We start from the raw sequence: 57,303 nt of genomic DNA, 5'->3' as shown, positions 1-57,303 counted from the left end.
TCCCGAACGATCCGCTCGGAGTTACCTTTAACCTGGGAAATTATTGAAGGTTATTTCTTAGCCGCAGCCGGGACGATCCTTGCCGCCCGGCTCGCCTTAGAGGAGAAGATTGGTTTCCATATCGGGGGTGGTTTCCACCATGCCTTTCCTAATCACGGTGAGGGTTTCTGTTATGTCAATGATATCGGGGTGGCGATTAAGAAGATGCAGAAGGAGGGGAGGATAAAGAAGGCGGCGGTGATTGACTGCGACTTACATCAAGGAAATGGCACCGCCCGCATCTTTCAGGATGACCCGGATGTCTTCACTTTTTCTATTCATCAGGAAAATCTCTATCCCATTAAGGAGCGAAGCGATTGGGATATCGGTCTCCCCGATTTTGCCGGAGATGATATTTATCTCGGGCATTTGGCTTCCGCAGTCCCCCAGATTTATGACCGCCACCAACCAGAATTGGTAATCTATGTGGCGGGTTCTGACCCCTATTTAGATGACCAGTTAGGTCTCCTCCTCTTGACCAAAGAGGGGTTGAAGAAGAGGGACGAGATTGTGATTGGGGAAGGGGAAAAGAGGAGAATTCCAATTTGTGTCGTCCTGGCGGGTGGCTATGCCCGAAAGATTGAGGATACAGTAGAAATTCATCTCAATACCGCTAAGGTCTGCCTCCAAGTCCTTAACCAGTTACCAGAAGGGGTGATAAAGGAAGAAGATTCTACTGAGAATAAAAGTTAAATTAAGGGATGGTCATCAGCCGAAGGGAGAGGAAGGGAAAATGCTTCCATGACTTCCCTTATCCGAAAAGGAGGAGGAAATGTCCCCATGCCATTCTCATTTCCGGCGCGGAGGCGGGCGGTTGTCTCTTTCGTTGTCCAATCTGTTATGCCCGGGCTTATCCCTGGTCAAGGGAGGAGGTTGTCATCTATTCCAATATCGTGGAAAAGATAGAAGAGGAGATAAAGAGAGCCTACCGCCTCTTTCCTTTCTATCTCAGTCAAGTGACCGATCCCTTACAGCCGATCGGAGAGATGAGAAATTTGACAAAAGAGATTGTCCTTTTGCTTGTTAAATATAATTTAAGTTTTGGGATTGTGACAAAAAGTGCGGACGGTCCTCTATGGCTCTTAAAGGAGTTACCCGCCCTTAAAGGATATCCCTTTTGGTTTTTGACAATCACCATTGAGGCAACTCCGGAAAAACAGGCGATTACGAGTCCTAAAGCGAGTAAAATTTTAGACCGCTTTCGGACTGTCGCCTATTTCAATCGGCTAAAAATCCCGGCTTTAGTTCGGATTGATCCCACCCTTTTGGGGGTAATGACAAAGGAAGAGATAATCTATCTCTTAGAGAAGGCAAAGGAGGCCGGTTCTCCTCATATCATCGGTTCCACCGGTTATTTCAATAAGATTTCCATCCAGCGGGTTGCGGAGCGGCTCAAAGAGGTAAACCCTTCTTCCTTAAAAAGATTCTTTTCCTACTACCGATTTGACCCGGAGAGGATTTCGGAATATTCAGAGAAGAAGCGTTTTACCGTTCCTTTCTCTTTACGGGTCCGTTTTCACACCTGGCTGAGAAAGGAGGTGGAGAGAAGGGGAATGACCTATGCGGTCTGTCAGGAGTTACCAAAAGAATACGACTCCGAAAATATTCCCTCCTGTGAGGGGGTGGGGAATGTTTATGTCCATGTGAAAAAGGGAAAGGGAAGATTCCAACCCATCCCTTGCTCTGGGGATTGTCTCCGTTTCTGTCCCAATCCTCAAAATCCTCCCTGTGGCTATCCAAATTTTGCTTCGGAATACCCTTTCCGATACCAATCCTTATTTCTGCCACCAATGCCAACCCTTTTTAAGATAAATTGAGAGAAGTCCTTCACATCCGGCACCACTTCCTCCCCCTATCTGAGACCTTCACCTATAAAGATATCACCAATCTTAAAAGTTGGAAGGGGAATGTCTTCTGTTTGCAAAGATTGAACCGAGAGATATTTCCCTTTCCCGATATTTACCAACCGGATTTCTGGGAAAGTCTCTCCTATCGCCTCTTTCTCCGTTCCCCAACCCTGGAACGACTTTTAAGAGAGAAGGAGATAAAGTTAATCCATTGCCATTTGGGGGTGGAAGGTGTCTATCTTTTACCCTACAAGAGGAGATTCTCTCTACCTCTGGTGGTTTCTTTCCACGGATTTGAGTTTTTTGTCCCTTTTCATAAGAAGTATAAAAATCCAACATTTTATCATTACTGCCAGAATTATCGGAAACTGGCAAAAGAAGGGGACCTCTTCCTCTGTGTCAGTGCTGCTACCCGCCAGGATTTAATTACCATCGGTTATCCTTCCCAAAAGGTCATGACTCTTTATTTAGGTATTGACCTCTCCACCTTACCGAAAAAAAAGGAATCCTTGAAAAAAGAAGTGAAGATCATCTTTGTTGGACGCCTCACCGAAAAGAAGGGGATCCTCCATTTACTTGCCGCTTATAAAAGACTTGCCTTTCGGTATCCGAACTGCCATTTAAAAGTGATCGGCGACGGGGAGTTAAGAGGGGAGGTAATAAGAAGAATTAGAGAAGATAACTTAGGAGAGAGGATTACCTATTGTGGTGCCCTCCCTAATGAGCAAGCTCTCCGGGAGATGGCGGAGAGTGATATTTTTGTCCTACCCAGTTATAAGACCAGGGATGGGAATCAAGAAGGTACCCCCTATACCATCTTAGAAGCCCAGGGGATTGGTTTACCGGTCGTTTCCACCCATCATTCCGGTATTCCCGAGATTGTGCAAGACGGAAAGACCGCCTTCTTAGTGAAAGAGAGGGATATTAAAGGGTTGGAGGAGAAGTTAAGTCTTTTGATTGAGAATCCTTCTTTAAGAAGGGAGATGGGGGAGGCGGGTAAGGAGTTTGTGAAAAAATTCTCTTTGGAAAAGCGGATTGAGAAACTGGAAGAGATTTATGCCCAACTCACTTATGAAAGGTCTTAGCCCTTTACCCAATGCCCTCTACCTCTTCGGGGGTCGAATCCTTTCTGCCCTTTTCACCTTTTTTGCTACCCTCTATTCTGCCCAGAGGGTGGGAGTGATAAATTTCGGTTGGCTTTCCTTTGCCCTCTCCCTTGTCTCCTACGCCCTCATTTTAACCGACTTCGGCCTTTTGACCTTTGGGGTGAGGGAATTGAGTAGCGGGAGAAGGGAGGAGAGGCTTCCCCAACAGATTATCACCTTCCGTCTCTTTTTATCTTTAATCGTTTTTATCATCCTTCTCTTCATCACCCAGGTATTAAAAAAGCCGGCAGGGGTGAAGAGGCTCATCTTTTTCTATTCCTTATTCTTATTCATCAATTCTCTATCCCTGGAATGGTTTTTTCAGAGTAAGGAGCGGATGGACTATGTGGGAATCAATCGGGTGCTTACGAGTTTCGGTTATCTCTTCTTCCTCCTTCTTTTGGTAAGAAAGGAAGGGGATTACGCTAAGGTTCCTTTCGCTTTCCACCTCGGTCAGGCGTTAGGGATTATCTTTCTCCTTCTCGCTTATGAGAGAGGAGGCAGGAGGTTCTTTTTCACCCTAAACTTTAAGGTCTTTAAGGAGATTTTCTTATCCGCCTTCCCTTTGGGAATAATTAATGTTTTGCAAATTTTCTATACCTACTTCGGGATCATTCTTTTAGGGTTGATCGGGCAATCAGAGGAGTTAGGGATTTATAGTGCGATGCACCGCCTCCTCTTCTCTACATTAATTATTGATTTCGTTTTCAGTTTTCTCTTTCTCCCCCTCATCTCCTCTTTTGTCCAAACCCAGCCGGAAAAACTGCCGAAGGTCTTAGAAATTTCCAATCGGTTTATCCTCCTTTTAACCTTACCTGTGATCTTAATTGTCCTTATCTTCTCCCCATCCCTCATCTCCCTATTTTTCGGAAAGGCTTATTTAAAAGGGGAGGATTTACTCAGAATTTTAATCTTCTTTTTGCCTCTTACCACCCTTTCCACCCTCTACGCCGCTTCCCTTATCGCCCAAAAAAAGGAGAGATTCCTCCTTCGCAACACCGGTCTCGGCACGCTGTTGAATATTTTATTAAGTTTTCTATTCTATCCTCAATGGCGGGGTTTCGGAATTGCCTTGGCATTCGTTATTGGGGAGTTGGTAATCTTGGCCCTAAATCTCCTTTCCGTGCGGCGGATGATAAATTTCTCTTTCGCGCGCGCTTTTCTGCCAATCGTCACCAATCAGGAGATAAGATTTCTCACTCGGAGGGAGGTATGAGGGAGGGAGTGACAACTACAATTGAATCTTACGCCGATTTGTTAGCTATCGAAAAACCCTTAAACCCTATCCCTTGGGAAGAATACCTGTTTGACCTTGACCGAAAACCTTCTCGGGTAAAAAAGGGGAAGATAAAATTTCTCCTACCCGAAAAAAAAGAGATCTTTTCTGGGGTTGGGATAATTGAATTGGAAAAGGAAGGCTTTCTAAACCAAAAGGGGCTTTATGTGGACGCAAAGGAGAAAAAGATCATTTTTCCTTTTTCCTTAAAGTCTGCCCTTTCCGATATCAGAGTGAAACCGAGATACTTCTATTATCACCCCAAAAAGTTCCCCTACGAATTTGTCTCGGCGGTAAGTAAGGGAGAGATTAGAAAACTCTTCTTTAACGCCCTGAGGCAGATTTGTCTCTGGGAGGATATGGAATACCAACACCTCTGGTATTATCCCCAAAATTTTCTCTCGATTTTCATCTTCCGGGTGGATACCGATTTCGCCCGAGAGAGGGAGATAAAAATTACCTACGAGATATTGAAGGAAGTGGGGATTAATGCTACCTGGTTTATTAATACCAAAGAGCATCAGAGGCTTATCCCTTTCTTTACCCAACTCAGAAAGGAAGGAGAAGATATCCAACTCCATTGCTATACCCACAACCTCTTTCCTGATTACCAAAGTAATTATCTCAATATCCAAAAAGGAAAAGAAATCCTTGAGAAGGAAGGGATAATGGTTAAGGGTTTTGCCAGTCCCTTTGGTCTCTTTAACGAATCCCTCTATCGGGTCCTTTCCGATTTGGGATTTTCTTTCTCTTCGGAATTTGCCCTTTCCTATGACGATTTCCCCTTTTATCCGGAGATTAAAGGGAGGAAATTCCCGATCCTCCAAATCCCCATTCATCCCATCGGTTTTGGTCGGCTCTTAGAGGCGGGGTTTAATGAGGAAGAGATTTTTGCCTATTATAAAAATTATATTGACTGGCGTTATAAAAATTCTTTGCCCATCGTGATTTATGACCACCCCCACCGGATAGCCCAATTCCCCCAACTATTCCGGAGTATATTAAAATACGCCTGCGGAAAGAGAAAGATCTGGTTAACCACGATGACCGATTTTTATGAATGGTGGAAAAGGCGGGAAGGGAATGAAGGGGTAATCCACATTATCAAAGGAGAAAAAGAGATTTTTCGGAATGGGGAGGAGAGTTTCCAACCAAAGATGGGGAATTATTTCCCTTATCATCCGGAGAGGATTAAAAGGATGAGATTGGGCTTCTTCCCCAATTGGCGATTAAGGGCGAAGAGTATCTTCTGGCGTCTGAATAAATATTTGAAGGGGAAAATAAGATAGTGATGCGGATTCTTTTTGCCTCCTTACAGGGTTTAAACCTTTTAGAAGGTGGTACTAAGACCCAAGTTCTATTATTAAAGAAATATTTGGAAGATCTGGGGGTGGAAGTCTCCCTCTTCCAAGAGTTTTCTGACTTCAAATTGGAAGATTATTCTCTCTTCCACCTCTTTGCCGCAGAAGGCGCTACTTTTCATCTCGGCCGGCTCCTTAAATCTTTGGGGATGAGGATGGTCGTCTCTCCTATCTTTTATTCCCGCCATGCGCCTTTCACTTTACGCCTCCTCAATTCTCCTTTTCTCCTTTTAAGGAGGTTTTATGGGGTTTGGACAGAACCGATCTATGTTAAAGAGTTATGCACAATGGCGGACCTCGTGGTCCCGAATACCGGAAAGGAGAAGGACCTTTTAATTAAGGGTTTGGGGATAAAGGAAAAGAAGGTGAAGGTCATTCCCAACGGTGTGGAGGAGAGGTTCTATTACGCCGAACCCGACTTATTTTTTAATACCTATCACTTAAAGGACTTCATCCTTTATACCGGTCATATTGGTTGGGGGAGAAAAAATCTTCTCCGCCTCTTAAAAGTGTTAGAAAGGTTGAAAGAGCCGGCGGTCTTAATCGGCAAGGTGATCCCCACGGAATACGGAAAGAGATGCCTTGCTATCGTGCAGCGGTGTCCTTGGATAAAAGTTATTGATCACCTTCCCCACACCTCCCCTTTGCTCCAATCGGCTTATGCTTCTTGCTCGGTCTTTGTCCTCCCTTCTTTCTATGAGACACCCGGTCTTTCCGCTCTGGAAGCAGGTTTAGCCGGTGCCAAGGTTGTCATTACTAAATATGGGGGAACCGAAGAATATTACGGAAGGTTCGCTACTTATGTTAACCCCTACTCGGAAAGGAGTATTGAGGAGGGGATAAAGGAAGCCTTGTCTAAAAAGAAGAGTGACGATTTACGAGAGCACATAAGAAAAAATTTCCTCTGGCCGGAGATTGCGAAAAGACTCCTCCTTTTGTATAAATCTCTGGATAGAAAATAAGGGAATTTGACATTTCTTAAATCTTTACTATATTAACCTATGAACTTATCAATTATCGGAACGGGTTATGTTGGTTTAACCACGGGTGCTTGTCTGGCAAAAGTTGGTCATCGGGTCATCTGCGTTGATAACGACCAGAGCAAGATCTCTCTATTAAAAGAAGGGAAAATCCCCATCTACGAACCGAAATTGGAGGAGTTGGTAGTGGAGGGGATGAGGGAAGGGAGGCTTTCCTTCACCACGGAGATTGGGGAAGGGGTAAAAAAATCTGAGGTCTGCTTCATTGCGGTTGGCACGCCACCCAAAGAAACAGGAGAGCCCGATTTGTCTGCGGTTGAGAATGTGGCGCGAGAGATTGGCGAGAATATGGAAAGGTATCTGGTGATTGTGGAGAAGAGTACGGTTCCTGTGAAAACCGGGAGATGGGTGAAGACGACGATTGAGAGGTATAACCGAAGAAATATTCCCTTTGATGTCGCCTCCAATCCGGAATTTTTACGGGAGGGTCAGGCGGTTGATGATTTTTTATATCCCGACCGGATTGTGATCGGTTGTGATTCCGAGCGGGCAAAGGAGATCCTCCTTTCGGTTTACGAGCCAATTGTCAATCTCAGCCCAAAAGAGAAAAGACCTGCGGTCTTAATCACCAGTTTGGAGAGTGCAGAACTGATTAAGCACGCCTCCAATGCCTTTTTGGCAATGAAGATCTCCTTCATCAATGCGGTCGCCTGCATCTGCGAACTGGCGGGGGTGGATGTGAAGGAGGTGGCAACCGGAATTGGTTTGGATAAGAGAATCGGTAAGGATTTCCTCAATGCCGGGATTGGTTACGGTGGTTTCTGCTTTCCCAAAGACCTTGATGCCTTCACCAAAATTGCAGAAGAGTTGGGCTATAACTTCCAACTGCTCAAAGAGGTGAAGAGGATTAACGACGAGATGCGGGAGCGTTTTGTCAAGAAAGTGAAGGATTTACTTTGGAACTTAAAAGATAAAAAGATTGGTGTCTTAGGTCTTGCCTTCAAACCGAATACCGATGATATGCGCTTTGCCCCTGCCATTGATATTATCAATCGTTTGGTTAAAGAAGGGGCGGTGGTCAAGGTCTATGACCCCCAGGCGATGGAGAATGCCAAAAAGGTCTTGCCGCCGGTTATTTACTGCTCCTCTCCCTATGAGGTCTGCGCGGGGAGCGAATCTCTCCTCATTTTGACCGAATGGGAGGAGTTCAAAAAACTTGATCTAAAGAAGGTAAAAGAACTTTTACGCCTGCCAATTATCATTGATGGTCGGAATATCTTTGCACCCGAAGAGATGAAGAAATTGGGATTTATCTATCGGGGTGTTGGTCGGGGCTACTAAATGAGAATCCTCTTAACTGGGGGTGCGGGTTTTATCGGTTCCCATCTCGCTGAGGCATTATTAGCACGCGGGGAAGAGGTAGTTTGTGTTGATAACCTATTAACCGGCAGGAAGGAGAATATCGCCCATCTCTTAGAAAATAAGAGATTTAAATTCTATCAGATTGATGTCTCAGAAGGGGTCAACTTTTCCGAAAGGTTTGATGCCATCCTCCACTTCGCCTCACCCGCCAGTCCCAAAGACTATTTTCTTTATCCGGTGGAGACGATGCGTGTCGGTTCCTTTGGTACCTATTACCTTTTGGAATTGGCGAAAAAGAATAATTGCCTATTCTACTTTGCTTCCACCTCCGAAGTTTACGGCGACCCCCTCACCCATCCCCAAAAGGAAGATTATTGGGGTAATGTCAATCCGATTGGCAAGAGGGCGGTCTACGATGAGGCGAAACGTTTCTCTGAAGCCTTGGTTATGACCTATCACCGGGAGTATAAACTGCCCATTCGGATTGTAAGGATTTTTAATACCTACGGCCCGAGGATGAAGATTGACGACGGCCGGGTTGTACCCAATCTCATCACCCAGGCATTAAAAGAAAAGCCTTTGACCATCTACGGCGACGGCAAGCAGACGAGAAGTTTCTGTTTTATTAGCGATTTGATTGAAGGAATTTTAAGGCTATTGGCTAAGGAGATTTTTGAGCCGATAAATTTAGGTAACCCGGAAGAGTTTACCATATTAGAATTTGCCCATCTCGTTTTAGAATTGACCGGAAAGAAATGCCCGATTGTCTACCAACCTCCCTGGCCCGATGATCCGGAAAGGAGGAGGCCGGATATCACCAAGGCAAAAAATCTTTTGGGCTGGGAGCCGAAGGTAAAATTGCGCGAAGGCTTGAAAATAACAATTGACTGGTTTAAGAAAGAATTGAAATTGTAATTTAGGGTTGTGGGAAAATTACCACCGAAGGAGTTAAAAAAGAAGAAGGGAATTTTTAAGGCAAAGAACCTTTTCCTCCTCTCTTTTATTCTTATTCTCTTTTTTCTTCTCTTAAACTTTGACTGCCGTTATTTTTTGGGTGGTGATAATATCCGCTATCTCATTTTGGCGGAGGCTTTAATTTCCGGTCAGGGCTATCGGGATATTTACGAACCGTCTTCCCCACCCCATACTACCTATCCACCTGGTTTTCCGCTCCTTCTTGTCCCTTTTCTATTCTTATTTAATCACCATTATCCTCTACTCAATACTTTACCTTTAATTTTAGCGCTTCTTTCCGTTTTTCTCTTTTTTCACCTTCTAAAAATTGAAGGGAGAGAGAAGCCCCCCTTTTTCATTCTCGCTTCCCTTCTCTTGGTGAGCCTCTCACCAATCTTCTTAGAATATTCCCATACCCTCCTTTCGGAGATGCCTTTCCTCTTTTTCACCCTTCTTGCCTTTTATCTCTTTCGGCGTTTTGAATTAAAACCTTCCTTTCTCTTTCTTCTTTTTTCCTTTTTCTCTCTAATTTTCTCCATCTTCCTCCGCACCGCGGGAATTGGTATCCTCCCCGCCTTCTTTTTCTATCTTTTAAGCAAAAGGCGGTATAAAGAAATTTTAATTCTTATTGGCATTTTTCTTATCTTCTTCACCCCTTATCTTCTCCGTAACCTCCATTTGGGAAAAGGGAGTGGTTATTTAGAACTTTTCACCTACAAGAATCCTTATGCTCCGGAAGAAGGGAGGATCGGTCTCTCAGAATATCTTACCCGTTTTGGGAAAAACTTCTACCTTTATAATTTCTATATCTTTCCCCAGATGCTCTTCCCTTATAGTTTACCCCCTTTTTTCTTTTTCTTATTAGGGCTCCTCTCTCTAATCTTGATTATTATTACCCTGAGGCAGAAATTGAAGGAGAAAGAATCTCTTTATCCCTTCTACCTCTTCTTCTCTCTTTTTATTCTTTACTCTTGGCCTGAGGTCTGGACTGGGGATAGATTCCTCTTCCCCCTTTTCCCCTTTCTCATCTACTATTTACTTTGGGGACTTGAAAAAATTTTTCGGAAGGGTCTATCTCTTTTTTATCTCGTTTTTGGTATCATCCTTCTTGGCTACATGATTAAGGGTTTAAGTCAAGGGAAGGAGAATTTGGCAATAAACATCTCCCAATTAAAAGGCGACCGTTATGCCGGTTATCCCTTAGATTGGGTACGCTACTTCCAAGCCTGTGAATGGATCAAGGGAAATACAGAAAAAGATGCGGTCATCGTTGCCCGCAAGCCGGAGTTTATTTACTTCTTAACCAAAAGAAAGAGTTTTCTTTATCAATTCACCAATGACCCGAATAAACTCTTAAAAAATTTAGAGGAGAGAGGCGCCACCCATGTACTCTTTGACCAATTCTTTTGGACAAATACCACCATCCGCTATCTCACCCCAGTAATAAATGCCTTTCCCAATCGCTTTGAAGTACTCTATGCTACCCCTTATCCCCAGATGATTATCTATAGGCTAAAAAAGGAAGAATGAAACTTTCTGTTATCATTCCGGTCTATAACGAGAAAGATACCTTGGAGAAGATTGTCTCCTTAGTGGAAAAGGTGCCGATTGAGAAAGAGATAATTTTGGTTGATGACTTTTCCCAGGATGGGACAAGGGAAATCTTAAAAAGGTGGGAAAAGGAAAGGAATTATAAGATATTATACCATGAGAAAAATCTGGGTAAGGGGAGTGCCATCCGCACCGGTATTTCTCAGGCAGAAGGAGAATTGATTATCATTCAGGATGCGGACTTAGAATATAACCCATTTGACTACTTAAAGATGATTAAACTCTTCTCTTCCCCGGAGGTGAAGGCAGTTTATGGTTCAAGGTTTAAGGGGAAAGGAAGGTTTCTATTAAGAAGTAAATTGGCAAATCTCTTTTTAAGTTTTCTCACTTCCCTCTTATTTAATAAGAGGATTACCGATATGGAGACTTGTTATAAAATGATCCGCCGGGAAATAATCCAAAACTTAGAATTGGAGGCAAAAAGATTTGAGATTGAACCGGAAATCACCGCCAAATTATTAAAGAAGGGGATAAAAATTTACGAAATACCGATAAGTTATTCCGGTCGGGAAGAAGGGAAAAAGATAAAGGCAAAGGATGGTCTTATCGCCTTATGGAATCTCTTCTGGTGGCGCCTAAAATAGAAAGATGAATGAGAAGGAAAAGGCAATACTCATTTTCCTCATTCTTACCTTGGGAAGTGCGGTGGTACTCAACCTGAGCAAAAGATGGCGGATGAGTAAGGAGGTATTAAAGATTTTACCATTGGAGGAAGAGGTTTTAGCGAAAGAAAATAGAGATACACAAGAATTTATCACGGAAAGAGAAGAAAAGGTTGATATCAATAAAGCCCCTCTTAAGGAATTGGTCTCTTTACCGGGTATCGGTCCGGTTTTAGCGGAGAGGATTATTGAATACCGGGAGAGGCATAAGGGCTTTAAGAGAAAAGAGGAGATAATGAAGGTGAAAGGGATTGGTAGAAAAAAATACGAAAGGATAAGAGACAAGATCAAGGTGGAATGAGGCTTGGGCTTTCACCCTCAATTAGACTTTTCTTTAATTCCCCAATTAGGTTCTCTTTTAGCATCCGAATTAAACTTCCCTTTAATTATCCAATTATTCCTTCTCTTATTTCCAAGATTAGACCTTTAGTTAGGCTTTGTATTAAACAAAGGATTAGGCTATCTATTAGACTAATTATTACCCTGCTAATTATTCTTCTAATTAGCCCTCAAATTAAACCCCTGATACCATCCCCTGTATGCTACACCCCTTTTTATAAAGATAAAACCCTCCTATTTTTTCCTCCTTTCTCTTTTTGGTCTATTGCCCCTACCCGATAACCCTCCTATTATTTATGGGAATCTATCTTATTAACCATTGCTAACCTCTTCATAGCCTTCTATAATAAATACGGAAATACACCCCAAAAGGGGACACCAAATTTTTTCTCTTTCTCTAACCCTTTGATTTTTAAGAACTTATTTTTATAGGGTCTCTATGAAATGATGGTTGACCTTTTCTATTTCTTATAGATAAAAGAGCGACAAAAGTTATGAGGCTACTTTCCTCTTTAGCGTTTAGAAGCGAAGTCTGATTAAAGAATTGGGCTTCCGGGTCTTATCTCTTTGTCGGTAACCAAAAGGGAAATCACTGCTCCGTCTTCGGCGGCTAAAATCATCCCATAAGATTCTACACCGCGCAGTTTTGCCTTTTTTAAGTTTGCCACAACGCAGACATTCTTCCCAATCAACTCCTCCGGTTCATAGACCGAACCAATCCCGGCAACGATCTGGCGCAATTCCGAACCGAGATTCACCTCCAACTTTAAGAGTTTATCCGAACCCGGCACCCTTTCCGCATTGATAATCCGGCCGACTCTTAAATCAATCTTCTTAAAATCCTCAATTGTGATTTCCATAGTTTCTCCCTTTAACTTCTTCAATTCAATTTCAATTTTTTCGTCGGGAATTTTATTAAATAAAATCTCAATCTCCCCTAATTGGGGGGAGGTGGTGAAGAAGGAATTGTCTTCCAATTCATCCCAATTTCTTTCTTTGAGAGAGAGCATCCGCCGCATCTTTTCACTCGTGAAGGGGAGATAGGGCCGAAGTAAAACCTCGCAGGCTTCAATCAGTTTGAGGCAGTTAAAGATTGTCTTTTCGCATCTTTTTCTATCGCTCTTAACTGTGCGCCAGGGTTCTTGATAGTCAAAATAGCGATTGCCAAAAGAGGGCAAAGCCATTAAAACCTTTAAGCCGTCCCGAATCCGAAATCTTTCAATTAAATCTTCTGCCTCCTTCTTCACCTCTTCAATTTTTGCCCGGACTTCATCTTCCACCTTCCCCTCTTTTATCTCCCCCAAGTTCTTCTTAATAAAAAGGAGAACCCGATTGACGAAGTTGCCGTAAATATCTGCTAACTCATTATTATTCTTTGCCTGGAATTCTTTATAGGTAAAGTCAATATCCCGATTTTCGGGAAGGTTATTGGCTAAGGCATATCTTAATGGGTCAGGGGGGAATTCTTTTAAGTAATCCGGAAGCCAGATTGCCCAATTTTCCGAGGTGGAAATCTTTCTCCCTTCTAAGTTGAGAAATTCATTGGCAGGAATTTCCGAAGGTAGAATAAAGTCACCATAAGCCATAAGCATCGCGGGCCAGACAATGGCGTGGAACACGATATTATCTTTGCCGATAAAGTGGATAAGTCTCGTTTCGGATGAGAGCCAGTATTCCTTCCATAAATCTTTCTTACCAATTTTTTCTGCCCATTCCATTGTTGAGGAGATATAACCGATGGGGGCATCAAACCAGACATATAAAACCTTTCCTTTCGCCTCGGGCAGAGGGACCTTCACCCCCCAGGGCAAATCCCTAGTGATTGCCCGGTCTTCCAAGCCCTGGCGAAACCACCCTTCGCAAAATCTCTTCACATTCTCCTTCCAGTTTCCCTTCTCTTTAATCCAATCCGCCAGTTGTTTCTGAAACCGGGAGAGGGCAAAGAAGTAATGTTCGGTCTCTCTCTCTTCGGGTAGACCACCGCAGGTTTTACATTTCGGTTCTAAAAGCATAAATGGTTCCAGCCACCGACCGCACTCTTCACACTGGTCACCCCGTGCTTTGGGATTTTGGCAATGGGGGCAGGTCCCTTCAAGGTAGCGGTCCGCCAGAAAGAGACCACAATTGGGACAGAAGAACTGTCTAACTTTCTTCGGATAGATATACCCCTTTTCGTAAATCTTTAAGAAAAAATCTTGGGAGGTCTTATGGTGCAAGGGTAGAGAGGTCCGGGAGAAGTTATCAAACAGGATACCAAATTTTTCAAAAGAATCTTTTATCCGCTTATGATAGAAATCAACAATCTCCTGCGGGCTTTTTTTCTCTCTTTCTGCCAAAAGGGTTATCGGCACGCCATGTTCATCGGTGCCGCCGATGTGAATGACATCTCTTCCTTTTGACCTCTGATAGCGGCAGTAGATATCCGCGGGCAGATAGCAACCTGCCAGATGGCCCAAATGGATATCGCCATTGGCATAAGGTAAAGCGGTCGTCACCAAAATCCGCATCGGCAATTATAATGAAAACTGTCCCCATGTCAAATCGGTAGATTTTTGACTTTTTCTTTAATTTTATTAAAATCGGGTGATGTCCCGATCCTTTTTCCTTATTCTTCTTCTCTTTGGTCTTTTTCTTATCTTTTTGGTTTTCCTCCGGGTGCTTGATGCGGATGAATTGGCTTTCCTAACCGCTGCTTATGAGACCTTAAAGGGGAAAGTTTGCTATCGGGACTTCTTCCTTCCTCAGATGCCCCTCTCCTTTCTCTATCTTTTGCCCTTCGCCAATTTTGGGATGAATGGTTTCTTTGCCGGTAGGATTTTTAGTTCCCTCTTAGGGATTCTTTTGGGAATCTTTCTCTTTAAGTATCTCTTCCTCCGAAGCGGTGGTTCAAAAAGAGAAGAGGTTAAGATTGGTTCCCTCTTCATCTTTCTTTCCTACTTTGCCAATGGACTCATCCTCTCCTGGGCGCCGGTTAATAAACCCCATATCTTAGTAAATCTCTTCAATTTCTTTTCCCTCTTCTTTCTTTATCAAGGAAGTTATCTCCTTTCCGGTATTTTTTTGGGAATGGCGGGGGAGACCCGAGCGATATTTTTAGTCTTTCTCCCAATTTATCTCTATTATATCTATCGTTTTAAGGAGAGAAAAAAAATTGGTAATTTTCTACTCGGTTTTCTTTTAGCCCAGATCATCGGCCTCTATTACTTTCTCCAATCGCCCAAAAACTTTTTAATTGACAACATCTATTACCATTTAGTAAGAGGTGATATCGGGAGCAACGAAATTTTACCGAGACTTTTCAGCGATGAGGTCCTTTTTGGTCGTTTCTTCACCTTGGTAAAGGTCTTCATTCTTCCCCAGAACCTCTTTTTTACGATTTTAACAGTTTGGGCGTTCTTCCATTACCAAAAGAAGAAGGAAGAGTACCACTTTGAATTTTTCTCTCTAATCTTGGGTGGCTTCGTCTTTTTTCTTTATTACTTAATTGTTGCCCCAGCTCATTTCCAATATTTTATCCAAATCTTACCTTACCTTTTCCTCTTCAACCTTCCCTTCTTCGTGGAGAAGGGAAAAGAGTTTTCCCTGCGTTATCAAAAGGAGAAAAGGATAAAATTTCTTCTCTCCTTCCTTCTCCTTTTTTATCTCTTCGGGACAATTTTTACTATCTATAATTATGCCTCCGGGATTCACCTCTTCTACCAGAAGTATCGGCTTAACTTAATAAAGGAGGTGGTGGAGGAGATTGAGAATAATTCGGCGCCGGAGGATGAGATATTAGCCTTCTATCCCACCTTTCCGGTTCTGGCAAAAAGACACAACCTTTTCGACTACGAAACCTCCCCCGATTTTCCTTTTGCCGAAAGGTTTACCGCTCAAGAGCGGCGGCGTCTCCATCTCTCTTCGCCGGAGGAAATTCGGGAGAAGATAGAAAAGAAAATTCCCAAGTTAGTGATTGGGATTATTGGTGAAAAGGAGAAGGAATTTTACCGGTTAGAGGAGTTGGGTTATGAAAAGATAAGGGTGGTTTCCGATTATGAGATTTATAGAAGGGTAGAGTGAAAAAGTTAGACTTTTCTTCGCAACTGAGAAATTATGCCTTCCGGTTGTTGAAAAAGAGGAGTTGGGCAAAGGGAGAGTTTCGGCAGAGGCTAACAAGATACCTGTTAAAGAAGAAAGGGTTGGCAGAAGAAGACTTAATCGATCGGATTTTAAGGGAGTTGGAAGAGAATGGCCTTCTGGATGATAGAGAATTTGCTTCTCTTTATCTGCGGCATTCTTTAACCTTTCGCCGGCGCGGGAAGGAGGCGATAAAAAGGGAATTGAGAAGGAGAGGGGTGGGCGAGGAGATTATTGAGGAGGTTTTGGCAGGAAGAGAGAGAGAAGAGGAAGAAGTGGCAAAGGATTTAATAAAAAGGTATCAGAAAAGATACGAAATGCGGGCGCAAAGAAAGGGTCTGACCCCGAAGGAGAAGGAAGTCTTTCTCAAAGAGAAATTGCGGGAGGTCTTATTAAGAAGGGGTTTTTCGGGAGAGATGATAAGAAAGATCTTGCGGGAAGATGGCTCATAGTTTCTTTTGACTAATTTTAAGAAATGGTTAAAATTAAGAGATGCGCGTTGGCATCGGGTTTGATATTCATCCCTTAAAAGAGGGGAGGAAACTCTTCTTGGGGGGGTGCGAGATTCCTCATCCCAAAGGTCTTCTGGGACATTCCGACGGTGATTGCCTCATTCATGCCATCGTTGATGCCATTCTCGGGGCATTAGGAAAAGGAGATATCGGTTCCCTTTTTCCGGATACCGACCCGAAGTATAAAGGGGTGCGGAGCGTTCTCTTCTTAGAAGAGGTGGGAAAGATTTTAAGGGAAGTCGGCGTGCGGGTTATCAATGTTGATTCGGTTGTTGTCTGTGAAGAACCAAAAATCGCTCCTTACCGGACGGAGATGCAAAAAGAGATAGGGAAAGCCTTAGGTTGCGACCCAAAATTAATCTCCATAAAAGGAAAGAGACCAGAGGGTCTCATAAATAAAGAAAGTATTCTTTCTTATGCGGTTGTTCTCTTGGAGGGGATATGATTCCATTAAAGGATGATGTACCGAAGATGAGAGTGCGTTTTCCAATTTTTATGGTTCTCCTTCTGGTTAGTAACATCTTGGTCTTCATTTACGAAATCTCCCTTTCCCAATTTGCCCTTCGTCGGCTCATCAATAATTACGGGGCAATCCCTTTACTCATTTCCCAAGGAGAGAATCTCCATACCCTTTTTAGTGCGATGTTCCTCCATGGTGGTTTTGACCACATTTTGGGTAATATGCTCTACCTCTTCATCTTTGGAGATAATGTGGAAGATGTTTTGGGACATTTCTGGTTTCTGGTGATGTATTTTTTAGCGGGATTTGCCGGTAGTTTTCTCCATATTCTGATTGCGCGGAACTCTTCGGTGCCAATGATTGGAGCTTCTGGTGCCATTTCCGGAGTTTTAGGTAGTTATTTGGTTCTTTTCCCCAACGCCCGGATTTTAGCCTTAGTTCCTTTTGGCTTCTTTTTGCGGATTGTCTATCTTCCCGCCTTTCTCTTTTTGGGTTTTTGGATACTCATCCAATTTATTTACGGTTTTGCCTCTCTTCCCGGAGTAGAAGGTGGGGGAATTGCCTTTTTTGCCCACATCGGCGGTTTTTTAGTCGGTCTCCTCTGGGGAATAATCTTTCGGCGGAGGGTTCGGGAAGATTATTAATTTTCCGCCCGCAGGAAGAGAAGGAGGGCAAAGGCGGTAAAGAGAAGATGGGGAAGGAAAGCGGCGAGGAAAGGGGAGAGGATTCGGGCTTCACCTAGTGCCCGAAAGATCTGGATGAGACCCCAGAAGAGGAAGGAAAATAATAGACCCAAGCCCAAACCCAAAGTTACTCCACCCCGGTGTAATCGGACCGCCAAGGGTAGACCCAAGAGGATGACAATTAAACCGATAAAGGCAGAAGCGAAACGTAAATTAAACTCCACTTCCTCTTTATCAGTAGGGTAACCAATTTTTTTCATCTTTCTGATGTGAGTGAAGAGTTCTTTCAGCCGCATCTCTTCGCAACTCTCTATCTCCCGAAAAAAATCGTTCGGTCGTTCTTTAATAAAGAGAAGAGAAAAGGTATCTTTTCTTTCCAATGCCTCTCCTCCTCCTGAGAATTGTCTGATAAAAACATTCTTTCCCACCCATTTTTTTCCATCCCAAATTGCCATTTCCCCATCGTATCTTTTTTTAACCTTCTGGTTTTCGTCCAAATGGGTGATGGCAAATTTTCCCATCCTCCCCCTTTTTTCTAACTCTTGGATGTAGAAGATGTAATTCCCCTCGCCGATATAATAGATATCCCTTCTCCTCTCTTCCTGGGGTATTTCTCGCCTTTCAATCCTTCGCTGGCGAAAGTCGCGCAATCTTCTTTTTAAGGGGATTTCTAAAAATTCTTTACTACCAAAGAGGAAGAAGGTAGAAAAGAAACCGACGAGGATGGCGGGCTGAAATATCCTCAGTAAAGGGACGCCGGCACTTCGGAGGGCAACCAATTCTTTTCTTCTGGTCATCCGACCGTAAACCATAAAAATGGCAAGGATGAGGCTGGCGGGAAAAAGGAGATTTATCGCTTCTGGCAAAAGGTGGAGGTAATATAAAAAAATTAGGAAAAGACCGGTGCGGTGGTTGAGAAAATAGTCAATCTCTTCAAAGACATCAATTAGAAGATAAATCGTCACGAGCGAAGCGAGAGCAAGGAGGGTGAATTTTAGAATCTCCTTTAATAAGAAACGGTCAAAGGTGGTGAACCGCATACTTTGGTCAATAGTTTTTCTTAAAAAGAGAGAGGAAGAGACTTCGGTCAAAAAGGGCCGAGTAGGCAAATTCGCCAATTATCGGGAGGAGGAGGAAATTCGGTAACCACATTGCTAAATAACCAGGCAATTTCCCATTTTCTATCCCACTCTCCCCGGCGATTAAGAGGATATAGTAAAAGGCGAAGAAAAGGAGCGTGGCCAGAAAAGCAAATCCCATACCCCCCTTTTTTAAGATAATTCCTAAGAAGGAACCAAAAAGAAAGAAAAAGAGGCAGGAGAAGGCCAAAGATAATCTTTTATGCATTTCGCCGGCATACCTTTCTCCCTCTTTTGTCTTATACTTCAGGCGATTTTTCTCCTCTTCAATCTTCATCTTAATGGGGTCAAACTCCTTTTCTCTCTCTAATTCCTTTATTTTTCTCCGGAGTACCCTTTTTTCCTCACTTATCTTTTTAATCATTGGTAAGAGGTGTGTAAAATTCATTTCCGAAAAAGAGCGGTATTCCCTTTCCCGGCGGATCAGTTCCGTTTCTAAAGGGATGTTAACAATATGTTCGGTAAATTGGAGTTTGCGGTAGCGTTCGTTTTCTACCAACTCATGGATTTCTCCCGAGAAGAGGTGGAAGGAGAAATAACCTTCATCAGGTGAACTCTTTAAGAAACCGTTCGGGGCGGTAATGAATAAAGGATTTGCTCCCCCTTTTTTGAAGAGAAAGATGTCAGAAATCTTCCCCTCCTTTGAATTAAGGGAGCCGATATAAATTGTCCAATCCCCAAACTCATTCATAAAGACCCCTTCCCTTATCTTCACGGCTGGCTTCTTGCGGGCTAAATCTAAAAGGAGATTGCGGAGTTTGTGTTCCGATTCGGAAAGGAGAAACCCATTGAAAAAGACCATAACAAAAGAAAGGGCAATACAGAAAAAGAGGGTCGGGATTAAGAGGCGGAAGAGATTGACACCGCTCGCTTTGAGGGCGGTAAGTTCGTTGTCCTGTGCCAATTTCCCATAGGTCATAACCCCCGCCACCATCACTGCCAAGGGGGTGATGTAGGTTAGAACGAAAGGTAAAGAGTAAGTGGCGACTTCTAAGACGATGGTGAATCTTATCCCCTTTTTGATTAAAAGGTCCGCCAAGAGAAATAACCGATTCATCAAAAGGATAAAGGAGAGGACAGCGATCGCAAAGAAGAAAGGCGGAATGAAAAGGGAGAGGATATACCTTTGGATAATCTTCACTCCCAATCATATTTACCTTTTCCCTTTCTGTCAAGATTGCAAAAACGTTTTCCCTTTCCATATCTATTGTCATTGACAAATTAAAAATTTAATATAAAATTAAGCGGAGGTGATCATGTGCAAAAGATTCCTAATTCTAATTTTCTTTTGGAGGGGAGCAGCCCTTTTTGCCCAGAGAGGTGAGTTTCTAATAGATACTACTACCAACTACGGTGCGGCGGCTTGGGAACAGACCTCACCCGCTATTGCTTTTAACGGCACAAATTATTTGGTCGTTTGGGAAGATATGAGAACCTATTCCGAAGGAATTTTCGGAACGAGGGTTAGTGGAGAGGGGATAGTTTTAGATTCCGCGGGGATTTTAATTACCACCCAAGGTTCTTCACCAGCAGTTGCCTCTGATGGAAGGAACTATTTTGTTGTTTGGGAGGAGGGAGGTGACATTTACGGGACAAGAGTAGCCCCCAACGGTCAAATTTTAGATCCAGAAGGGATCCCCATTTCTACTGCCTTCTTCCTCCAAAAGAACCCAGCGGTGGCTTTTGACGGGATAAATTATTTAGTAGTTTGGGAGGATGGGCGGAGTGGACATTTTCCGGCCGCTATTTATGGAGCGAGGGTAAGTCCCGAGGGGATACTTTTGGACCCGGAAGGGATTCTCATTACAGAAGGGAGTGGGGGGAATATTAATCCCGGGGTCGCCTTCGGGGAAAGGAATTATCTCGTGGTCTGGGAAAACAGACCTTTTTACGAAAATGACATCTATGGAATTCGTCTCAATAGAGATGGGGTGATTTTGGATACTGCTCCTATCCCAATTTCCACGGAAATTAACTGGCAGAAATTTCCATCACTTATTTTTGGCGACGAGAATTTCTTTGTTGTCTGGGAAGATCATCGCTACCTGCCGAGAAGTGGTCCAGATATTTTCGGGGCAAGAATCACGGAGGATGGACTCCTTTTGGACCCGGAAGGGATTCCCATCACCTGGGGCGAACTTTCCGAATGTGCTCCTCATATTTGCTACAATCCACGGTATGAAAATTATTTTGTCGTTTGGGAAGATTTTCGCCGAACTCACGGTGTTTTTCCCGATATTTATGGGACAAGGTTAAATAAATACGGAGTGGTATTGGACTCGGCGGGGATGACAATTGCTATTCCCCCCTTTGAGCAACATATCCCTTCTGTGGCTTGGGGAGATAGGAATTATTTGGTGGTTTGGGAGGATTGGCGGAATGCCTTTTATCACGGCAACTTTTTAGATATTTACGGAACGGTCGTTACTGCCGAAGGGATAGTCTTAGATACTTTCGGAATGCCCATCGCTACCAATAACTATGAGCAATATACTCCGGCCCTCGCTTTTAATGGAAGGAATTATCTGCTTATATGGGAAGACGGGCGTCATGGTAATTACGACATATATGGAGCGAGAATAGATACCGATGGTGAAATTTTGGACCCAACCGGTATTCCTATCTCTACCGTTTCTGATGTTCAACACTGCCCTTCTCTTGCCTTCGGAAATGGGAGTTATTTTGTTGTTTGGGGTGATTGGCGTAATGGCCCTCCCAATCTTTCTGATATTTACGGAGCAAGGGTAAGTAGCGATGGGGAAGTTTTGGACCCAGAAGGTATCCCGATATTTAGGGGTGTTGACATTCAGACTTCTCCGGCAGTTGCTTTTGATGGAATAAATTATCTCGTGGTTTGGATGAGCCGCGAAGGGGAAAACAACCTAATTTACGGTGCTCGGGTGACTCAGGAAGGCAGAGTTTTAGACCCAAACGGTTTTCCGATCGGTGGTGAGTTCGGGGAAAAATATAATCCCTCCGTTACTTTTGATGGGATAAATTATTTTGTTGTTTGGCAGGAGAGGAGAAATGGAGATTTTGATATCTATGGGGCACGGGTCACTCCGGAAGGGATAGTTTTAGACCCGGAGGGTATCCCCATCTCCCGGGCTGGTGATGACCAAGGATGTCCTTCTGTGGCTTTTGATGGTGTTAATTACCTCGTAGTTTGGGAGGACAGGCGGAATGGGGAAGGGTATGATATTTATGGAAGTCGAGTAGATAGAGAAGGAAATGTCTTAGACCCACACGGCTTTTCCATCTCAGGGGCTTACCATTCGCAAACCTATCCCAAAGTCACTTTTGATGGTACAAACTATTTTGTCGTTTGGGAAGATTTTCGGAGCGGTTACGAAAAAGACATCTACGGAGCGAAAGTGAGCCCTTACGGATTGGTAATTGACTCTTTTTCTGTTTCCCTCCAACCGAAAAATCAATGCTCCCCTTCCTTAGTCAAAGGTTTTGGGAATCAACTTCTTATTGTCTATGCCGGCTGGGTAGATTCTATCAACTGCCGACCAGCTAATACCTATCGCCTCTGGGGGAAGTTCTATCCCTTTATCGGAATTAAGAAAAATTGTTACCAATTTCCAAATTCCCATTTTTTCTTAAAGATATACCCCAATCCTACTTCTTCCTATTTTTCAATTTCTATACCATCCGATGTTGACCGGGTGAGAATTTACGATGCTTCTGGAAGGTTAATAAAAGATAAAGAATTAAAAGAAAACGAAAAGGACTTCCGTGCGGTTAGAATAGAAATTGAAGAGAAAGAAGGTATCTACTTTATAAAAATCGGTGAGAAGGTAGGGAAATTGGTGGTCAAAAGATGACTTCTCTTTAAAGTTTTTAATCTTTTCATTATCGTTGACAAGGGAAAAAAAGAAGTTAGACTAACTTAAAAGATTTATGAGGTGGTTTCTCATCTTTCTAAATCTTCCCTCATTTCTTTGGGCGATTTACGATAGCGATTCGCTATCGATAAATCGGTGGCGGTGGTGTTTTGAGAATTATGGGAGGTGGGGAAGAGGCTATTGGCCCTACTCAATTTCTTTAAGGAATTATTATATCTCTGGCGGAGGAGTTTGGATCGGTTGTATTGATCAGGGAGAGACCCTTGCTACCATCGGTTATAATATAACTTCGGGGACTTCGGAGATGATCCCTTCTCTCGGTCGGTACTGGCGGAAGAAAGGCTATTCCCCCTACCACAGGATTTATAAATACCCAGGAGATTGGCCACCGCCAAAAGAGATATTTCCCTTCGCTCCCCAAGAAGCGCTTTCTGATATGGAATTGTGGTGCTGTTTTAGCGATTATGACCCAAAAATACATGAGCCAGAAAATACCCGACCGATTGGTATTGATGTCGCCTTAACAGTTTATGGGTTTAAGGATTTATGGGCAAAGGATTTCTTCTTTTTAAAATACGAGTTGTTTAATAATAACCCTTATCCGATTTCTGATGCCTATTTTGGAATCGTCTTGGATGGAGATATTGGTTATTATGGTGATGACCTTACGGGATTTATTTTGGATAAGGTCTTCCAGATTGGTCAGGATACTATAAGGATAAAGAATACCGCCTTAATTTATGACTACGATAATATAGAAAGACCAAGTTCAGTGTGGACCAAAGGAACTCCAGGGGCAATAGCGATAAGATTGCTTCACTCTTCCTTGGGAAATAATTTGCGTGCCTTTAAAATTCTTGAAGATTGGGAATGTCTGTCCGCGGATGCCTTGAAGTACCTTTTGCTTGCCGGGTATAATCCTTTCCAAAACCCTCCTCCTTATGTTCCCTATGATACGATTGATACATTACCCGAAGATAAGAAATTTCTCATTTCTTCCGGTCCTTTCACCCTTTTTCCCTGCTCTACTGCCACATTCTATTACGCAGTGATCGGTTCGCCTTTTGGCGATTCCGGGGAAGTAGGACCGAAGAGCGATACAACGGAACTTATTTGGCGGTCTTGGTTAGCAGAATTAGTATTTCAGGAACGATTATTTAATCGGTTGGGGAGGAAGGAAAAGGCAATTACCACTTCGGAGATACTTCTTTTCCCTAACCCTTTCCGTTCCTCCCTTTTTATCAGTGGGGAAGAGAAACAGGAAGTGAATGTTCAGATATTTAATGCTAATGGCCAATTGGTCAAATTCCTCTGTGGACAAACCCCTTTATTCTGGGATGGGAAAGACGAACGCGGGGAAAGAGTTCGGCAAGGGGTCTATTTTTTAAGAATTAACGGAAAGGAGAAAAAGAAAGTAATTTTAACCGAATGAAGAAATAGGTTCTTAATCTCTTACATTAATTTTCTCTTTTTTTCTTGAAAAAAAGGAAAATGAGATTATAATTGGTGATGGATTTGAAATTTATCCGAGAAAATCCGGAACTGGCGAAAGAGATTGTCCGGCGCCGGCGGGAGAAGGTAGAGATTGATAAAATCCTTGCCTTATATGAAGAGAGAAGGAGATTGGTCCAAGAAAGGGATGAAAAGAGAAGGGAACTAAAAATCATCTCGGAAGAGATTGGACAGAGAATAAGTAGGGGAGAGGATGTGAGCGAAAAAAGGAGGGAGGCCAGGGAGATCTCTGATTTGATTAAGGAGTTAGAAGAAAAGTTAGCCACTAAGGAAAAAACAATTGGAGAGCTTATTGCCCTCTGTCCGAATTTAATCCTCCCTGGGGTTGGGGATGAAGAGAAAATAGTTAAAGAATGGGGTAAGAAACCGGAGTTTGATTTTGAACCTCTGCCCCACTACGAAATCGGTGAGGCGCTAAAAATTTTAGACTTAAAGCGTTCGGCGAAGATTGCCGGTTCGCGCTTCATCCTCTTTAAGGGGAAAGGGGCAATTTTAGAGCGAGCACTAATCAATTTTTGCCTTGACTATCACATTGAAAGACATAACTATACTGAGATTTCACCCCCTTATTTAAATAAGGAGGAATGCTTCTTTGCCGCGGGTGATTTGCCCAAACTAGCCGACGAGATGTATAAGATAGAAAATGACCAATTTTATCTCATTCCGACAGCGGAGGTTCCTTTAATCAATCTCCACCGGGAAGAGATTTTAAGGGAAGAGGAATTGCCCAAATATTATTGTGCCTATACCGCCTGTTTCCGCAGGGAGGCGGGAAGTTACGGCAGGGAAGTCCGGGGAATTACGCGGGTCCACCAATTTGATAAGGTGGAATTGGTGAAGTTTACAAAACCTGAGGATTCGGAAGCAGAGTTAGAAAAGATGGTTAAGGATGCGGAGGATATATTGCAGGAATTGGGTCTTCCCTACCGGATTAAACTCCTCCCGGCTTGGGATATGGCTTTCCAATCAGCAAAGACCTATGATATTGAGGTTTGGGCGAGCGGAATGAGGGATTGGCTGGAGGTTTCCTCTCTTTCTAACTGCACTGATTTCCAAGCCAAAAGAAATAAAACCCGCCTCCGGCGCCGCGATGGAAGATTAGAATATGTTCACATTCTTAACGGAAGTGGTCTGGCTTTTCCCCGTCTTTTCATTGCTCTTATAGAAAATTATCAGACCAGGGATGGGAAGATAATAATCCCTTCTCCCCTCCAACCCTATACCAGGTTTAAGGTGATTGAATAATGCCTAGCGAAAAAAAATTAAAGGAAGAGATCACCCTTTTGGGAAGGTTTCTTTACGAGAGGGGGTTTTTCTTTGCCACCACAGGCAATATCTCCGCCCGCATGCGAGAAGTGGTCTTTATCACCCCAAGGGGGAGATGCAAAGGAGAACTTTCTCCAAAGGAGATAAGTAAAATATCTCTTAAAGGGAAAGTGATTTCGGGTGAACCTTCCTCGGAGTGGCGGATGCATCTCGGAATCTATGGGGTAAGGCAAAGTGTGAAAGCGGTTATCCACGCTCATTCACCTTTTGCTACCTTTATCTCTTTTTTGGGGAAGTTGAAAATTTTAAGATTTGACGCCTACTCCGAAACCCATTTGGGAGAGATAAGATTTATTTCTTATTTTAAACCAGGAAGTGAGGAATTGGCAGAGGCGGTGGCGGAGGCGGTAGGGAAAAATCCAGAGTCTGATATTTTCATCTTGAAAAGGCACGGAGCGGTTGTTTTGGGAAAGGACTTAAAAGAGGCGAGACTTAATTTGGAGCGGTTAGAGTTCTTTGCCCGTCTTTTTTGGTTGATTAAAGGTTATAAGATTTAGGATGCGATTCTTCACGGCAACCAATCCGATCCGGGTAATGGTTTTAAGTTTTATTCTTGCGATCCTGATCGGGACCCTCTTCCTTCTCTTACCCTTTGCCAGCCGGGGAAGGATATCATTGGTGGATGCTCTCTATACCGCTACTTCCGCGGTTTGCGTCACAGGTCTTATTGTCAAGAATACCCAATACGATTTCACCCCCTTCGGTAAGGTTGTGATTCTCCTCTTAATCCAAATTGGGGGACTCGGTTATATGACCATTACCACAATCCTAATAATCTTCTTTCGGAAAAAGACGAGTGTTCGTGATAAATTTTTGATTCGGGAATCTACGGGTATTTTGAACTTTAAGAATTTTCGCGGGTTCCTCTTTGACATCGCTAAGGTTGTTTTATTGTTTGAAGGGATTGGCGCAATTCTCCTCTTTTTTTACCTCCGTCCCCGGTTGCCTCTTCCTTCAGCAATTTTCCATTCAATTTTCCATTCCGTCTCCGCTTTCTGTAATGCGGGATTCTCATCTTTTTCTGATAATCTGGCCTCCTTCTCCCAAACTTTTTTCTTCCCCTTGGTGATTGCTGGTCTCTTTATCAGCGGCGGTTTGGGATTTCTGGTCTGGAGCGATATCTACCGCACCTATTTTAAGAAAGAGAATTTCCGGCTTTCCCTCCACTCCAAAATTGTGCTTCTTACCACTTCTCTTTTAATTCTCTTGGGGACAGTCCTTATTTTCCTTTTGGAAGGTAATCTTTCTCTAAAAAGTTACAGTCTTCCTAATAAGATTTTAATCTCTTTCTTCCATGCGGTAACCCCCCGCACGGCTGGTTTCAATCTTGTTTCTCCGGGGAGTTTTTCCCTACCCACTTTAATTTTAATTATGATTTTGATGTTTATCGGTGCCTCCCCGGGTGGCACCGGCGGCGGTATTAAAACTACCACTTTCTTCATCACCTTTCTCTATCCCTTTGCCTTTTTGAGAAACGCTTTGCCGGAAAGGGTTTTCCGATACCGCTTAAAACCGGTGGTGGCGGAAAAAGGGATAGCGGTTTTTCTCCTCTCTCTCTTCTTAGTCATCTTTTCTGGATTTCTAATTGCTTTATTAGAAGGGGGAAGAGATTTTGTGCGCATCATCTTTGAGACCTTTTCCGCCTTCGGCACGGTTGGGCTTTCTATCGGTTCTCAGGTGAGGGGTGACCTCTCCGCTTCTTACGATTTCTCCCCTTGGGCAAAGTTGGTAATCATCGGCGTGATGTTTTCGGGGCGGATTGGCATATTGAATCTCTTACGCCTCTTGGTTAAAGAGAAAAGGCGATATTTTGATTATCCGGAGGAAGAGATTTCAATCGGTTAGGATTTTAATCATCTGCCACAACCTTTGGCATTCCTTCTTTAATTCTTTAATTCCCCCTTCATTTTTAATGATAAAGTCTGCCAACTTTTTCCCCTCTTTTTCCGGGATCTGGCAGGATAGTCTTTCTTCCGCATCTTTATACCTCTTTTTTGCCCTCTCTATCTTTAATCTCCGGGGGGCACTGACCCAAATGGTATAATCAACTTCATTTTTCAAATCGGATTCAAAAAGGAGGGCGGCTTCAATTAGGGCAATCCCTTTTCCTTTTGTCTTGCGGCAGATTTCCTTGATAATTGGGGGATGAAGAATTTCATTTAGCCTTTGCTGATTTTCCTTTGACCGAAAGGCGACCGTCGCTAAATTCTTTCTGATAATCCTACCCTTACTATCTAAAATCTCCTTCCCAAAGGCTTTTACCAATTTCCTCTTTATCTCTTTTCGGAAAAGAATCTTATGCCCGATCTTATCCGCATCAATGTATTTTGCCCCAAAGGTTTTTAAGATTTTGGCGACCGTTGACTTCCCGGCCCCGATATTTCCGGTGATACCAATCCTTAGCACAAATTGAGGATACAAGAGAAGAATGGAAAATCAAGTTGACGGAGAAGGATATTTTCCTATAATTCGGTGATGCTTGATATAATTATTATTATCCTTTTCGCTACCGGTTTTTTTGTTGGTTTAAAAAGAGGCTTCTTAAAGACTATCGCCCCACCCTTGGGGATCGTCTTAGGAATTCTCGTCGGGAAAAAAGTTTACTCTCTTCTCTTTCCCTATCTGGGAGAGAAGGTGTTGATGAAGATTATTATTTGGGTCGTGGTGACCATCCTTGTTGCCTTTCTAGTGATAACCTTGGGCAAGATTCTGAGTAAGGTCTTCCAAGCCATCTTCTTGGGGTGGCTTGACTCCCTTTTAGGGGCTCTTTTCGGATTTATCGTCACTTTTTTCCTTTGTGGTTTCTTCCTCCAACTTTTGGTTCTTTTCTACCCCAAGACTAAACCGGCAATTGAAAATTCTGGTTTGGCGAGAAGAGTTTTAAACTTCTGGTTGATCGTTCCGCTACCGAAACCAAAGGAGATAGAAGAAAAAAAATCATCCCCTAAGCCAAAGGTGGTGGCACTTTTCCACCGAAAGGACACATCTCTTTTTGAGGAAGATGTTTTCTAAGGAAGGGAAGGTGATTAATCCCTTAGAAAAAGTTGGCAATGAAATTAAAGGTTACTTAAAAGCGCCCCTCTTAAAGAGGGTTTTGGAAGAGATTGGGAATTTATTAGAAGATAGAGAATACTATTTAGTTGGGGGGGCGATTCGGGATATTGTTCTAAAAAGAGCCCCTTTTGATTTTGACCTGGCGGTAGCCGGCAAAGGGATAGAACTCGCCTCTCACTTTGCCCAGCGCATTCGCGGAAAATTCGTTCTCCTCTCGGAAAAGGAAGATGAAGCCCGGGTGGTGAAGAAGGGCATTGACGGCAAGATTTTTACTTTTGATTTTAAAGGACTGGTGGGTGGGGAGATAGTTACCGACCTAAAGGATCGCGATTTTACCATTAACGCTATCGCCTTCGGACCCCTAAACGATTTAGAAAAGGCAAGAGTCCTTGACCCATTTGCCGGTCTTTCCGATATCAGAAAGAAAATAATTCGCCTGGTGAGTGAGGATGCTTTACGAAAGGACCCTTTAAGGATTCTGCGGGCAGTACGCTTTGCCTTAGAACTGAACTTTCGGATTGATAAAAATCTTTGGTCTTTCGGAAGAGAAATTTCTCTGGCGAGTATCGCCCGAGAGAGAATCGCCTATGAGGTTTTAAGGATTCTCGGGGCAAAGAATACCTATTCGTATATTCAAAAACTCCTCCTCCTTGGTCTGCTGCCTCAGATCTTTCCCTCCTTCGCCTTTTTCTTTCAGGATCAGGAGACCTTCCGCCATTCCCTACTTACCTATAAAAAGTTGGAATCAATTTTGAGTGATGAAAAAGATGAAATCGGAAGATTTTTTCGTCAGTTTCCGGAGTGGCAAGATTATATCAAAAGTCCGAATATTTTACCAATCCTCAAATTAGCCGCCCTCTTTCACGATTTAGCCAAGCCCCTCACCCGGCGGGAAGAGGAAGGAGAGGTCCACTTTTATGGACACGATGCCCTGGGGGCAAAACTCATTTTTGATTCCTTAAAAAAAGAACTCCGCCTCTCTAATGATATCTCCGAAAGGGTGAAGAGATTAACTTTATACCATATGCGATTGCATTTATTAGCAACGAGGTCCGAGGAGATTACTGAAAGGGCAATGCGCCGTTTTTTAAGGGATTTGGGAGAGGATGCCTTAGGTCTAATGGCTTTAACTTGTGCCGATGGCTATGCCACCGCCCGGAAGACAAAACATCTGGAAATAGCGATTGAGAGGATTATCAATTTTAAGCGGGAGGAGGATAAAAAGAAGAATATTAAGAGATTAGTTACCGGCTACGATTTGATTGACGTGGGTCTTAAACCGGGACCGATCTTTAAAAAGATTCTCGGCGAGATTGAAGAAATGACTTTGGAAGGGAAGATAAGGACGAAGGAAGAGGGATTGGAATATGTGAGAAAAAACTATCTACCGGTTTAGTTTCTCAATGTAGAGAGATTACCCGTAAGGTTTTCTTTTTCTCCCCTTTCTTACCAAATCTTAGAAAGTAAAGTCCAGAGGGGGTTTTCTTTACTGGGAAGAGATGCGTCCCGGCGCTGAGATAACCTTGATAAATTTTTCTCACCTCCCTCCCTTGGTAGTCGTAGAGGTTAATTTCGTAGTAACCTGAGGAGGAGACTGCAATCTTGATTGGCGGAGCAAAAATAGTGGTCTCTTTCTTGGAGAGGGTGGAGAAAGGTTTGCTCTCTTTTAGCCCGACTCCGGAGTGGTATTTAATCGTCAAGAAATCGTAATTATTAGCAAAGGAGGTTCCAGTGACAATTGGGTTCCCGTCACCATCACAAATCACATCTCCCCCCTCATCGTCGTCACCATTATCATAAGTGGCAAGCCAAAGGTTATTTCCCGCTGGGTCATAAGCCAGAGTTAGATAGTCGTAGAGGTAGTAGTCGCCCGAGAGGCCGGTGACAAAGATATTATTATTTTGATCGGTTGCCACACCAAAGGCTTCGTCATCAAGCGCATTGTCAAAATTGGTTGCCCAGAGGAGGTTCCCGTTCGGATCGTATTTGAGGATTAAATAATCGGCATTTATCGTATCGCCAACTATACCGCAGGCAATCACATTATTATTTTGGTCGGCTGCCACACCCACTAAATAGTTGTAGATATTTTCCCGATAGGTTCGGGTCCAGATGGTCTCGCCGGCAGGGGATATTTTAAAAATAAAACCGATAACCGAAGTCTCTTCCCAGGCTGTCCCGGCGGCTAAGATATTTCCTTCCCTGTCGGTAGCGAGCCGGTACACTAAATTAATAGGGGCGAAGTGGAAGGTCTTGGACCAGACCGTTTCGCCATCGGTATTGTATTTTTGAAACCAGAAATCAAGATTGAACTCTTCGGTCAGAACCCCACCCCCGGTATAAACATTACCCTCTTGGTCGGTTGTGATCCCAAAGCTGAGTCGGTCAATCTCTTGCTTCATCCAGCGTCTCTCGCCGGTGGAATCACATTTTATTGTCAAGGAATAGAAATATTGTTTATTTGATAAATTGATTTTCGGCCACCAGGGCTTGGCTTTCGGTCCTTTTGATTTCAATAGTGGGGAATAACCACTAACCAGGATATTCTTCTGATTGTCAAAAGCAACATCAATGGCGTAGTCATCAAAGCCGGTATCAAAACGCCTGGTCCACAATGTCTCTCCGGCTTGGTTATACTTAGCAACAAAGACATCACCTTGCTCACCATCCCAGATGTAACCAGCAATCGCAATCTCTTCTCCGAAAGAGGCGATACCGTTCGCTATCTCTTCCCACCCGGTATCTAAACGCCGAATCCAAATCGTATCCTGGGCAAAGAGCAGACCAAATAAAAAGGTTAAAATGAAAAGAGATTTTTTCATATCGCACCTCTCTTTATTATCCATCATAGATTTTTGGTTGTCAATAGACTTTTATCTGAGCCATTTACCGAAATTAAGTTCCCGATAAAACCTGATTGAGAATAAAGCAGACGGAAAGTCCGGAAAGGAGTTGAATAGCAGCAACTTTCAAAAGATTCTCCCACCCTAACTCTTTACCCATTACGAAGAAGGTAGAAAGGCAGGGCAGATAAAGGGTGAGGAAGATAGAGGCGATAACCAATTGCTTTAGGGTTAAATTGAGAGGGGCTAAAAGAGCAATGCTCACATCCTTCCTTAAAAAGCCGGTAGTGATAACGCCGATAGTTCTTTCTGGTAAGCCTAAAAGGTAAAGAAGGGGTTTTCCTAAGAATTTTCCGATAAGATCTATCACTCCGGAAATTTCTAATATGCTAATCAGAAAAACCCCACCCAAGATTAAAGGGACCGCTTCCTTTAAGAAACCCTTCAGGCGGAGCCAGGTCTTTTGCCAAAGAAGGGAAAATACCGGTCGGCGATAGGGGGGGATTTCTAAAAAGAGTTCTAAGGTTTCACCGCGGAAGATTTTACTCAAAAGGAAACTTACGATAAGGGAGAGGAAGAAGAGAAGGCCAAAGACTAAAAATAGATATTTCGTACCGTGGGGGGCGATTAAACTGACAATCATTGCGCTTTGGGGAAGGCAGGGTGCCATCATCATAAGCAAGGCGGTGGTAATTATCTTTTCTCTTTTTCTCTCTAAGAGGCGGGTGGCAAGAAGGGCCGGGACTTTGCAACCGAAACCTAAAATTATCGGGACGGAAGAGTAACCGTGCACACCGAGACGATGAAAAAATGTGTCAAGGAGGGTGGCTAAACGGGGAAGGTAGCCGATGTCTTCCAAAAGACTTAAAAGAAGATAGAAGACGAAGAGATAGGGGAAAACAATTACAAATGGAATATAAGGACCGGTCGTTAAAAGCCCCAAACCACTCAAAGGTTCCATCTTCTCACCGAGAAGAATCCTCACTAAGAATTTAGGGAGGGATGATTGATTAATAATTCTGGCCAAAAATGGGAGATAGAGTTTATTAAATATCGGGTCTAAGAGGTAGGTGGTTAAACTTTCCCCTCCCAGGCGTACGAAGAGAAAGACGAGATAGAGAATAATCAAGGCAAGGGGCAAGCCGGTCGCCGGTCTGATGGTTAGGTCGTTCAATTTCTCGGAGAAGGTATGGTGCCGATGGCTAACCTTTTGGACCTCGTCAATAATCCTTCCGATCTCCTGCCATTTCTCACCCATTAGGCATTTCCCTTTTTTCGCTTCTGGGATTTTCTCTTTCAGTTCTTTAATCCCTTCGCCGGTGATGGCGACAGTTGGTACTACCGGTACCCCCAGGATTGCTTCCAATTTTTGGAAGTCAATTTGAATCCCCAAATGCTTTGCCTCATCCCAAAGGTTTAGAGCGATGAGGAGAGGGAGGTTCCGACTTAAAAGTTGTAGGGTGAGAATGAGATTCCTTTCCAAATTGGTGGCATCAATCACCTGAATGATGGTGCAATCCTTCTCCCGGCTCGCTTCCTCTAACATTTTTACCGCTACCTCTTCGGCGGTATTGGTTGGTTCTAAGGTGTAGGCGCCGGGCACATCAATCACCTCTACCTTCTCACCATTAATTTCGGTATAACCTTTGGTAAATTCCACAGTTGTTCCCGGGTAGTTAGAAGTGATGACATAAGTACCAGTGAGCCGGGAAAAAATAACACTTTTCCCGACATTGGGATTACCCATTAGAAGTATCTTTTTCACTTTATCTCCACTATGATTTTCCTTGCCATTCCGCAACCAAGGGCAACTTGGGTATTGCCCACTTGAATGATTACCGGTCCACCCAACACCTGCTTAGAAATCTTTTTCACTTCCTTCCCTTTTCTTATGCCTAAGACTTCTAACCGCCTTAAAAAGCCACACCCGCCGAGAAGTTCCACAATTATCCCCTTTTCGTTTTCTTTCATTTGGGTTAAATCAATCCTTCTCATCTTTGGCACCTCCGGCAATAACCGTAAAGTTCCAATTTGTGGCGTAAGACCGCAAACTTATATCTTTTGGCTACTCTTTCCTGAAGTTTTTCAATGCGGGGGTCTTTAAACTCAAGAATCTCTCCGCATTTCAGGCAGACGAGGTGGTCGTGGTGTTCTGCTTGGTGGGCGGGTTCAAAGCGGATATTTTTTTCGTCAAAGCGTCTTTCGTAAGCCAAACCCCAGGCGGTAAGTAATTTTAGGGTGCGATAGACAGTAGAAAGACTAATTTTGGGATTTAGTTCTTTGACTCGCTGGTGGAGTTCCTCAACCGAATAGTGGCGGTCATCAAGCAAAAAGGAATTGATGATGAGATTTCGCTTGGTGGAATTCTTCTTCCCTTCCCTTTTCAAGAGATTTTCTAAGGAAGTTCCGCTTTCCTTCATTTTGAAATTGCATTTCATTTTCATAATGGTTATTATAAAGGAGTTTGAGAAAAGGTCAACCTCAAGGCGCTTCTCTATTGAGCCTTCACTTAGGCATTTAATTACGCTTTCCGTTTGCCCCGCAATTAAATTTCCGGTTAAATCTCCAATTAGACCCCCAATTAAATCTCCAATTTGATTTCTCATTACCCCCATTATTATCTCTCCTCTTATTTTCCCTTTTAGAATCTCATTTACCCCTCAGATTAGAATAGTTATTAGACCGCAGGTTAAACTTCTCATTAGGTCCCTGATACCATCCCCTGTATGCTTCCCCCAATTTTATAAAGGAATACCCCTCCTATTCTCTATAATTCTTATGACCTAACCCCCATTTTTGGATAATGGCTAACTCTTCAGTAATACCTCCCTAATTTTTCGCCTATTTGTAAATCTCTTTCCATACCTATCTCCTCCGGTAAGGTTAAGATTAACCGAGAGGTCGCATTCGGCTAAAATCACCTTCCTCTTCTCTATCTTCTTCATCGTCTCTCTCATATTTTTGGGGTCGGGGTTAGAACCCCATACCCCCTATATAATAATAACGGAAATACCCCCCAATTTCTGACACCAAAATTTCCCCCTTTTTTATAAGTCTTTGATTTTTCATAACTTATTTGGCTAGAGAGGACGTGGCCACCCCAAAAACTCAGCAAGCGTTATCTTCTCTAAAGATACCGTCCGCCTCACTCCCTCCTTTAATCACTTTGGATTGTAATTTTTTCCTTCTCTGCCAAAAATCCTTAACCATAAAAGCATTAAAATCAGGTAGGGGATAACCCGAAGCCGAAACTTTGGTATCAATTTGCTCAAAGGGTTTAATATCAAATTGGTAGTCCCTGCTTGGAGAAGCTTTTGGAGTATTCTTGGGCCTAAGTCCATAAAATGGTCATCGTCTGTTAACGCTTGCAATTTGCTATTGACAATTTCCATTTTTTTGGTAATTTTCATTCTTATATTATGCCTCTTTATTTTATAAAGAGAGAGGATTTCAATAATTGGATTATTCGCCTGAGCGAAAGCTCTTCCCTTTTCCTCCCGAGATATACAAATCGAGAGAAAGGGGAGACGCTCTTCTCTCTTTATGAAGGCTTCGGAATAGAGGAAGAGGTTTTTAAGGCGATTAGAAGTGTTAATCCCCTAAAAGAGTTTTTCTTCCTTCCCCAGGAAGAGGTTGCTTCTTATTTTGGAGAAAAGGGAATAAGCAAAGGGGGAAAAAATAGGATTTTAATCGGAGCTAAATCCTGTGATATTTTGCCCTTACGCGTTCATAAGAATATCTTCTTATTAAAGAACTTCTCCGACCCATTTTTCCAAAAAAGAATGGAAGAGACGATAATTCTCACTGCGGACTGTCCCACTCCGGAAAAGACCTGTTTCTGTAATTTAGTAAATTTGACCCCTCACGGCTCAAGGGAAGTTGATGGCAATCTTTCAATTCTGGAAGAGGGTTTAATCTTAGAGACCTTTACGGAAAAAGGGGAGGGTTTAGTGAAATATGGTAGTTTTGAACCAGCGCCAAATAGTTATTTAGAAAAAAGGGAGGAGTTGAGGAAGAAAGCGGAGGAGATTCTTTTTAGTATTAATTCCAACCCCCTGCCCAGCGACTTACCGAAAAGAATTGAGAAGAGAGAGAAGAGGGATTTTTGGGAGGAGAAGAAGAAAAGGTGTGTGGAATGTTTTGGTTGTCTCTTGGTCTGTCCCACTTGTTTTTGCTTTCTTCTTTATGACTTCCCAGTAGAGGATGGTTACAAACGGATGAAGGTTTGGGATACTTGTTATATGGCAAGTTACGCTCGGGTGGGAGGCGGTTTGAATGCCCGGCCATTATTTTTTCAGCGTTTCCGGAATCGCTTTCATTGTAAATTTATGAATACCTATTACGACTTCAATTTCTTCTCCTGTTCCGGGTGTGGGCGGTGTTATAAGGTCTGTCCGGCGAAGATTGATATCCGAGAGGTATTGTTATCAGTATGAATAACCCTTTTTTACCCAAGCCGGCGCGTCTCGTAGCGGTTAGAGAGGAGACGCCAAATATTAAAACCTTTGTTCTCAAGCCCGAAGAGGAGTTCTCTTTTGCCGCGGGCCAATTTGCTGCCCTTACCGTGCCTGGAGTGGGAGAGGCATTCTTTACTCCTTCCTCTTCCCCTTTTGTAAAAGAGGAGATTGAATTTACGATAATGAGGGTTGGGAGGGTAACAACTGCCCTTTTTGCGCGAAAGGAAGGGGAGGTACTTGGACTCCGTGGTCCTTTTGGTAAGCCTTACCCCTTAGAGAAATTTATTGAGAAAGAGGTCTTTTTAGTTGGGGGAGGAGTCGGTTTGGCACCGCTGCGGAGTCTATTTTTAGCCTTGGTGGCGGAGATTGAAAAGTATAAGAAGGTGTATTTGAGATATGGTGCCCGAACGCCAAAGGACTTGGTCTATAAGAAGGAATTGAAGGAATGGGCCGGCTATAAGAAGTGCGATCTTTTATTAACGGTTGATGTTGGAGATGCCACTTGGAAAGGGCGAGTTGGGGTGGTGACGACAATTTTGGATAAGATTCCCTGCGATGTGCGGAACTCGGTTTCCGTAGTTTGCGGACCACCGATTATGATGAAATTTGTGACGAAAAGGTTATTAGAAGTTGGGTTTTCGCCAAAAGATATCTACCTCTCAATGGAAAAGAATATGTCCTGTGCCATTGGGATGTGTGGCCATTGCCGTCTTGGTCGGTATTTTATCTGTCAGGATGGACCGGTTCTCACCTGGGAACAGGTGAAGGAGATTGAAGACCCATTCGTATGATAAAAGAAACGATATGTCCCTTATGCCCTTACGGTTGTAAGTTAGGGGTTGAGATAAAACCGGGCTTTTTCTCTAGAATTAATTATTCCGGTCCCCTTTGTGCCCGGGGAAATGCCTTCCCCCTCATTTTGTCTTCTCCTCAGAGGTTGTATTCACCTCGGTGGCAGGGGAAGGAGATTTCTTGGCCGGAGGCGTTGTTTGAGGCTATAAAATTATTGAAAAACTTTTCCCAAGAGAAGGTGGTGATTTGTTCTGATAGTTCTCTCACCTTAAAGGAAAGGGAAGCGGTGAAGGAATTGGCGAGTGTTTTAGGCACAAAAGAATTATTCCATTTCAATTTAGAGAACTTTACTAACTATTTGGTGGAAGGGGTAAAAATTGCTTCCCGGGAGCATCTTTTAGGAAGCGAAGTGATTTTGGTGATTGGGGATTTATTTTCCCGATTTCCCCTTTTCGCTCAGTTAGTCCTCAATGGGAAATATGAGAAAAAGACCAAGATTTTCGTTCTTGACCATTACCCGAATCGGATAGCAGGTTTCGCCGACGAATTTCTCCTCTCTCCACCCGGGAAGGAGGTTTCCCTCTTAAGGGAGGGAAAAGAGAAGATATTTTCTCTCTTTGCTCAGGCGAAAACTGGAGTTTTGATTTTGGATGCTCCACCCGGAAAATTCTTTGATCCGATTGGTTTACATTTCGCCAGCCAACTTTTCCTTTTGCGGATCGGGGGGGAGAAATATTTCCTCCCGGTCTCCCAAATGGTCGGAGGTGAGAAAACGAAGCGAAGTGGTGAGGTCTGGGAGAAGATGAAGGAAGGGGATAACTCTCTCTTTCTTTTCTTTGGTGAAGAGCCGCCAATTATTTTTCCAAAGAACAGGTACGCCATCTATTTCACCCCCTGGCGCCTTAATTTTGATGAGGGTAATTCCCTTCTCCTACCCATACCCCATCTTATAGAAAAGGAAGGGGAGATTTTAACCTTTTGGGGTAAATTCTTTAAGCCTGGACTGCCTCCTTATTCTGGGACAAAAGGGATAGAAGAGGTTATTGGGGAGATAAAAAAGAATTTTGGGGAGGCTTGGGAAAGGATAGAGGAGAGAAAGACAGTGGTGACTAAGAAGGAGGCGGAGGGCTTCTTAGAAGGTGGTTTCTCACCCAGTGGGGAAAATGGAGAACTCTGGTTATTGAATGACGAAAAGGCAATTGAGTATAGAGGCTTCTTTGATAAAGGGGAAGAGATAAAGATTTCGCCAGAAGACGCAGTAAAGATGGGGATAAAAGAAAAGGATTGGGTTTTGGTAGGAGAGGAAAAGGTTAGATTACAGGTTAAAATAAAAGAAGGTATTTTCCCGGGTTTTGCTTATGTCTCTTTGGCTAATTTTAAGGTGAGGAGACTTTTTGAAATGATTATTGACAGGCGGTTGAGAGAGATTATACTGAGACCTACTTTGGCTAAGATATGGAAAGAAAAATAATTCTTGATTTAGACTTATGTATTGGTTGTCGCTCTTGCGAGTCTGCCTGTGCCGCACGTTTCTGGGATGAAAGGCGGATCCGTCATTCCGAAGTAGGAATTCCGATGAAGGAAGCATTTCTCCCTTCCCCCTGTCGGCAGTGCGAAGAAGCCCTGTGCCAGAAGGCATGCCCTTTCGGGGTGATAAGAAGGGATGAAGAGAAGGGAGTTATCTTCCAGAGTAGTTTTGAATGTGTTGGTTGTTCTTCGTGTATATTGGCTTGTCCTTTTGGGGTAATGGAAGAGAGACTTTTGCGACATATTTCCCCCAAGTGCGATTGGTGCCGGGACCGACCGGATGGTCCGCGCTGTGTGGCAACCTGTCCGACGGGAGCGTTGCGTTTTCTGACCGAAGAAGAGATTACCAAAGAAAAGGTTGGGGTGCGGTTTAGTGCCCGTTCTCCTTATTGGCGGCGGGTATGATATTGAAGGCTTTATTTAACTTCTTAATCTTCCCTGGTTTTCTCTTTATGGTTCTCTTCGGACTTTTTCTCACTTGGATTGACCGAAAAGTAACCGCCCGGATCCAGTGGCGAAAAGGACCTCCTATTTATCAACCCTATGCCGATGCCTTAAAACTTTTATTAAAAGAGACCTTAGTACCGAATGGCGCGCCAAAGTTTCTATTTCTTTTCAGTCCTCTTTTGGGTTTAGTCGGGGTGATAATTGCCGGTGTTATCTTATTGAGTAGTCAATTCTCCTTTACCGGCGATTTAATCGTCATTATCTATCTCTTTGCCTTACCGCCAATTGCCATCATCATCGGAGGGAGTTCTTCCAAAAATCCACTTTCGGCAGTTGGCGCCTCAAGAGAGATGACCTTATATTTCGGTTATGAGTTGCCTTTCCTTTTGGCGCTTTTAGTTCCAGTGATAAAATCAGGGAGCATCAAAATTTCTCAGATTCTTCTCTACCAGGAGAATTTTGGTCCGATTCTCTATTCCCTCTCGGGAGTGTTAGCTTTTATCATCGCCCTCTTTTCCGTTCAGGCAAAGTTAGGGTTTGTCCCCTTTGACATCCCCGAGGCGGAGCAAGAGATTATGGCTGGTCCGCTCTTGGAGTATTCCGGGGTATCACTTTTATTTTTTAAGTTGATGCGGGCCGCACTCCTTTTCCTCCTACCAATTTTTCTTATTATTCTCTTCTGGGGCGGAATAAAGACTCCCTGGGTGATTTTGAAGTTTTTATTTATTCTCGTTTTATTAATTCTTCTAAAAAATACCAACCCCCGATTACGGATTGACCAGGCATTGAAATTCTTTTGGATTATTTTAGGTCTTTTAGGAGTGGTAGCAGTGATTTTAGCATTTAACAGATTATGAAGGATTTAAGAGTTTGGGGATTGAAGAAATCGCCTTGGGTTTTCCATGTGGCAGCGGCCTCTTGCAATAACTGTGATATTGAAATCCTTGATGTTTTAACTCCCCGTTTTGATGTGGAAAGGTTTGGGATAGTTTTAGTCGGTTCTCCGCGGCACGCTGATGCCCTTTTAGTTACTGGGGTATTAAATCGGAAGAGTCTGCCGAGGGTATTGCGGGTTTACGAGCAGACACCAAAGCCCTGCCTGGTGATTGCGGTAGGAACCTGCGCCTGCGATTGCCATATGTTTAAGGACTCTTATAATGTGGTTGGACCTTATGACCGGCACCTACCGGTTGATGTCTATATTCCGGGTTGTCCGCCCAAACCCGAAGCGATCATTGCTGGGGTGGTTAAAGCATTAAGTAAATTATGAGAGAATTAGAGAGAGAGATAAGAGAGAGATTTCCCGAGGTAGAAATCTTCCAACATTCTCCCCGGCGCTTTTATATCACAATTGGGAAAGAAAAAATTAGAGAAATAGCCCAATTTTTATTTAAGGAGAGAGGTTTAAGGTTATCAATCATCACCGGGATTGATAGCCGAGATGGGATTGAGATTCTTTATCACTTTTCAGAAGATAAGACCGGTACTTACTGGACAGTGAAGGTTTTTCTTGATAAGGCAAAGCCAAAGGTTGATACCATCTCGGATATTACTAAGGCCGCTTCTTGGATTGAGCGGGAGATTTGGGAACTATTGGGGGTTGAGTTTATTGGTCATCCCAATCTCGTTCCTCTTTTAACGGCGGAGGATTGGCCAAAGGATAAGTTTCCTTTGAGAAGGGATTATGAATAATCGGAGAATAATTCCCATCGGACCTTATCATCCCTTGCAAGAGGAACCGGAATTTTTTAAGTTGATTGTGGAGGGGGAGAAGGTTGTTGCCTTGGAGATAAATATTGGCTACAATCACCGGGGGCATGAGTTTCTATCGCAAAAAATGACCTACGAGCAGATTCCTTATTTAGTAGAAAGAATTTGTGGTATCTGTTCCAATTCCCATCCTCTGGCTTTCGTCCAGGCGGTTGAAGATGCGGGAAAGATTGAAGTGCCGGAGAGGGCGAAATATATCCGGACAATCAATCACGAGTTGGAAAGGATTCATTCCCATCTCCTCTGGCTTGGTTTGGCGGGACATTTCATTGGTTACAATACGGTCTGGATGTGGGCTTGGAAATATCGGGAGTTGGTTTTAGATATCTTTGAGATGATTACCGGAAACCGGAATCATTACGCGATGAATAAGGTTGGTGGGGTCCGTTGGGATATTAAAGATGAACACATCCTAGTTATGGAGAAGAGCTTAAACGAAGTGGAGAAGGCAGTTGGGATGTTTACCAAGGCGATCTTAGATGACCCGGTAATTCGGGCGCGTTTGGAAGGAGTTGGGGTTTTACCCAAAGAGGTGGCGATTGATTACGGAGTAGTTGGACCAACCGCTCGGGCTTCAGGTTTGGCAATTGACGTTCGTAAAGATGACCCTCACGCTGCTTATGACCGAGTTGCCTGGGATATTGTCGTTTTTGAAGAGGGGGATGTTTTAGCCAAGGCGAAGGTGAGGCTTTTGGAATGTTTTGAGTCAATAAAAATAATTAGGGGATGCTTAAAGGATTTACCCAAAGGAGAGATTGAAACTAAGATTGATGAGATACCACCCGGAGAAGGGATTGGTAGAACCGAAGCCCCGCGCGGCGAGGTTTTCCATTATGTACGAACATCCGGGGGCAATTTTCCTTTAAGACATAAGATACGGGCGCCGAGTTATATGAATATCGCCTCTAATGAATACGCCTGTGTTGGTTATTCCATTGCCGATGCCGCTCTTACCTTAGCCGCGGTTGATCCTTGTTATTGTTGCACCGAGAGGCTGGTGGTTTTTGAAGATGGTAAGAAGAGATTTTCTTATGATGATATATTAAGAATGAGTTGGGAGAAGACCGAAAAATTAAAGGCGAGAATGAGAAGATGAGCGATTACTTTAATTTCTCTTCTTTTGGCACTACTCCTTTTATCTTCTCTCGGCTCGGGTTTTTCTTTTCTTTAATTTTTCTTTTCATTGGTTTATTTTCTATCTTTTATGCCTTAGGGCAAAGAGAAAAAAGGGAGAGGAAAGTTATCTGGTGGATTTTGATTATGACCCTTTGCGGAATGGGGGTTGCTTTTGGTAATAACCTCCTTTACCTTTTTATCTTCTGGGAGTTGTCAACGGTGGCGGTCTGGCAATTGATTGCCTTTTATCGGGATAAGGAGAGCCTAGAAGCGGCGGAATTAGCCTTTTTAATTAACTTTGCCGCAAGCACTTTGATGTTGGTAGGTATCGGCTTAGTTTATTTGGCGAACGGCAATTTTGATTTGAGTCTTTTCGTCGGAAAGAATATAGGATTATTACCTGGGATTTTAATTTTGAGTGGCATCTTAGCGAAATCAGCGATTTTCCCTTTTTACCTTTGGCTACCTTCTGCCTATCAAAAATCGCCGATTTCTTCGATCGCCTCTTTAGCGGGGATCGGAGAAAGTATTGGATTACTTGTTTTCTTAAAAGTTTTTGTCCTAACCTTTAGACTACCGAGTGATTTTTATACTTATGGGGCAGGGTTAGGTATTGCTTCTTCGATTCTGGCTGGAGGTATTGCTTTGCGGGTGAAAGGGACCCGGGCCATTCTTGCCTTTTCGACGATTTCTCAGTTAGCCTTTATTCTCTTTGGCTTTTCGCTTCTCACCTTTTATGGAGTGATGGGTGGCATCCTTCACATTCTCGCCCATTCCTTAGCCAAACCAGGGCTTTTCTTTTTGACCGGAATTTGGGAGGAAGAAAATGACAGAAATGGGAACCGGCGCGAGGCTTTGCCTTTTTCTTTCCTCACCCTTTCTTTAATTGGTTTGCCTCCTTTTCTTGGTTTCTTTTCCAAGTTGGGTATTATCTTAGGAGGGGTAGAGAGGCATTTCCTCTTTGGAGTTTTTGGTGTCGTTTCCGCTCTTTTTACCCTATTATATTTTCTTCGCCTTTATCAGATGATTTTCCCCGGAGATCCGGCAGTGTTTGGCCGGAATAAAGAAACAAAAGGCGGACTCTGGGCAATTTCCTTACTCTTTGCTTTCCTTTCCCTCATTCTCGGTTTAGGATTTCTTTTCCTGGTTAATTATTTACGACCGGAGGTGAAAATATGAATCCACTCCTTTTGGTCGTAATCATACCAATTTTAATGGCTTTTTTGGGTCTAATTATTGGTCGGTTAAGAAACGAGTTGAATTTTTTAGGCGGGCTTTTAACTCTCTATTATTCTTTCCGAATTTTCCTTATTCAGAAGGGAAGAATTTTGGAATATCCCTTAGGGAATGTTTCCGGGATTGAATTTAAGTTACAGGTAGATAATTTATCCGGTTTTATTTTACTTTTTGCTTCCCTCTTTGGCTTCCTTATTATCGTTTATTCCTTACGCTACTGTCGGCGGATGGAATTGTTGAATTTGCGTTCTTATTATTTCTATCTTTTATTGACGGTGGGGGGTGCGAATGGAGTTCTTTTGAGTAACAATCTCTTCCTCTTATTAATCTTCTGGGGTTTTCTTCTGGCGGTTTTGTATGGGTTATTTTTGATCGGTAAGAATGACCCATCTTATGCCTGGCGCAAAACCTTAACGATAATTGGCACCTCTGATTTCCTTTTACTTTTAGGAATTATCCTTTTATTCATTCGTTTCGGGAATGTGGGGATAATTCCAAAATCCCCTTTAAGTTTGAGTGACACCTATTTATTAGCCACCTTTATTTTAATTACCATTGGTGCCTTAGCAAAAGCGGGGGCGATGCCTCTCCATTCTTGGATTCCCGAGGCGGCAAAGGTATTGCCCGCATCGGTGATGGCTTTAATCCCTGCCTCTTTGGATAAACTTTTAGGAATTTACCTTTTAGCCCGAGTTTCAATTTATATTTTTGATATAAGAACAAACATGGTATTAAGGAACTTCTTAATGATAATTGGGGCGGTTACGGTTTTAGCAGCAGTGATGATGGCAATTATCCAGAAGGAAGCGATGCGTCTTTTATCTTTTCATGCAGTCTCCCAGGTGGGTTATATGGTTTTAGGGATTGGCACCGGGATTCCGGTTGGGATCGCCGGGGGAATTTTCCATATGCTCAATAATGCCCTTTATAAATCCGGTCTTTTTCTCACTTCTGGTTCGGTAGAATCTTGGACCAAGGATACCAAGTTGGATAATTTAGGTGGTTTAGCCACTAAGATGCCTATCACCTTTTTTTCTTTTTTGGTTTGTGCCTTAGCCATCTCCGGGGTTCCCCCTTTAAATGGTTTCTTCTCTAAGTGGTTAATTTACCAAGGAATTTTAGAATTGGGAAGGGAGGGAAATAGATTATTTGTCATTTATCTAATCGCGGCGATGATTGGCAGTGTCCTCACCTTAGCCTCTTTTTTGAAATTGACCCACGCCCTTTTCTTAGGAGAAAGACCAAAGGGGTTGGAAAAAATTAGAGAGGTAGGCTTTTCTATGTGGCTACCCGGGGCAATAATTGCCCTTCTTTGTCTCCTTTTTGGAATTTTTGCTTATTTAATTCCGATCAGACACTTTATCAATCCTTCTCTCCCTTATCCCGTCGTTACGATTGGCCGCTATCAACCAATTCTGGCAACGATTTTGATTCTGATTGGTTTACTGGTTGGTTTCACTATTTATCGCTTATTAGTATTCAGTAAGAAGACGAAGGTGGGAGAGGTCTTTCTCGGTGGTGAGAGGCTCCTCATCGAAGAGAGGAGACTGACCGGGGTTCATTTTTATAGTTCCTTAAAGGATTTGCCAATTTTAGAGAAATTGTATCAATTTGGTGAAGGTGGGGCTTTTGACTTCTTTAACTATCTGGTTGGGATAATGCAGACGCTGGGCTTGGTCTTTCAGAAGATATTCCATCGGCTATTAGAGGAGTTCTATCGTTTCCTTGCTCAGATTGTCAACTTTTTCAGTGTGGGAATTTCGCAGATTCAGAATGGTTTTCTTCCTTTTTATTTGGCTTGGATGGTGATTGGCGCGCTTCTGCTTTTTTTATTTTTGATTCGGTAAAATGTTGACATTTTTAATTTTTGGGGTATATTGCGAGGAATTTTATGATTGAACTTTATCTATTACTTTTAGCAATGTTAGCCAGCGCCCTTGTGGCGATTGAGACGAAAGACCTTTTGGCTTCCGCCATTTCTATGGGATTAGTGGGTTTTGCGGTGGCGATTATGTTCATCTTGGTTCAGGCGCCAGATTTGGCGATTGTTCAGATTGTTGTTGAGATTCTTTCGGTCATCTTTTTTGCTGCGGTCATTTTACGCACCACTCACATTGATACGACCATTGGTAAGGGATTAGACCGGGAGATGGTTTTCCCCATTATCACCTTCTTTGTTTTTGGCACCCTCTTTTTTATCTTCTCTCTTTATGCCTTGAAAGATTTGCCCCGTTTCGGTGAGCCGATAATGAGGGTGGCAAATACTTATATTAAAGAAGGTCTGGAGAAGACTGGAGCCGCCAATCTCGTGGCAGCGATAATTCTTGACTATCGGGGTTATGATACCTTGGGCGAGGCAACGGTTCTTTTCACTGCGGTTTTGGGGGTATTGGTCGTTTTAAGGAAAGTGGGGAGGAAGTGATGGGACGAGGGATGACGGTGATTGTTAAGACCATTGCTCGTTTGGTTGCCGGCTTTATATTCCTTTATGGTCTTTATATTATCCTTCATGGGCATTTGACTCCTGGTGGAGGGTTTGCCGGAGGTGTAATCATTGCTGGTTCTTTCATTCTTTTAATTCTCGCCTTTGGTTCCCAAGAGATGATGGAGAGGGCTTCTTATCTCTTTGCCTCCATTTTTGAAAGTGTGGGTGGACTTCTTTTCCTTCTGATTGCTCTTTTGGGTTTGGTGGCTGGTTTCTATTTCTTCTTAAATCTTTTCCCTAAGGGTACGCCATTGCGCCTTATCTCTTCGGGAATAATTCTACCGGCAAATATCGCCATCGGGATAAAGGTGGGAGCGGGCCTTTTAGCGGTTTTTTTAGCTTTGGCGGCGACTAAATTTATTATGGAGGAATAATGATTGTCTTTCTCGCTTGTATTTTACTCTTTCTCATTGGTATCTATGCGATAGTGACAAAAAGAAATTTGATTAAGATTGCGATCGGCTTCTGTATGATGGAATATGCGGTCAATCTCCTTTTTGCCTTTATCGGATTTAAGAAGGATGGTTTGGCACCAATCATCACCCGAATTTCCCAAGAGCGCAATTTTGTTGACCCGATTCCTCAGGCGTTAGTTCTCACTTCAATCGTTATCGGTTTAGCCACAACCGCTTTACTTCTCTCTTTAATTGTGAGAATCTATGAGCGGTATAAGACCTTAGATATTAAGGAGATTAGGAGATTAAGAGGATGAGAAATCTTTTACCCCTTTTTGTTGCCTTGCCTCTTGCCGGAGCCTTCCTCATTCCCCTTTTAACCAAAATTAAGAATTGGCTTGGCGTTTTAGTAGCAAATATTATTACCGCTGCCCTTTTTGGTTTAGCCCTTTTGACGATAACAGAAACTTTTTGGGGGAAGATTTTAATTTGCCGACTTGGTGGGCATCAGCCACCCTTTGGAATTATCTTAGCGGTTGATGCTCTTTCAGCCCTTTTGGTTTTTTTGGTCGCAACGATTGGTCTAACCGCTACTATATTTAGCATTCGGTATTTGGAGTCTTTTACTGGTTGGGGCAAGTTTTATTCCCTTTTAATGCTCTTGTTGGCAGGAATGAACGGTATTTCGTTAACTGGGGATTTATTTAATCTTTTTGTTTTCTTAGAAATTTCGGCAATTGCCTCTTATGCCTTAGTTAGTTTCGGGCTTAAGGCGGAAGGGTTAGAAGCAAGTTTTAAGTATATGGTACTAGGAGAAATTGCTGGGTTATCAATCCTTCTGGGAATTGCTTTGCTTTATGCCAAAACCGGAACTTTGAATATGGCGGATTTGGCTCAGACCATTGCCCTTCTTCCCCAGTCGGGCATCTTCTGGTTTATTATTTTTCTTTTCCTCTTTGGCTTTATGACCAAAGCCGCAGTCATCCCCTTCCATTTTTGGCTGCCGGATGCCTATCAGAATGCCCCAATCCCAATTGCTACAATCTTGGCTGGGGTTTTTGGCAAAGTGGCGGGGATTTATGCCCTAAGCCGAATTATCTTTAATATCTTTAACCTTTCGCGGGCGACCAATCCCCAATTTTTTAATCTCATTCTCTTTTTGGGGATTTGCTCTTTAATCCTGGGTGGTTTTTTTGCCCTAAATCAGTCGGATTATAAGCGTCTTTTGGCTTATTCCTCCATCAGCGCCATTGGCTATATCTTTGTTGGACTTGGTCTCGGTAACTTTTGGGGGGTGAGCGGGGCGGTCTTTTTCATCTTTGCCCATGCCTTAACCAAGGGTTTGCTCTTTTTAACCGCGGGTTCGGTTGAGAATACTTTTGGTTTGAGTAGTTTGGATGGTTTGGTCAATTGGGAGAAGAGATTACCGGTCACCGGACTTTCCTTTAATATCGGACTTCTCTCCCTTTCCGGAATTCCCCCATTTCCCGGTTTCTTTGCCAAACTTTTTATAATCCTTGGGGCATTGGTGGCGGACCAATATGTTGTGGCGATTATCTGTGCCCTTTTTTCCACCTTAACCCTTGCCTACCTGTTAAAAGTCTGGCGGGGGATGGTGAGTAGGTCCGAAGAAGAGAATCGGTTGATGGAGCCAGCAACGATGAGGCTCGCTATGCTCCTTTTAGTAATTTTTCTTATTGCTGCCGGAATTGGTTTCCAACCAGTTCTCAATTGGTTGGTGGAACCAGCCGCTAATGCCCTTTTGGGGGGTATCACCTATGCCCAGATAATTTTAGGAGGATAGATGAGGAAATTTTTATACTTTTTCTTTAGTCTTATCCTTTATCTCCTCTTAGTTTGGACTCTTGACTATCAAGAGGTCTTAGCAGGAATTGTCGCTTCTCTTTTAACCGCGGTTTTATTCGGGGGATATTTTTCCTATGAGCCTAATAAATTCTTACAAATTCACCGCTGGTTTTGGCTTCTTCTTTATATCCCATTCTTTATCTGGGAGTGCTTTAAGGCGAATTTGGATGTTGCCCTTCGAGTTTTACACCCGGAGCGGCCAATCAATCCGGGGATTGTGAAGATAAGGACCACTCTCCGCTCTGAAATCGGCCGCACCTTTTTAGCCAATTCCATAACCTTAACCCCAGGGACGATGAGCGTTGAGATTGAAGATGATAACCTTTATATCCATTGGATTGATGTGCGGGCAACCGATTTGGCGAAAGCGTCTTTAATGATTGCCCGACCATTTGAAAGATTTTTACAAAAGATTTTTGAATAAGGAGTAGATATGGAGATTCTTTTAACTTTACTTTCCATCTGTGCCTTCTTCGCCCTTTACCGAGCATTACAAGGTCCTTCCATTTCCGACCGGGTGATTGCGGTTGACATTATGGGTGTGCTCTTTGCTGGGATCACCGCTTTGGTTGGTTTGAAATTTAATCTTTCTTATCTTTTAGACCTTTCCATTGTCATTGCCATTTTAAGTTTTCTGGGCACTTTGGCTTTAGCGAAATATTTAGAAGGGAGGAGTTTAGATGATTGAGACGATTGGTTGGATTATTATCGTCATCGGTGTCCTCTTTGACCTTTTAGGCAGTTTAGGTTTAGTTCGTTTTCCGGATTTATACAACCGGATGCAGGCGGCAACGAAATGTGTCACCTTGGGGACCTGTGGCATTATGGTTGGGATTTTTCTTATCACCGGTTTTTCTTCTATGGGGATAAAAGCGCTAATCTGTGCCTTATTTATTCTCTTCACAATGCCCGTAGCGGCCCATGCCCTTTCTCGTTCTTCTTTAATCTTTGGTGTAAAGATGTGGAAGGGAACAGTTATTGATAAGTTAGGCGAAGATAAAGGAAGAGAACAGATTGAGAGAGATGAGAAAGCCTAAATTAAGGGAGTTGGGTGAAGCGATAAAGGCGCTCTTTAAGGGTCCTTATACAGTTAAGTTTCCAAAAGCGCCAGCCAAGGTATTTCCCAATTTTCGAGGGAGGATCGTCTTTAACGAGGAGAAATGTGTTGGTTGTGGTGCGTGTGTTGAGGTCTGTCCGGCAAAGGCAAGGGCAATTGAAGATGATAAGGAGAGAAAGATAAGAAAAGTTATTCACTATCAGGAAAAATGTATTTATTGCGGACAGTGTGTGAGGTATTGTATTACGCAGGAAGGGATAAGACACACACCAGATTTTGAACTCTCTTCTTTAACCAAGGATGGCTATGAGAATTACATTGAGAAGGAGTTAGTCCTTTGCGAATTATGTGGTGAGGTGGTTGGGACTAAAGACCATTTGTTGTGGATTTATAAGAGGGTAGGGGAAGCGGCTTATCAGAACCCAACTTTATTTCTAACCCACCATAGGATTTTAGGTTTAACTAAAACCGAAATACCCAAAGCCCTTCCTTATCGTTCTGGTCATATCCGCATCTTATGTCCAGAGTGTCGCCGGAAAGTCTACCTTCAGGAAATTTGGGGTTATTAATTTTCTGAATTCCCCTTTCCGCAGTTAAAGTTTATTAGAAGAAACATTAGTTATTGGGGGATAAGAAATTAAGCCCAAAGGGCTGAAACTTTAAACCAAAACCGAATAACTTGGTCCTCCTCTCTCTATTTTTAGAATTAGCCTGAGGATGAGGTAAGAGATTAGACTTTTTCTTAGAGATCTTTTGGGAGAAGAAATCGGTAATAAAATTGGACCTTTTTTTCGGAGAGAAATTAGGGAGAAAATTAGACCTTTAACTTCAGGAAAAATTAGTCCTTAAAGGGTAGGCAAGAAGGGGGAAAGGAGGTGGGGAGGGGGATGGTGAGGGAGGCGGTGGTAGGGCTCACTTTGAATTTACCTTAGAATCAAGTAAGTTATTGGTAATAGAAAACTTAAGCGAAAATGGCTTCTTCCATGGTGGCGACTTTTATGCCGCCTTTTTCCCTATTCATCTTGACTCTCGGGAAATAATTTTGGCATTCTTAAAAGCGAAACATTTTAGAGCGGTTATACTTTTTTGGTATTTGTCGGAATAGTTGACTTTTCTCAGTTTTTGGGTATGATAAACTCTATGAAAGAATACAGTGCGGATAAAATTAGAAATATTGGTTTTTTCGGTCATTCCTCCTCCGGGAAGACATCGGTTGCTGATACTTTAATTTTTCTTTTGGGAACCAATCCCCGAAGAGGGAAGGTTGACGATGGTACCTCTTTTTTTGATTACGATGAGGATGAGATTAACCGGAAGGTGAGTATTAACCTGGCTCTGGGTTATGGAGAATACAATGGCTTTTTATTTAATCTGATTGACACCCCGGGTTATGCCGATTTTTTAGGCGATGTCCTCTCTGGAATTAGGGCTTGTGATTGTGGTTGTGTGATAATTGATGGCACCGGTGGGATTGAAGTGGGAACAGAAATTGTGATGCGCCATCTTTCTGAGGAAAATAAGCCAATGTTTTTCTTTATTAATAAATTAAAGAAAGAGCATAGCGATTTCTTTAAGGTTTTAGAGGAATTGAATAAGACATTTCCCGGGAAGGCAGTTCCCCTATTTTTACCGATAGGGAAAGAGATGGATTTTAAGGGTTTAGTGGATATTATGGGAGAGAAGGTTTATCTTTATGAAAATGGGAAGAGAAGAGAAGAGCCCTTGCCCGAAGAAAAGAAGGGAGAGGTGAGCAAATATCGGGAGAAGATTATTGAAGGTTTGGGTGATGTCTCAGAAGAGATATTAAATAAATATTTAGAAGGGAGCGAGATTACAAAAGAGGAGATTATCTCCGGATTAAAGGAAGGTATAAAGAAGCGGGAACTTTTCCCTATTTTAGCGGGTGACGCCAACGAGGGCATTGGGGTAGATTTAATTCTTGACTTTGCTTGTCAATATCTACCTTCCCCATTAGATTGCGGTATAAGATTAGAGGATAAGACTATTCCGGTCAATCCTAATGGTCCACCCCTCCTTTTTGTCTTTAAGACAGTATCGGAACTTCACATCGGCGATTTACATTATTGTAAGGTCCTCCAAGGGAAAGTAAGTTCGGGTGATAACCTCTTAAATATGAGCACCGGGCGGCAGGAGAAGATAAATCAGATTTACTACATAAAAGGGAAAGAGAGGGAAGAGGTTGGAGTATTAAGAACTGGTGAGATTGGTGCACTGGTGAAGTTAAAGGAGACAAAGACCTCAGATACCCTTACCACTCCGGAACTTAATATTAAATTGCCACCGATAAAATTTCCTGAGCCTTCCATCTCTATTGCCATTGTGCCCAAGACCCGGGGTGACGAAGAAAAGGTTTCTAATGGTCTCCATCGGTTGCATAACGAAGACCCAACTTTTACTTTCTATTACGCAACGGAATTAAAACAACAGATTATTTCTGGACTTGGTGAGTTGCATCTGGATGTGATTTTGGGAAGGCTGAAGCGGAAGTTTGATGTGGCGGTTGATATTCAGAAGCCAAAGATTCCTTATCGGGAGACGATTACGAAGAAGGCAGAGGCGCAAGGGAAATATAAGAAACAGACTGGTGGGCGGGGGCAATATGGCGATGTCTGGTTAAGGATTGAGCCACTTCCTCGGGGAAAAGGGTTTGAATTTGCAGATGAGATTTTTGGTGGCGCAATTCCCGCCAAGTATATCCCATCTATCGAAAAAGGAGTGAGAGAGGCGATGGAGCAAGGATTTTTAGCCAACTATCCGATTACCGATTTGAAGGTGACGGTTTATGATGGTAGTTTTCATCCGGTGGACTCTTCAGACATTGCCTTTAAGATTGCGGCGATTATGTCTTTCCGAAATGCCTGTGAAAAAGCGGGAGTAATTCTTTTGGAGCCAATAATGGAATTAGAGGTCAGTTGTCCAGACCAATTTTTGGGTGAGGTGATGGGAGACTTGAATGCCCGGCGGGGTAGGATTTTAGGGATTGAAAGGCAAGGGAATTTGCAGGTAGTAAAAGCCCATTGCCCCCTGGCTGAGTTGTATAAATATTCAACCACCCTTCGTTCCATTACCCAAGGCAGGGGGTATTTTACAATGAAATTTGCCTTTTATGAAGAGGTGCCAAAAGAACTCAGTGCCAAAATAATTGAAGAGGCAAAAAGGGAGAAAGAGAAAGAAAAAGAGTGAAATAAATCGGTGATTTCTCCTGAGGAAAATTATATCGCCCTCACCTTAAAATTGGCAAAGAGAGGCCGTTTTTTCACTTCGCCCAATCCCCTCTGCGGCGCGGTTTTGGTGAAAGGCGGTAAAATTATTGGAAAAGGCTATCATAAAAAGTTTGGTGGTCCCCACGCTGAGATTTTGGCGATTGAGAGTGTCAAGGATAAAAGATTATTGAAAGGTGCAACCCTTTATTCTTTATTAGAGCCGTGCTCCCATTACGGCAAGACACCACCCTGCACCGAAAGAATCATTAGGGAAGGGATAAAAGAGGTGGTCTATGCGATGGATGACCCAAATCCCTTAGTGAAAGGGAAGGAAGTTTTGGAAAATGCTGGGATAAGGGTGAAAAGGGGTGTGAAAGAAAAAGAGGCAAAGGAGTTAAACGAGTGGTATATAAAGTATACGAAGGAAAAGAAACCCTATGTGACATTAAAGGCAGCACTCACCCTGGATGGTAAGATGGCAACAAAAGGAGGGGAGTCAAAATGGATTACCGGAGAAAGAACAAGGGACTTTTCTAACCTTTTGCGTTGCGAACAGGATGCGATCTTAGTGGGTATAAATACTGTAATTAAAGATAACCCAAGGCTCACCTGTCGCCGAATAAAAAAGGCGATAAAAAGGGTGATTTTAGACCGGAGATTAAGAATTCCCCTAAATGCGCGATTATTAAAAGAAAGAGGGGAAGTGATAATTTTTACCGGTGGGCAGTTCCAAAATAAAAAGAGGGAAGAGTTAGAAAAAAAGGGGGTAAAGGTAATCTCGGTCAAAGAGGATAAGGGATTACTTTCTTGGGATGAGATTTTAAATGGACTTTATCAGTTGGGCTGTGCGAAAATTTTAATTGAAGGTGGGGCAAGAGTTTTCTCTTCGGCTTTAAAAGAGGATATTGTGGACCGGATTTTTCTCTTCTTTGCTCCTAAAATTTTAGGAGAAGGTCTATCCTTTACTGAAAAACTCTCTTTGGGTAGCCTAAAAGAGGCGATTGACTTAAAAGAGACAAAGGTTAAAATGATTGGTAAGGATTTTCTTTTCACAGGTTATGTTCACCGGTATTATTGAAGAAGTTGGTCGGGTTTTAGAGATTTCATTTAAGAGTGGTAATAAAATTTTTACCATCCAAAGTTCCTTCGCCCCGGAGTTAAAAATTGGTGATTCGGTTGCGGTTGAGGGTTGTTGTTTGACGGTTATTGGGAATAAAGACAATAACTTTCAAGTGGAGGCGACAAAGGAGACCTTAAATCAGACGACCTTGAAAGATTTAAAAAGAGGGGATTTTATTAACTTAGAGAGGGCAATTATGGCGGGTAGCCGTTTGGGTGGTCATTTCGTTCAGGGGCATATTGATGAAATAGGAAAGATAGTTAAGATTCTAAGAGAGGGAAGGAATTTTATTTTTGAGATAAGGGTTAAAAATAACCAATTTTTGGTGGAGAAGGGTTCAGTTGCCGTCTCGGGGATAAGCCTGACAGTTTATGGAATAAAAGGTAATATATTTCAGGTGGTGATTATTCCTCATACTTATGAGAACACGACTCTAAAATATAAGCGGGTGGGAAGCGAAGTGAATATTGAGTATGATATATTGGGCAAATACGCGAAAAGATAAAGATGAATAAAATCTTTCTTAAATCCTGCGAGAAAATGGATGAAATTCAAAATAATGAAGTTGATTTGATTGTTACTTCCCCGCCCTACTGGAATGCGATAGATTATGATGTTCACACCGCGGATAAGAGAAAATGGTTCAGAACTAGAAGGGGGGAGGAATACGAGAGATATTTAGAATGGTTGGAAAAATGTTTTCGGGAATGCTATAGAGTATTAAAACCAGGAAAGTTCTGTTGTGTTGTAATCGGGACTATTCTGTATAAAGGTAAGCACTACCCTTTACCTTATCATTTCACCATCCTAATGGAAAAGATTGGTTACGAGTTTCATCAAGATATTATTTGGTATAAGGTCACTGGGGGAGTAAAAAGAGCGGGCGTGACAATTCAAAATCCCTATCCGGGTTATTACTGTCCTAATATCATGACGGAATACATTTTGATATTCAAAAAACCAGGCCCGAAAATTTATCAATTCCGGAGTAAAGAAGAAAAGGAGAAAGAAAAAATTCCCATTGATGAGTTATTCACGAAAGAATTGGCGAATAATATTTGGCATATCGCTCCGGTTCCACCAAATCAATATGACCATCCTTGTCCATTTCCCGAGGAGATTCCTTATCGTTTGATAAAACTTTTCTCTTATGAAGGAGAGATAGTTTTAGACCCCTTTTTAGGGATTGGGACGACAACAAAGGTTGCTAATAATCTTGGGCGGAGATGGGTTGGCTACGAGATAAAAGAGGAATATGTCAAGATTGCGGAAAAAAGAATCTCTGAGCCGTTGTTTTTAAGGGAGCAGTTAATATCGGTTTTTGAAAAGATTCCACTCAATGGATCATCATTAGCACGGTCAATTAAGGTAAAGCCAAGGAAGAGAAGCAAAAAGGTAGATAGGAAATACATCCTTTCTTCATTAAAAGAGTTGCCCTTATTTAAAGAAAAAAGGTATGGATATAAAAGACAAAGTAAAAATAAGTAAAGAGTTGATAATAAAAATTGCGGAAATTGGGTGGCGATATTCCCTTCCTCCTTCTTTGAAAGAAGTTTTTCCATTTGAGCACTATTTTGATAGTGAGGGAAATTTAATTAGAAAAGATCTTGATAAAAAAGACGGTCCCTGGACCCGGAGGGAGCTTTTAGCCCGATACTTACTTGTAAATGCGGTTTTAGACCAAGGACCAGATGTGAAAGGTGTGAGTTTACTTCTTAAAGAAGTGGTCAATTCTCTTTACCAAAAAGAGATAAGAATATTTCACCGACCATTAGACTTTTTTAAAGAGATAGGGATTTCAATAGATAATATTTTGGCGAAACATTCCGGAATTAAGAAAATTCGTGCGGAAGACTGGGCAAGAGAGAATGTTTCTACTCCTTCTAAATATAATCTTTTTTTCACCCAATCCCCAAGGGGTATAATATCAACCAAGCAAGTTTTAGATTATAGCATTCACCGTTGGGGTGTTCCACTCTGTGTTCCCCTTCTTTTAGAGAAAGATTTACACAAGGAGAAAAAAGAATCCTCAGAACCATTGGTAGAATACTTAGAAGGGTATCCATCAGCTGAGATCGCTGCTCAGCAATTAAAAGATAATGAAAGGTATGGTTTAGGCAGTGCCATTGGAGATAAGGCATGCCATCTATTTATTAAGTGGTATGTCCATACCTTTAAGTTAGCTAAACGAAATGATAATTCCTGGGGACCATTTTCTTATGAATTACCTTTTGATAGCAATGTTGGCCGTATTTTATTCCGAACTGGGTTTCTACTGGTTTGTGCTGATTTATCGGAATACGAAGAATGGGGAGTTATTCAAAAAAGTAAAGGTAAGGGTGGCACAAACTATATTCGGGTTACTAATATTAGGAACAAAGAATCAAAGAATTTATCTTCTTTTCCAGAGATTATGGCTGCCTATGAATCAATTTGCGTTGAGTATTTGAAAATAAGAAAAAGGAAACCCCAAAAAATTGAAATTCAACATATTCCCCTTACCCTTTTATTTGGAACCAGTTACGGTATCGGTGATTTAGATGATGGGTTGATGTTCATCGGGACAAATTATTGCTTAAACAATTCAGAACCAAAATGTAGCGAATGTCCGATTAAAAATCTTTGTCTCGGATACAATAGCCGAAACGACTTAATCACAGATTATAGAACCTAATATGCTTAGGGAGATAAAAGCAAAACAGGTTTTGACGAAATCTGGGATTTCTAATGTTTCTTATTCCTTAAACCCTTATATCGGTTGTTTTCATCGGTGTCTTTATTGCTATGCGGATTTTATTGGGAAATGGCGAGATGTCTTGCCTTGGGGTGAGATTATTGAGGTGAAAGTTAATTTATTAGAGAGGTTAAAAGAAGAGGTGAGGAGAAAGAAAAGGGGAGAGGTCTGTATCGGCACGGTCTGCGACCCTTACCAACCGATTGAAGAGAGATACCAATTGACCCGAAACGCAATTAAGGTATTAAAGGATGCTAACTTTCCGATAACAATTTTGACCAAATCTTCCCTTTGCCTCCGGGATATTGATTTATTGAAAGGTAATGCAAAAATTTGGGTGGAGATGACCTTAACCACTTTGGATGAAGAGACAAGGAAAATTTTTGAGCCGAATGCCCCTGCGGTTCAAGAAAGGATAGAAGCCTTAAAGGAATTAAAGAAATCGGGAATCAAGACAACCCTCTTTTTCGGTCCGGTCCTTCCCTATTTTTCCGACAGGGAAGAAGTAATTAGGGAAATCTTCTCTTTGGGAGAAAAAGTTGGCGTGGCGGAGATTTTAGTTGACAAATTAAACTACTTAAACCGAAAGTTCTTTAAGATAAAATCAGGTTTAGGAAAATACCCAGAAGCGATAAGGTATTACGAGCGGGTAAATCAAAGTAATAATTTTTATACCGATTGGTTGAGAGAAAGGCTCTTAGGGATAGCAAAGGATTTTCCCATGCCGATAAGAATTATCTTCTGATGGTATTACTCTTTCTCTTTTTTAATCTTGATTATGAACTATTTAACTATATCCATTCCGAGTGGAAATCACCAGGGCTTGATTATTTGAATACCAGTATAGAAATTTTATCCTCCCCTTCTTCTATTTTGACCGCCCATTTTTTTCTCTTCTCCTTTGGCAAAGAGAAAGAGCGGAGTGTTGGTCGGCTTGCCCTTTTCGCCGGGGGAACATCTACCCTTCTTTCAGTTGGCATAAAGGGGGTTTTCAATCGGGAAAGACCAAAAAGGGAGTCTTCCCGTTGGGATTCTTCTTTTCCTTCTACCCACTCCGCCCAGAGTATGACCTTAGCCACAATTTACGGTAATAAGTATCCGAAACTAAAAATCCCTCTTTATACCTTCTCCTTTTTGGTTGGTTTTTCCCGCATCTATTCTGGTGAACATTATCCTTCGGATGTCCTCTTTGGTTGGCTTTTAGGCTATCTTACCGGAAGACTATTTTTAAGATACGGAGAGAAAATTAACCTACCTTAAAAACCTTTAAGGGCCAAAAAATTGACTTTATAAAAAAGATTATTATAATTATTACTAAATAAAAAAATTTGGAGATGAGATGAAAAGGGAGCGAAAAAGAAGAAAAACCTATATTTTTGGGAGTTCTGGCGAATCTTTTTCCGGAGGGAGTTTTGCCGAACGGTTTTTATCTCCGGGCCCTTTTTCTTTGGCGGGTAGAAAGGGAGTTATTCGCTTTAGTCCGTTACTTAGGTTCAGTAACCTTCAAATTTACTGTCCCGGGTAACGAACTTAGGAATAAAATCCTGCCGTGGAGGTTAATATGGTTAAAAGAACCACTTTCTTAACCTTAATTCTCATCGCTTCTCTTTTGGCGATTGGGAATAAGGTTAATAAGGTCGCCTTTTTAGGCGCGGATGCGATACCCCAAAAGATAAACTACCAGACATTATAGCAAATGCACTTGACTTTTGAAAAAGGTTGTTATAATAATAAGATAATGACAAGCCTTTTGGGAGGTAATAAGGGGAGTGTTGCCAGAAAGGGAAAGAAAAAAGTTACTTGGGTGGACCGGATTTGGGGTGTCGGTTCACTTTTTAGATTTTACCCCAACGCTCCCTTTCGGGCGGGGAGAGGGAGTGAAAAAAAATCCCGCCAACGGGAGGTCAATATGGTTAAAAGAACCACTCTCTTAACCTTAATTCTCATCGCTTCTCTTTTGGCGATTGGGAATAAGGTTAATAAGGTCGCCTTTTTAGGCGCGGAT

The 57,303-nt window shown here is 42.6% G+C and carries 57 protein-coding genes (1 of these 57 only partly in view); 48 read left to right on the top strand and 9 right to left on the bottom strand.

Annotation, left to right across the window (positions count from 1 at the left end):
• The 11 genes in view from ABIL00_01930 to ABIL00_01880 are tightly spaced (at most 39 nt apart) and all read left to right on the top strand, a layout consistent with a single transcriptional unit that may run on beyond the window.
• Positions 1-732 carry the 3' portion of a histone deacetylase gene (locus tag ABIL00_01930; GenBank protein ID MEO0109529.1) on the top strand. 210 nt of this gene lie to the left of the window's left edge, so only the last 732 of its 942 coding nucleotides appear in the window; its start codon lies beyond the left edge, outside the window; the stop codon is at positions 730-732.
• Positions 733-740: 8 nt separating this feature from the next.
• Positions 741-1,856, top strand: coding sequence for a radical SAM protein (locus ABIL00_01925; GenBank protein MEO0109528.1), 1,116 nt, complete (start codon positions 741-743; stop codon positions 1,854-1,856).
• Positions 1,853-2,971, top strand: coding sequence for a glycosyltransferase (locus ABIL00_01920; GenBank protein ID MEO0109527.1), 1,119 nt, complete (start codon positions 1,853-1,855; stop codon positions 2,969-2,971). Before ABIL00_01925 ends, ABIL00_01920 begins: the two co-directional genes overlap by 4 nt.
• Positions 2,958-4,247 carry a flippase gene (locus tag ABIL00_01915; protein ID MEO0109526.1) on the top strand — a complete coding sequence of 430 codons (1,290 nt, stop codon included), beginning with the start codon at positions 2,958-2,960 and terminating at the stop codon, positions 4,245-4,247. The genes ABIL00_01920 and ABIL00_01915 overlap by 14 nt, the downstream gene beginning before the upstream one ends.
• Positions 4,244-5,596, top strand: coding sequence for a polysaccharide deacetylase family protein (locus tag ABIL00_01910; protein MEO0109525.1), 1,353 nt, complete (start codon positions 4,244-4,246; stop codon positions 5,594-5,596). Before ABIL00_01915 ends, ABIL00_01910 begins: the two co-directional genes overlap by 4 nt.
• A gap of 2 nt (positions 5,597-5,598) precedes the next feature.
• Positions 5,599-6,630, top strand: coding sequence for a glycosyltransferase (locus ABIL00_01905; GenBank protein MEO0109524.1), 1,032 nt, complete (start codon positions 5,599-5,601; stop codon positions 6,628-6,630).
• A 39-nt stretch (positions 6,631-6,669) separates the two neighbouring features.
• A complete protein-coding gene (locus tag ABIL00_01900; protein MEO0109523.1) occupies positions 6,670-7,989 on the top strand; it encodes a UDP-glucose/GDP-mannose dehydrogenase family protein in 1,320 nt (439 codons plus the stop codon).
• Positions 7,990-8,925, top strand: coding sequence for a UDP-glucuronic acid decarboxylase family protein (locus ABIL00_01895; protein MEO0109522.1), 936 nt, complete (start codon positions 7,990-7,992; stop codon positions 8,923-8,925). It begins immediately after the preceding gene.
• Positions 8,926-8,934: 9 nt separating this feature from the next.
• Complete coding sequence (locus tag ABIL00_01890; protein MEO0109521.1) at positions 8,935-10,494, top strand: hypothetical protein; 1,560 nt, start codon at positions 8,935-8,937, stop codon at positions 10,492-10,494.
• The gene (locus ABIL00_01885) at positions 10,491-11,159 is read left to right on the top strand and encodes a glycosyltransferase family 2 protein (protein MEO0109520.1); all 669 of its coding nucleotides are present in this window, start codon (positions 10,491-10,493) and stop codon (positions 11,157-11,159) included. The genes ABIL00_01890 and ABIL00_01885 overlap by 4 nt, the downstream gene beginning before the upstream one ends.
• Positions 11,160-11,163: 4 nt before the next feature.
• Positions 11,164-11,538 (top strand): helix-hairpin-helix domain-containing protein, encoded by a 375-nt coding sequence (locus ABIL00_01880; protein MEO0109519.1) that lies wholly within the window; start codon positions 11,164-11,166, stop codon positions 11,536-11,538.
• A gap of 574 nt (positions 11,539-12,112) precedes the next feature.
• Here the strand turns inward: ABIL00_01880 and metG are convergent.
• Positions 12,113-14,083 (bottom strand): methionine--tRNA ligase, encoded by a 1,971-nt coding sequence (gene metG / locus ABIL00_01875; GenBank protein MEO0109518.1) that lies wholly within the window; start codon positions 14,081-14,083, stop codon positions 12,113-12,115.
• Positions 14,084-14,162: 79 nt separating this feature from the next.
• On the opposite strand from metG, the gene ABIL00_01870 reads away from it, so the two are divergent.
• The 4 genes from ABIL00_01870 to ABIL00_01855 are packed head-to-tail and all read left to right on the top strand — an operon-like array spanning position 14,163 to position 17,308.
• Positions 14,163-15,635 (top strand): hypothetical protein, encoded by a 1,473-nt coding sequence (locus tag ABIL00_01870; protein ID MEO0109517.1) that lies wholly within the window; start codon positions 14,163-14,165, stop codon positions 15,633-15,635.
• Positions 15,632-16,144, top strand: coding sequence for a regulatory protein RecX (locus tag ABIL00_01865; protein ID MEO0109516.1), 513 nt, complete (start codon positions 15,632-15,634; stop codon positions 16,142-16,144). Before ABIL00_01870 ends, ABIL00_01865 begins: the two co-directional genes overlap by 4 nt.
• Before the next feature lie 40 nt (positions 16,145-16,184).
• Entirely contained in the window at positions 16,185-16,649 is a 465-nt protein-coding gene (gene ispF, locus ABIL00_01860; GenBank protein MEO0109515.1) for a 2-C-methyl-D-erythritol 2,4-cyclodiphosphate synthase, read from the top strand.
• The gene (locus ABIL00_01855; protein ID MEO0109514.1) at positions 16,646-17,308 is read left to right on the top strand and encodes a rhomboid family intramembrane serine protease; all 663 of its coding nucleotides are present in this window, start codon (positions 16,646-16,648) and stop codon (positions 17,306-17,308) included. Before ispF ends, ABIL00_01855 begins: the two co-directional genes overlap by 4 nt.
• Here the strand turns inward: ABIL00_01855 and ABIL00_01850 are convergent.
• Together ABIL00_01850 and ABIL00_01845 are read right to left on the bottom strand one after the other, a co-directional pair.
• On the bottom strand, positions 17,305-18,387 hold the full coding sequence (locus ABIL00_01850; GenBank protein MEO0109513.1) for an LptF/LptG family permease: 1,083 nt from the start codon (positions 18,385-18,387) through the stop codon (positions 17,305-17,307). The genes ABIL00_01855 and ABIL00_01850 overlap by 4 nt on opposite strands.
• Positions 18,388-18,394: 7 nt before the next feature.
• Positions 18,395-19,627, bottom strand: a complete 1,233-nt coding sequence (locus ABIL00_01845; GenBank protein MEO0109512.1) for an LptF/LptG family permease — start codon at positions 19,625-19,627, stop codon at positions 18,395-18,397.
• Between the two features lie 115 nt (positions 19,628-19,742).
• On the opposite strand from ABIL00_01845, the gene ABIL00_01840 reads away from it, so the two are divergent.
• The 5 genes from ABIL00_01840 (at position 19,743) to ABIL00_01820 (ending at position 27,020) form a co-directional block, all read left to right on the top strand.
• Positions 19,743-22,316 carry a T9SS type A sorting domain-containing protein gene (locus ABIL00_01840; GenBank protein MEO0109511.1) on the top strand — a complete coding sequence of 858 codons (2,574 nt, stop codon included), beginning with the start codon at positions 19,743-19,745 and terminating at the stop codon, positions 22,314-22,316.
• Positions 22,317-22,392: 76 nt separating this feature from the next.
• Positions 22,393-23,769, top strand: a complete 1,377-nt coding sequence (locus ABIL00_01835) for a T9SS type A sorting domain-containing protein (protein ID MEO0109510.1) — start codon at positions 22,393-22,395, stop codon at positions 23,767-23,769.
• 77 nt (positions 23,770-23,846) lie between these two features.
• On the top strand, positions 23,847-25,094 hold the full coding sequence (serS, locus tag ABIL00_01830; protein MEO0109509.1) for a serine--tRNA ligase: 1,248 nt from the start codon (positions 23,847-23,849) through the stop codon (positions 25,092-25,094).
• Positions 25,094-25,672, top strand: coding sequence for a class II aldolase/adducin family protein (locus tag ABIL00_01825; GenBank protein ID MEO0109508.1), 579 nt, complete (start codon positions 25,094-25,096; stop codon positions 25,670-25,672). The genes serS and ABIL00_01825 overlap by 1 nt, the downstream gene beginning before the upstream one ends.
• A 1-nt stretch (position 25,673) precedes the next feature.
• A complete protein-coding gene (locus tag ABIL00_01820) occupies positions 25,674-27,020 on the top strand; it encodes a TrkH family potassium uptake protein (protein ID MEO0109507.1) in 1,347 nt (448 codons plus the stop codon).
• Here ABIL00_01820 and coaE read toward each other — a convergent pair.
• The gene (gene coaE, locus ABIL00_01815) at positions 27,009-27,581 is read right to left on the bottom strand and encodes a dephospho-CoA kinase (protein MEO0109506.1); all 573 of its coding nucleotides are present in this window, start codon (positions 27,579-27,581) and stop codon (positions 27,009-27,011) included. The genes ABIL00_01820 and coaE overlap by 12 nt on opposite strands.
• Positions 27,582-27,650: 69 nt before the next feature.
• Here coaE and ABIL00_01810 point away from each other — a divergent pair, with 69 nt between their 5' ends.
• Both ABIL00_01810 and ABIL00_01805 read left to right on the top strand, forming a co-directional pair.
• The gene (locus tag ABIL00_01810; GenBank protein ID MEO0109505.1) at positions 27,651-28,187 is read left to right on the top strand and encodes a CvpA family protein; all 537 of its coding nucleotides are present in this window, start codon (positions 27,651-27,653) and stop codon (positions 28,185-28,187) included.
• Positions 28,177-29,625, top strand: coding sequence for an HD domain-containing protein (locus ABIL00_01805; protein MEO0109504.1), 1,449 nt, complete (start codon positions 28,177-28,179; stop codon positions 29,623-29,625). The genes ABIL00_01810 and ABIL00_01805 overlap by 11 nt, the downstream gene beginning before the upstream one ends.
• Before the next feature lie 4 nt (positions 29,626-29,629).
• Here ABIL00_01805 and ABIL00_01800 read toward each other — a convergent pair whose 3' ends face one another.
• From ABIL00_01800 to ABIL00_01780, 5 genes are all read right to left on the bottom strand, one after another.
• Positions 29,630-31,051, bottom strand: coding sequence for a hypothetical protein (locus ABIL00_01800; protein MEO0109503.1), 1,422 nt, complete (start codon positions 31,049-31,051; stop codon positions 29,630-29,632).
• A gap of 73 nt (positions 31,052-31,124) precedes the next feature.
• Positions 31,125-32,837: a ferrous iron transporter B gene (locus tag ABIL00_01795; protein MEO0109502.1), complete on the bottom strand. Its 1,713-nt coding sequence runs from the start codon at positions 32,835-32,837 to the stop codon at positions 31,125-31,127.
• A complete protein-coding gene (locus tag ABIL00_01790; protein ID MEO0109501.1) occupies positions 32,834-33,067 on the bottom strand; it encodes a FeoA family protein in 234 nt (77 codons plus the stop codon). Before ABIL00_01790 ends, ABIL00_01795 begins: the two co-directional genes overlap by 4 nt.
• Positions 33,064-33,492 carry a transcriptional repressor gene (locus tag ABIL00_01785; GenBank protein MEO0109500.1) on the bottom strand — a complete coding sequence of 143 codons (429 nt, stop codon included), beginning with the start codon at positions 33,490-33,492 and terminating at the stop codon, positions 33,064-33,066. The genes ABIL00_01790 and ABIL00_01785 overlap by 4 nt, the downstream gene beginning before the upstream one ends.
• 387 nt (positions 33,493-33,879) lie before the next feature.
• Positions 33,880-34,029, bottom strand: a complete 150-nt coding sequence (locus ABIL00_01780; protein ID MEO0109499.1) for a hypothetical protein — start codon at positions 34,027-34,029, stop codon at positions 33,880-33,882.
• A 462-nt stretch (positions 34,030-34,491) separates the two neighbouring features.
• On the opposite strand from ABIL00_01780, the gene ABIL00_01775 reads away from it, so the two are divergent.
• The 26 genes from ABIL00_01775 (at position 34,492) to ABIL00_01650 (ending at position 56,991) form a co-directional block, all read left to right on the top strand.
• A complete protein-coding gene (locus ABIL00_01775; GenBank protein ID MEO0109498.1) occupies positions 34,492-35,508 on the top strand; it encodes a 4Fe-4S dicluster domain-containing protein in 1,017 nt (338 codons plus the stop codon).
• The gene (locus ABIL00_01770) at positions 35,505-36,320 is read left to right on the top strand and encodes an FAD/NAD(P)-binding protein (GenBank protein ID MEO0109497.1); all 816 of its coding nucleotides are present in this window, start codon (positions 35,505-35,507) and stop codon (positions 36,318-36,320) included. The genes ABIL00_01775 and ABIL00_01770 overlap by 4 nt, the downstream gene beginning before the upstream one ends.
• On the top strand, positions 36,317-37,792 hold the full coding sequence (locus tag ABIL00_01765) for a hypothetical protein (GenBank protein MEO0109496.1): 1,476 nt from the start codon (positions 36,317-36,319) through the stop codon (positions 37,790-37,792). The genes ABIL00_01770 and ABIL00_01765 overlap by 4 nt, the downstream gene beginning before the upstream one ends.
• The gene (locus ABIL00_01760; protein ID MEO0109495.1) at positions 37,777-38,253 is read left to right on the top strand and encodes a 4Fe-4S dicluster domain-containing protein; all 477 of its coding nucleotides are present in this window, start codon (positions 37,777-37,779) and stop codon (positions 38,251-38,253) included. Before ABIL00_01765 ends, ABIL00_01760 begins: the two co-directional genes overlap by 16 nt.
• The gene (locus tag ABIL00_01755; GenBank protein MEO0109494.1) at positions 38,250-39,152 is read left to right on the top strand and encodes a complex I subunit 1 family protein; all 903 of its coding nucleotides are present in this window, start codon (positions 38,250-38,252) and stop codon (positions 39,150-39,152) included. The genes ABIL00_01760 and ABIL00_01755 overlap by 4 nt, the downstream gene beginning before the upstream one ends.
• Complete coding sequence (locus tag ABIL00_01750; GenBank protein MEO0109493.1) at positions 39,149-39,565, top strand: NADH-quinone oxidoreductase subunit B family protein; 417 nt, start codon at positions 39,149-39,151, stop codon at positions 39,563-39,565. The genes ABIL00_01755 and ABIL00_01750 overlap by 4 nt, the downstream gene beginning before the upstream one ends.
• Positions 39,562-39,987, top strand: a complete 426-nt coding sequence (locus ABIL00_01745) for an NADH-quinone oxidoreductase subunit C (GenBank protein MEO0109492.1) — start codon at positions 39,562-39,564, stop codon at positions 39,985-39,987. The genes ABIL00_01750 and ABIL00_01745 overlap by 4 nt, the downstream gene beginning before the upstream one ends.
• Positions 39,980-41,161, top strand: coding sequence for a nickel-dependent hydrogenase large subunit (locus ABIL00_01740; GenBank protein MEO0109491.1), 1,182 nt, complete (start codon positions 39,980-39,982; stop codon positions 41,159-41,161). Before ABIL00_01745 ends, ABIL00_01740 begins: the two co-directional genes overlap by 8 nt.
• On the top strand, positions 41,158-42,360 hold the full coding sequence (locus ABIL00_01735; protein MEO0109490.1) for a proton-conducting transporter membrane subunit: 1,203 nt from the start codon (positions 41,158-41,160) through the stop codon (positions 42,358-42,360). Before ABIL00_01740 ends, ABIL00_01735 begins: the two co-directional genes overlap by 4 nt.
• Positions 42,357-44,264 (top strand): proton-conducting transporter membrane subunit, encoded by a 1,908-nt coding sequence (locus ABIL00_01730; GenBank protein MEO0109489.1) that lies wholly within the window; start codon positions 42,357-42,359, stop codon positions 44,262-44,264. The genes ABIL00_01735 and ABIL00_01730 overlap by 4 nt, the downstream gene beginning before the upstream one ends.
• 44 nt (positions 44,265-44,308) lie before the next feature.
• The gene (gene mbhE / locus ABIL00_01725; protein ID MEO0109488.1) at positions 44,309-44,839 is read left to right on the top strand and encodes a hydrogen gas-evolving membrane-bound hydrogenase subunit E; all 531 of its coding nucleotides are present in this window, start codon (positions 44,309-44,311) and stop codon (positions 44,837-44,839) included.
• Positions 44,839-45,276: an MnhB domain-containing protein gene (locus ABIL00_01720; GenBank protein MEO0109487.1), complete on the top strand. Its 438-nt coding sequence runs from the start codon at positions 44,839-44,841 to the stop codon at positions 45,274-45,276. The genes mbhE and ABIL00_01720 overlap by 1 nt, the downstream gene beginning before the upstream one ends.
• Positions 45,276-45,614 (top strand): NADH-quinone oxidoreductase subunit K, encoded by a 339-nt coding sequence (locus ABIL00_01715; GenBank protein MEO0109486.1) that lies wholly within the window; start codon positions 45,276-45,278, stop codon positions 45,612-45,614. The genes ABIL00_01720 and ABIL00_01715 overlap by 1 nt, the downstream gene beginning before the upstream one ends.
• Complete coding sequence (locus tag ABIL00_01710; GenBank protein ID MEO0109485.1) at positions 45,611-47,101, top strand: proton-conducting transporter membrane subunit; 1,491 nt, start codon at positions 45,611-45,613, stop codon at positions 47,099-47,101. The genes ABIL00_01715 and ABIL00_01710 overlap by 4 nt, the downstream gene beginning before the upstream one ends.
• Positions 47,102-47,587 (top strand): Na+/H+ antiporter subunit E, encoded by a 486-nt coding sequence (locus tag ABIL00_01705; protein ID MEO0109484.1) that lies wholly within the window; start codon positions 47,102-47,104, stop codon positions 47,585-47,587.
• Between the two features lie 9 nt (positions 47,588-47,596).
• The gene (locus ABIL00_01700) at positions 47,597-47,851 is read left to right on the top strand and encodes a monovalent cation/H+ antiporter complex subunit F (GenBank protein MEO0109483.1); all 255 of its coding nucleotides are present in this window, start codon (positions 47,597-47,599) and stop codon (positions 47,849-47,851) included.
• Entirely contained in the window at positions 47,844-48,200 is a 357-nt protein-coding gene (gene mnhG / locus ABIL00_01695; GenBank protein ID MEO0109482.1) for a monovalent cation/H(+) antiporter subunit G, read from the top strand. Before ABIL00_01700 ends, mnhG begins: the two co-directional genes overlap by 8 nt.
• Positions 48,187-48,789 carry a 4Fe-4S binding protein gene (locus tag ABIL00_01690; GenBank protein MEO0109481.1) on the top strand — a complete coding sequence of 201 codons (603 nt, stop codon included), beginning with the start codon at positions 48,187-48,189 and terminating at the stop codon, positions 48,787-48,789. The genes mnhG and ABIL00_01690 overlap by 14 nt, the downstream gene beginning before the upstream one ends.
• Positions 48,790-49,348: 559 nt before the next feature.
• Positions 49,349-51,424: an elongation factor G gene (gene fusA / locus ABIL00_01685; GenBank protein ID MEO0109480.1), complete on the top strand. Its 2,076-nt coding sequence runs from the start codon at positions 49,349-49,351 to the stop codon at positions 51,422-51,424.
• Between the two features lie 9 nt (positions 51,425-51,433).
• Positions 51,434-52,522: a bifunctional diaminohydroxyphosphoribosylaminopyrimidine deaminase/5-amino-6-(5-phosphoribosylamino)uracil reductase RibD gene (gene ribD, locus ABIL00_01680; GenBank protein ID MEO0109479.1), complete on the top strand. Its 1,089-nt coding sequence runs from the start codon at positions 51,434-51,436 to the stop codon at positions 52,520-52,522.
• Positions 52,503-53,069: a riboflavin synthase gene (locus ABIL00_01675; protein MEO0109478.1), complete on the top strand. Its 567-nt coding sequence runs from the start codon at positions 52,503-52,505 to the stop codon at positions 53,067-53,069. The genes ribD and ABIL00_01675 overlap by 20 nt, the downstream gene beginning before the upstream one ends.
• Before the next feature lie 35 nt (positions 53,070-53,104).
• A complete protein-coding gene (locus ABIL00_01670) occupies positions 53,105-54,052 on the top strand; it encodes a site-specific DNA-methyltransferase (GenBank protein MEO0109477.1) in 948 nt (315 codons plus the stop codon).
• A 55-nt stretch (positions 54,053-54,107) separates the two neighbouring features.
• Positions 54,108-55,238: a hypothetical protein gene (locus tag ABIL00_01665; GenBank protein MEO0109476.1), complete on the top strand. Its 1,131-nt coding sequence runs from the start codon at positions 54,108-54,110 to the stop codon at positions 55,236-55,238.
• 1 nt (position 55,239) lies between these two features.
• A complete protein-coding gene (locus ABIL00_01660) occupies positions 55,240-56,043 on the top strand; it encodes a radical SAM protein (protein ID MEO0109475.1) in 804 nt (267 codons plus the stop codon).
• Positions 56,043-56,558: a phosphatase PAP2 family protein gene (locus ABIL00_01655; GenBank protein MEO0109474.1), complete on the top strand. Its 516-nt coding sequence runs from the start codon at positions 56,043-56,045 to the stop codon at positions 56,556-56,558. Before ABIL00_01660 ends, ABIL00_01655 begins: the two co-directional genes overlap by 1 nt.
• Positions 56,559-56,859: 301 nt before the next feature.
• On the top strand, positions 56,860-56,991 hold the full coding sequence (locus ABIL00_01650; protein MEO0109473.1) for a hypothetical protein: 132 nt from the start codon (positions 56,860-56,862) through the stop codon (positions 56,989-56,991).
• The last annotated feature ends 312 nt before the right edge of the window (positions 56,992-57,303 follow it).

The organism is candidate division WOR-3 bacterium (assembly GCA_039801905.1).
In the GTDB taxonomy this organism is placed as follows: Bacteria; Hydrothermota; Tepidihabitantia; order Tepidihabitantales; family JBDRVQ01; genus JBDRVQ01.
The sequence above is the reverse complement of the archived record's forward strand: the minus strand, read 5'-3'. Positions and strand labels throughout refer to the sequence as shown.

Excerpts from the sequence above, each read along its gene's own strand:
- ABIL00_01925 (MEO0109528.1), top strand. The coding sequence starts at position 741 with ATGGTCATCAGCCGAAGGGAGAGGAAGGGAAAATGCTTCCATGACTTC.
- ABIL00_01915 (MEO0109526.1), top strand. The coding sequence starts at position 2,958 with ATGAAAGGTCTTAGCCCTTTACCCAATGCCCTCTACCTCTTCGGGGGT.
- ABIL00_01910 (MEO0109525.1), top strand. The coding sequence starts at position 4,244 with ATGAGGGAGGGAGTGACAACTACAATTGAATCTTACGCCGATTTGTTA.
- ABIL00_01905 (MEO0109524.1), top strand. The coding sequence starts at position 5,599 with ATGCGGATTCTTTTTGCCTCCTTACAGGGTTTAAACCTTTTAGAAGGT.
- ABIL00_01900 (MEO0109523.1), top strand. The coding sequence starts at position 6,670 with ATGAACTTATCAATTATCGGAACGGGTTATGTTGGTTTAACCACGGGT.
- ABIL00_01895 (MEO0109522.1), top strand. The coding sequence starts at position 7,990 with ATGAGAATCCTCTTAACTGGGGGTGCGGGTTTTATCGGTTCCCATCTC.
- ABIL00_01885 (MEO0109520.1), top strand. The coding sequence starts at position 10,491 with ATGAAACTTTCTGTTATCATTCCGGTCTATAACGAGAAAGATACCTTG.
- ABIL00_01880 (MEO0109519.1), top strand. The coding sequence starts at position 11,164 with ATGAATGAGAAGGAAAAGGCAATACTCATTTTCCTCATTCTTACCTTG.
- metG (MEO0109518.1), bottom strand. The coding sequence starts at position 14,083 with ATGCGGATTTTGGTGACGACCGCTTTACCTTATGCCAATGGCGATATC.
- ABIL00_01870 (MEO0109517.1), top strand. The coding sequence starts at position 14,163 with ATGTCCCGATCCTTTTTCCTTATTCTTCTTCTCTTTGGTCTTTTTCTT.
- ispF (MEO0109515.1), top strand. The coding sequence starts at position 16,185 with ATGCGCGTTGGCATCGGGTTTGATATTCATCCCTTAAAAGAGGGGAGG.
- ABIL00_01855 (MEO0109514.1), top strand. The coding sequence starts at position 16,646 with ATGATTCCATTAAAGGATGATGTACCGAAGATGAGAGTGCGTTTTCCA.
- ABIL00_01850 (MEO0109513.1), bottom strand. The coding sequence starts at position 18,387 with ATGCGGTTCACCACCTTTGACCGTTTCTTATTAAAGGAGATTCTAAAA.
- ABIL00_01840 (MEO0109511.1), top strand. The coding sequence starts at position 19,743 with ATGTGCAAAAGATTCCTAATTCTAATTTTCTTTTGGAGGGGAGCAGCC.
- ABIL00_01835 (MEO0109510.1), top strand. The coding sequence starts at position 22,393 with ATGAGGTGGTTTCTCATCTTTCTAAATCTTCCCTCATTTCTTTGGGCG.
- serS (MEO0109509.1), top strand. The coding sequence starts at position 23,847 with ATGGATTTGAAATTTATCCGAGAAAATCCGGAACTGGCGAAAGAGATT.
- ABIL00_01825 (MEO0109508.1), top strand. The coding sequence starts at position 25,094 with ATGCCTAGCGAAAAAAAATTAAAGGAAGAGATCACCCTTTTGGGAAGG.
- ABIL00_01820 (MEO0109507.1), top strand. The coding sequence starts at position 25,674 with ATGCGATTCTTCACGGCAACCAATCCGATCCGGGTAATGGTTTTAAGT.
- ABIL00_01810 (MEO0109505.1), top strand. The coding sequence starts at position 27,651 with ATGCTTGATATAATTATTATTATCCTTTTCGCTACCGGTTTTTTTGTT.
- ABIL00_01805 (MEO0109504.1), top strand. The coding sequence starts at position 28,177 with ATGTTTTCTAAGGAAGGGAAGGTGATTAATCCCTTAGAAAAAGTTGGC.
- ABIL00_01800 (MEO0109503.1), bottom strand. The coding sequence starts at position 31,051 with ATGAAAAAATCTCTTTTCATTTTAACCTTTTTATTTGGTCTGCTCTTT.
- ABIL00_01790 (MEO0109501.1), bottom strand. The coding sequence starts at position 33,067 with ATGAGAAGGATTGATTTAACCCAAATGAAAGAAAACGAAAAGGGGATA.
- ABIL00_01785 (MEO0109500.1), bottom strand. The coding sequence starts at position 33,492 with ATGAAGGAAAGCGGAACTTCCTTAGAAAATCTCTTGAAAAGGGAAGGG.
- ABIL00_01780 (MEO0109499.1), bottom strand. The coding sequence starts at position 34,029 with ATGAGAGAGACGATGAAGAAGATAGAGAAGAGGAAGGTGATTTTAGCC.
- ABIL00_01775 (MEO0109498.1), top strand. The coding sequence starts at position 34,492 with ATGCCTCTTTATTTTATAAAGAGAGAGGATTTCAATAATTGGATTATT.
- ABIL00_01770 (MEO0109497.1), top strand. The coding sequence starts at position 35,505 with ATGAATAACCCTTTTTTACCCAAGCCGGCGCGTCTCGTAGCGGTTAGA.
- ABIL00_01765 (MEO0109496.1), top strand. The coding sequence starts at position 36,317 with ATGATAAAAGAAACGATATGTCCCTTATGCCCTTACGGTTGTAAGTTA.
- ABIL00_01760 (MEO0109495.1), top strand. The coding sequence starts at position 37,777 with ATGGAAAGAAAAATAATTCTTGATTTAGACTTATGTATTGGTTGTCGC.
- ABIL00_01755 (MEO0109494.1), top strand. The coding sequence starts at position 38,250 with ATGATATTGAAGGCTTTATTTAACTTCTTAATCTTCCCTGGTTTTCTC.
- ABIL00_01750 (MEO0109493.1), top strand. The coding sequence starts at position 39,149 with ATGAAGGATTTAAGAGTTTGGGGATTGAAGAAATCGCCTTGGGTTTTC.
- ABIL00_01745 (MEO0109492.1), top strand. The coding sequence starts at position 39,562 with ATGAGAGAATTAGAGAGAGAGATAAGAGAGAGATTTCCCGAGGTAGAA.
- ABIL00_01740 (MEO0109491.1), top strand. The coding sequence starts at position 39,980 with ATGAATAATCGGAGAATAATTCCCATCGGACCTTATCATCCCTTGCAA.
- ABIL00_01735 (MEO0109490.1), top strand. The coding sequence starts at position 41,158 with ATGAGCGATTACTTTAATTTCTCTTCTTTTGGCACTACTCCTTTTATC.
- ABIL00_01730 (MEO0109489.1), top strand. The coding sequence starts at position 42,357 with ATGAATCCACTCCTTTTGGTCGTAATCATACCAATTTTAATGGCTTTT.
- mbhE (MEO0109488.1), top strand. The coding sequence starts at position 44,309 with ATGATTGAACTTTATCTATTACTTTTAGCAATGTTAGCCAGCGCCCTT.
- ABIL00_01720 (MEO0109487.1), top strand. The coding sequence starts at position 44,839 with ATGGGACGAGGGATGACGGTGATTGTTAAGACCATTGCTCGTTTGGTT.
- ABIL00_01715 (MEO0109486.1), top strand. The coding sequence starts at position 45,276 with ATGATTGTCTTTCTCGCTTGTATTTTACTCTTTCTCATTGGTATCTAT.
- ABIL00_01710 (MEO0109485.1), top strand. The coding sequence starts at position 45,611 with ATGAGAAATCTTTTACCCCTTTTTGTTGCCTTGCCTCTTGCCGGAGCC.
- ABIL00_01705 (MEO0109484.1), top strand. The coding sequence starts at position 47,102 with ATGAGGAAATTTTTATACTTTTTCTTTAGTCTTATCCTTTATCTCCTC.
- ABIL00_01700 (MEO0109483.1), top strand. The coding sequence starts at position 47,597 with ATGGAGATTCTTTTAACTTTACTTTCCATCTGTGCCTTCTTCGCCCTT.
- mnhG (MEO0109482.1), top strand. The coding sequence starts at position 47,844 with ATGATTGAGACGATTGGTTGGATTATTATCGTCATCGGTGTCCTCTTT.
- ABIL00_01690 (MEO0109481.1), top strand. The coding sequence starts at position 48,187 with ATGAGAAAGCCTAAATTAAGGGAGTTGGGTGAAGCGATAAAGGCGCTC.
- fusA (MEO0109480.1), top strand. The coding sequence starts at position 49,349 with ATGATAAACTCTATGAAAGAATACAGTGCGGATAAAATTAGAAATATT.
- ABIL00_01675 (MEO0109478.1), top strand. The coding sequence starts at position 52,503 with ATGTTCACCGGTATTATTGAAGAAGTTGGTCGGGTTTTAGAGATTTCA.
- ABIL00_01670 (MEO0109477.1), top strand. The coding sequence starts at position 53,105 with ATGGATGAAATTCAAAATAATGAAGTTGATTTGATTGTTACTTCCCCG.
- ABIL00_01660 (MEO0109475.1), top strand. The coding sequence starts at position 55,240 with ATGCTTAGGGAGATAAAAGCAAAACAGGTTTTGACGAAATCTGGGATT.
- ABIL00_01655 (MEO0109474.1), top strand. The coding sequence starts at position 56,043 with ATGGTATTACTCTTTCTCTTTTTTAATCTTGATTATGAACTATTTAAC.
- ABIL00_01650 (MEO0109473.1), top strand. The coding sequence starts at position 56,860 with ATGGTTAAAAGAACCACTTTCTTAACCTTAATTCTCATCGCTTCTCTT.